The sequence below is a fragment of the Acetomicrobium flavidum genome (genome assembly GCF_900129645.1).
Taxonomy (GTDB): domain Bacteria; phylum Synergistota; class Synergistia; order Synergistales; family Acetomicrobiaceae; genus Acetomicrobium; species Acetomicrobium flavidum.
This window is the reverse complement of record NZ_FSQZ01000001.1, coordinates 1,796,028-1,853,698: the sequence shown is the minus strand read 5'-3', so window position 1 is coordinate 1,853,698 and position 57,671 is coordinate 1,796,028. Positions and strand designations below refer to the sequence as shown.

General features: G+C 50.6%; 49 protein-coding genes (2 of these 49 cut by a window edge). 16 read left to right on the top strand and 33 right to left on the bottom strand.

Going from position 1 to position 57,671, the window contains the following annotated elements; genetic code table 11:
* The 4 genes from BUQ78_RS09135 to BUQ78_RS09120 form a co-directional block, all read right to left on the bottom strand.
* Positions 1-569 carry the 5' portion of a TRAP transporter permease gene (locus tag BUQ78_RS09135; RefSeq protein WP_074199995.1) on the bottom strand. The gene continues 1,315 nt to the left of window position 1, outside the view, so only the first 569 of its 1,884 coding nucleotides appear in the window; it begins with the start codon at positions 567-569; its stop codon lies off the left edge, out of view.
* Positions 570-671: 102 nt separating this feature from the next.
* Positions 672-1,682, bottom strand: coding sequence for a TAXI family TRAP transporter solute-binding subunit (locus tag BUQ78_RS09130; protein WP_074199994.1), 1,011 nt, complete (start codon positions 1,680-1,682; stop codon positions 672-674).
* Between the two features lie 79 nt (positions 1,683-1,761).
* Positions 1,762-2,268 (bottom strand): 3-isopropylmalate dehydratase small subunit, encoded by a 507-nt coding sequence (locus BUQ78_RS09125; protein WP_074199993.1) that lies wholly within the window; start codon positions 2,266-2,268, stop codon positions 1,762-1,764.
* 23 nt (positions 2,269-2,291) lie between these two features.
* Positions 2,292-3,548, bottom strand: a complete 1,257-nt coding sequence (locus tag BUQ78_RS09120) for a 3-isopropylmalate dehydratase large subunit (protein ID WP_074199992.1) — start codon at positions 3,546-3,548, stop codon at positions 2,292-2,294.
* 445 nt (positions 3,549-3,993) lie between these two features.
* On the opposite strand from BUQ78_RS09120, the gene BUQ78_RS09115 reads away from it, so the two are divergent.
* From BUQ78_RS09115 to BUQ78_RS09095, 5 genes are read left to right on the top strand one after another with little or no spacing between them, the layout of a single operon-like run.
* Positions 3,994-5,376 carry an acyclic terpene utilization AtuA family protein gene (locus tag BUQ78_RS09115; RefSeq protein ID WP_074199991.1) on the top strand — a complete coding sequence of 461 codons (1,383 nt, stop codon included), beginning with the start codon at positions 3,994-3,996 and terminating at the stop codon, positions 5,374-5,376.
* A 2-nt stretch (positions 5,377-5,378) separates the two neighbouring features.
* Positions 5,379-6,779 (top strand): MmgE/PrpD family protein, encoded by a 1,401-nt coding sequence (locus BUQ78_RS09110; protein WP_074199990.1) that lies wholly within the window; start codon positions 5,379-5,381, stop codon positions 6,777-6,779.
* The gene (locus BUQ78_RS09105) at positions 6,776-7,102 is read left to right on the top strand and encodes a DUF4387 domain-containing protein (protein WP_014807144.1); all 327 of its coding nucleotides are present in this window, start codon (positions 6,776-6,778) and stop codon (positions 7,100-7,102) included. The genes BUQ78_RS09110 and BUQ78_RS09105 overlap by 4 nt, the downstream gene beginning before the upstream one ends.
* Positions 7,103-7,104: 2 nt before the next feature.
* Entirely contained in the window at positions 7,105-8,469 is a 1,365-nt protein-coding gene (locus BUQ78_RS09100) for an MmgE/PrpD family protein (protein ID WP_074199989.1), read from the top strand.
* Between the two features lie 36 nt (positions 8,470-8,505).
* Positions 8,506-9,894 carry an MmgE/PrpD family protein gene (locus BUQ78_RS09095; RefSeq protein WP_074199988.1) on the top strand — a complete coding sequence of 463 codons (1,389 nt, stop codon included), beginning with the start codon at positions 8,506-8,508 and terminating at the stop codon, positions 9,892-9,894.
* A 243-nt stretch (positions 9,895-10,137) separates the two neighbouring features.
* On the opposite strand, the gene BUQ78_RS09090 is transcribed toward BUQ78_RS09095, so the two are convergent.
* The 6 genes from BUQ78_RS09090 to BUQ78_RS09060 all read right to left on the bottom strand — a co-directional run bounded on the left by BUQ78_RS09090 (position 10,138) and on the right by BUQ78_RS09060 (position 14,587).
* Entirely contained in the window at positions 10,138-10,491 is a 354-nt protein-coding gene (locus BUQ78_RS09090; RefSeq protein WP_318259603.1) for a type II toxin-antitoxin system RelB/DinJ family antitoxin, read from the bottom strand.
* Positions 10,492-10,609: 118 nt separating this feature from the next.
* Positions 10,610-10,876: an AbrB/MazE/SpoVT family DNA-binding domain-containing protein gene (locus BUQ78_RS09085; protein WP_014807149.1), complete on the bottom strand. Its 267-nt coding sequence runs from the start codon at positions 10,874-10,876 to the stop codon at positions 10,610-10,612.
* A gap of 296 nt (positions 10,877-11,172) precedes the next feature.
* Positions 11,173-12,441: a glycerate kinase type-2 family protein gene (locus tag BUQ78_RS09075; protein WP_074199987.1), complete on the bottom strand. Its 1,269-nt coding sequence runs from the start codon at positions 12,439-12,441 to the stop codon at positions 11,173-11,175.
* A gap of 22 nt (positions 12,442-12,463) precedes the next feature.
* The gene (locus BUQ78_RS09070; RefSeq protein WP_074199986.1) at positions 12,464-13,627 is read right to left on the bottom strand and encodes an iron-containing alcohol dehydrogenase; all 1,164 of its coding nucleotides are present in this window, start codon (positions 13,625-13,627) and stop codon (positions 12,464-12,466) included.
* A gap of 367 nt (positions 13,628-13,994) precedes the next feature.
* Positions 13,995-14,336, bottom strand: coding sequence for a type II toxin-antitoxin system PemK/MazF family toxin (locus BUQ78_RS09065; protein ID WP_074199985.1), 342 nt, complete (start codon positions 14,334-14,336; stop codon positions 13,995-13,997).
* A 2-nt stretch (positions 14,337-14,338) separates the two neighbouring features.
* Entirely contained in the window at positions 14,339-14,587 is a 249-nt protein-coding gene (locus tag BUQ78_RS09060) for a toxin-antitoxin system protein (protein WP_074199984.1), read from the bottom strand.
* Positions 14,588-14,794: 207 nt separating this feature from the next.
* On the opposite strand from BUQ78_RS09060, the gene BUQ78_RS09055 reads away from it, so the two are divergent.
* Entirely contained in the window at positions 14,795-15,511 is a 717-nt protein-coding gene (locus BUQ78_RS09055; RefSeq protein ID WP_074199983.1) for an SIMPL domain-containing protein, read from the top strand.
* A 72-nt stretch (positions 15,512-15,583) separates the two neighbouring features.
* Complete coding sequence (gene rlmN / locus BUQ78_RS09050) at positions 15,584-16,618, top strand: dual-specificity RNA methyltransferase RlmN (RefSeq protein WP_074199982.1); 1,035 nt, start codon at positions 15,584-15,586, stop codon at positions 16,616-16,618.
* A 202-nt stretch (positions 16,619-16,820) separates the two neighbouring features.
* Here the strand turns inward: rlmN and BUQ78_RS09045 are convergent, their stop codons facing one another.
* The 3 genes from BUQ78_RS09045 to BUQ78_RS09035 all read right to left on the bottom strand — a co-directional run bounded on the left by BUQ78_RS09045 (position 16,821) and on the right by BUQ78_RS09035 (position 21,466).
* The gene (locus BUQ78_RS09045) at positions 16,821-18,473 is read right to left on the bottom strand and encodes a phosphoenolpyruvate carboxykinase (ATP) (RefSeq protein ID WP_074199981.1); all 1,653 of its coding nucleotides are present in this window, start codon (positions 18,471-18,473) and stop codon (positions 16,821-16,823) included.
* Between the two features lie 128 nt (positions 18,474-18,601).
* Positions 18,602-19,396 carry a sulfite exporter TauE/SafE family protein gene (locus BUQ78_RS09040; protein WP_074199980.1) on the bottom strand — a complete coding sequence of 265 codons (795 nt, stop codon included), beginning with the start codon at positions 19,394-19,396 and terminating at the stop codon, positions 18,602-18,604.
* A gap of 72 nt (positions 19,397-19,468) precedes the next feature.
* Positions 19,469-21,466, bottom strand: coding sequence for a hypothetical protein (locus BUQ78_RS09035; RefSeq protein ID WP_074200219.1), 1,998 nt, complete (start codon positions 21,464-21,466; stop codon positions 19,469-19,471).
* A 369-nt stretch (positions 21,467-21,835) separates the two neighbouring features.
* Here BUQ78_RS09035 and purC point away from each other — a divergent pair, with 369 nt between their 5' ends.
* The 8 genes from purC to purD are packed head-to-tail and all read left to right on the top strand — an operon-like array spanning position 21,836 to position 31,335.
* Positions 21,836-22,810 (top strand): phosphoribosylaminoimidazolesuccinocarboxamide synthase, encoded by a 975-nt coding sequence (gene purC / locus BUQ78_RS09030; protein ID WP_074199979.1) that lies wholly within the window; start codon positions 21,836-21,838, stop codon positions 22,808-22,810.
* Positions 22,811-23,485 (top strand): phosphoribosylformylglycinamidine synthase subunit PurQ, encoded by a 675-nt coding sequence (gene purQ / locus BUQ78_RS09025; protein WP_074199978.1) that lies wholly within the window; start codon positions 22,811-22,813, stop codon positions 23,483-23,485. It begins immediately after the preceding gene.
* Positions 23,482-25,566, top strand: a complete 2,085-nt coding sequence (gene purL, locus BUQ78_RS09020; RefSeq protein ID WP_074199977.1) for a phosphoribosylformylglycinamidine synthase subunit PurL — start codon at positions 23,482-23,484, stop codon at positions 25,564-25,566. Before purQ ends, purL begins: the two co-directional genes overlap by 4 nt.
* A gap of 15 nt (positions 25,567-25,581) precedes the next feature.
* On the top strand, positions 25,582-26,931 hold the full coding sequence (gene purF, locus BUQ78_RS09015; RefSeq protein WP_074199976.1) for an amidophosphoribosyltransferase: 1,350 nt from the start codon (positions 25,582-25,584) through the stop codon (positions 26,929-26,931).
* Between the two features lie 5 nt (positions 26,932-26,936).
* Positions 26,937-27,929: a phosphoribosylformylglycinamidine cyclo-ligase gene (gene purM / locus BUQ78_RS09010; protein ID WP_074199975.1), complete on the top strand. Its 993-nt coding sequence runs from the start codon at positions 26,937-26,939 to the stop codon at positions 27,927-27,929.
* Positions 27,930-27,934: 5 nt separating this feature from the next.
* On the top strand, positions 27,935-28,531 hold the full coding sequence (purN, locus tag BUQ78_RS09005; RefSeq protein ID WP_318259654.1) for a phosphoribosylglycinamide formyltransferase: 597 nt from the start codon (positions 27,935-27,937) through the stop codon (positions 28,529-28,531).
* Entirely contained in the window at positions 28,515-30,047 is a 1,533-nt protein-coding gene (gene purH / locus BUQ78_RS09000) for a bifunctional phosphoribosylaminoimidazolecarboxamide formyltransferase/IMP cyclohydrolase (protein WP_074199973.1), read from the top strand. The genes purN and purH overlap by 17 nt, the downstream gene beginning before the upstream one ends.
* A 19-nt stretch (positions 30,048-30,066) precedes the next feature.
* Positions 30,067-31,335 carry a phosphoribosylamine--glycine ligase gene (gene purD / locus BUQ78_RS08995; protein ID WP_074199972.1) on the top strand — a complete coding sequence of 423 codons (1,269 nt, stop codon included), beginning with the start codon at positions 30,067-30,069 and terminating at the stop codon, positions 31,333-31,335.
* Between the two features lie 20 nt (positions 31,336-31,355).
* Here the strand turns inward: purD and BUQ78_RS08990 are convergent, their stop codons facing one another.
* The 20 genes from BUQ78_RS08990 to BUQ78_RS08890 form a co-directional block, all read right to left on the bottom strand.
* Positions 31,356-32,657 (bottom strand): NCS2 family permease, encoded by a 1,302-nt coding sequence (locus BUQ78_RS08990; RefSeq protein ID WP_074199971.1) that lies wholly within the window; start codon positions 32,655-32,657, stop codon positions 31,356-31,358.
* Between the two features lie 159 nt (positions 32,658-32,816).
* A complete protein-coding gene (locus tag BUQ78_RS08985) occupies positions 32,817-33,401 on the bottom strand; it encodes a deaminase (RefSeq protein ID WP_074199970.1) in 585 nt (194 codons plus the stop codon).
* The gene (locus BUQ78_RS08980) at positions 33,398-34,756 is read right to left on the bottom strand and encodes an FAD binding domain-containing protein (protein ID WP_074199969.1); all 1,359 of its coding nucleotides are present in this window, start codon (positions 34,754-34,756) and stop codon (positions 33,398-33,400) included. Before BUQ78_RS08980 ends, BUQ78_RS08985 begins: the two co-directional genes overlap by 4 nt.
* Positions 34,753-37,062, bottom strand: coding sequence for a xanthine dehydrogenase family protein molybdopterin-binding subunit (locus BUQ78_RS08975; RefSeq protein ID WP_074199968.1), 2,310 nt, complete (start codon positions 37,060-37,062; stop codon positions 34,753-34,755). Before BUQ78_RS08975 ends, BUQ78_RS08980 begins: the two co-directional genes overlap by 4 nt.
* A gap of 33 nt (positions 37,063-37,095) precedes the next feature.
* Entirely contained in the window at positions 37,096-38,469 is a 1,374-nt protein-coding gene (locus tag BUQ78_RS08970) for a uracil-xanthine permease family protein (RefSeq protein ID WP_074199967.1), read from the bottom strand.
* Positions 38,470-38,525: 56 nt separating this feature from the next.
* A complete protein-coding gene (locus tag BUQ78_RS08965) occupies positions 38,526-40,853 on the bottom strand; it encodes a xanthine dehydrogenase family protein molybdopterin-binding subunit (RefSeq protein WP_074199966.1) in 2,328 nt (775 codons plus the stop codon).
* Entirely contained in the window at positions 40,854-41,312 is a 459-nt protein-coding gene (locus BUQ78_RS08960) for a (2Fe-2S)-binding protein (protein WP_014807185.1), read from the bottom strand.
* A 5-nt stretch (positions 41,313-41,317) separates the two neighbouring features.
* Positions 41,318-42,148, bottom strand: a complete 831-nt coding sequence (locus BUQ78_RS08955; protein WP_318259601.1) for an FAD binding domain-containing protein — start codon at positions 42,146-42,148, stop codon at positions 41,318-41,320.
* The gene (gene ssnA, locus BUQ78_RS08950; RefSeq protein ID WP_074199965.1) at positions 42,130-43,467 is read right to left on the bottom strand and encodes a putative aminohydrolase SsnA; all 1,338 of its coding nucleotides are present in this window, start codon (positions 43,465-43,467) and stop codon (positions 42,130-42,132) included. The genes BUQ78_RS08955 and ssnA overlap by 19 nt, the downstream gene beginning before the upstream one ends.
* A gap of 40 nt (positions 43,468-43,507) precedes the next feature.
* The gene (locus BUQ78_RS08945) at positions 43,508-44,002 is read right to left on the bottom strand and encodes a nucleoside deaminase (protein WP_074199964.1); all 495 of its coding nucleotides are present in this window, start codon (positions 44,000-44,002) and stop codon (positions 43,508-43,510) included.
* Positions 44,003-44,240: 238 nt separating this feature from the next.
* Entirely contained in the window at positions 44,241-45,509 is a 1,269-nt protein-coding gene (locus tag BUQ78_RS08935; RefSeq protein ID WP_074199963.1) for a cytosine permease, read from the bottom strand.
* A gap of 155 nt (positions 45,510-45,664) precedes the next feature.
* Entirely contained in the window at positions 45,665-46,144 is a 480-nt protein-coding gene (locus BUQ78_RS08930) for a (2Fe-2S)-binding protein (RefSeq protein ID WP_074199962.1), read from the bottom strand.
* Positions 46,137-47,012 (bottom strand): FAD binding domain-containing protein, encoded by an 876-nt coding sequence (locus tag BUQ78_RS08925; RefSeq protein ID WP_074199961.1) that lies wholly within the window; start codon positions 47,010-47,012, stop codon positions 46,137-46,139. The genes BUQ78_RS08930 and BUQ78_RS08925 overlap by 8 nt, the downstream gene beginning before the upstream one ends.
* Positions 47,009-49,297, bottom strand: coding sequence for a xanthine dehydrogenase family protein molybdopterin-binding subunit (locus BUQ78_RS08920; protein ID WP_074199960.1), 2,289 nt, complete (start codon positions 49,295-49,297; stop codon positions 47,009-47,011). The genes BUQ78_RS08925 and BUQ78_RS08920 overlap by 4 nt, the downstream gene beginning before the upstream one ends.
* A gap of 65 nt (positions 49,298-49,362) precedes the next feature.
* On the bottom strand, positions 49,363-50,454 hold the full coding sequence (locus tag BUQ78_RS08915; RefSeq protein WP_074199959.1) for a 4Fe-4S dicluster-binding protein: 1,092 nt from the start codon (positions 50,452-50,454) through the stop codon (positions 49,363-49,365).
* 26 nt (positions 50,455-50,480) lie between these two features.
* Positions 50,481-51,464, bottom strand: a complete 984-nt coding sequence (locus tag BUQ78_RS08910) for an ornithine carbamoyltransferase (protein WP_014807195.1) — start codon at positions 51,462-51,464, stop codon at positions 50,481-50,483.
* A gap of 18 nt (positions 51,465-51,482) precedes the next feature.
* Positions 51,483-52,688, bottom strand: a complete 1,206-nt coding sequence (locus tag BUQ78_RS08905; RefSeq protein WP_074199958.1) for a YgeY family selenium metabolism-linked hydrolase — start codon at positions 52,686-52,688, stop codon at positions 51,483-51,485.
* A gap of 32 nt (positions 52,689-52,720) precedes the next feature.
* Positions 52,721-54,196, bottom strand: coding sequence for a pyridoxal-phosphate dependent enzyme (locus BUQ78_RS08900; RefSeq protein WP_074199957.1), 1,476 nt, complete (start codon positions 54,194-54,196; stop codon positions 52,721-52,723).
* A 41-nt stretch (positions 54,197-54,237) separates the two neighbouring features.
* Positions 54,238-55,479, bottom strand: coding sequence for a threonine synthase (locus BUQ78_RS08895; protein WP_074199956.1), 1,242 nt, complete (start codon positions 55,477-55,479; stop codon positions 54,238-54,240).
* 54 nt (positions 55,480-55,533) lie between these two features.
* Entirely contained in the window at positions 55,534-56,739 is a 1,206-nt protein-coding gene (locus tag BUQ78_RS08890) for a YgeY family selenium metabolism-linked hydrolase (protein ID WP_074199955.1), read from the bottom strand.
* 137 nt (positions 56,740-56,876) lie between these two features.
* Between BUQ78_RS08890 and BUQ78_RS08885 the strand changes: the two genes are divergently transcribed.
* Positions 56,877-57,671 carry the 5' portion of a LysR family transcriptional regulator gene (locus BUQ78_RS08885; protein WP_074199954.1) on the top strand. Its footprint extends 129 nt past the window's final position, so 795 of the gene's 924 nt are visible here — the first part of the coding sequence; its start codon is at positions 56,877-56,879; the stop codon falls past the right edge of the window.

The window sequence follows — 57,671 nt, the reverse complement described above, 5'->3', positions numbered from 1 at the left end:
CCTCCACCGGCAGACAGCAGCGATCCGAATATGATAAATAGGGAAATAAAAGTGGCTGACATGGCTGTGATGCTGCCGTATATCCCCAATGGAGAATAATATATCGAATTTACGACAAAATCCCAGGATAAACCCCTTAATTTCCACATCCCGGGAAACAGGTCACCGAACATCGCATAAAATATCAGACCAATCACTATTATTGGGATAGCCCAACCCACAGCCCTTCTCGTAGTATCCAAGATGACAATTGCGAGGCCAATGCCAAGCAGTAAATCCAACATCCCGGCACTTCCGGGATACATGTATATGTTAAGCGTTTTAAGGTATATATTGATATTTGCAGCAATAATGATAATTAGTGCCAAGATATCTATAGATGTGAGTTTATTGGCTTGATATTTTTTTGAGAAAGGAAATACAAGCGCAGCAAGCGATATGCCCAGGCCTACGTGAATTGCCCTGAGCTGCAAATCGAGCAAATGGAAAAATACTGGGACTGTGAGCTGCACTGCAGAGAGTATAACGGCCAACCAAAAGATTATGGAGGTCTTCATGTCCTTGGCCATGGCAAAATATTAATCCTCCTTTTCATTCAAAAGCCCGTTTCCGACAGCTAACGCAGAAACATTTACTGACGTCGGCTGTCGGATTCCTACCAAACAGCCGACCTACTTTTTATATTCGGGGGGTATAAACCTCTCAGGCACTTCAATTCCCCTTTCTTGAGCGTAACGTATCAGACCAGCATGGGCGTAAATTTCACCGCCTGGAGGAACGTTTTTGAAGAAATCGGCCACTGGATCCCAACCCTTAATAGCCGGATAGGCGGATGCCACTTCTTCCAAGTTTTCGACGTAGGCCTTCACGATTTTATATCCGAGCTCCTCGGGCAACCTCGCAGAAGCAACAGCACCTACTATGGCACATTCTTCCATGATGGGTCCAACTTCAGGTAACTGTTTAATCTTACCTTTGGGCGTCTCCAGGAAAATCATGTAGGGGTAACGCTCTCTAATCTTTGCGACATCGTCTTCGCTATAACCGATCACCGTTATGGGGAGGGTCAAATTAACTTCGATCATGGCTGCATCCAAACTGTCCAAAGGCGAAGTCTTTGAAAGCCCGATTATAGCGCCATTTTTCATGGCGTCAACTGCATCGCCGATAGCGGCAGGCATGAGCTTTATGTCTGCTTTCAGCAGATCGTTAAATTTAAAAATATAATCGGCCGAAGCGGAACCAGGGATTCCGGGACAGAATTTTTTGCCCTTCAATTCTTTAAAGGTAGTGACACCAGAGTCCTTTCGAACGTACAAACGGTCAGCAGTGATGTTGCGTGTAAAAAGCCACCTGACATCTTCCCACTTTTCCTTTTGAAAAGTGTCCATTCCCCTTACCATTTGAAAGGCAGAAGGCAGATCAACGCACAGTGCGAAATCGAACACCCCTGCTTTGATCTTTCGTAAGTTGTCCAGTGCAGCGCCGCTTTCTATGACCGTCACCTGAATGTCGTTTTGCGACTTGTTGATCACGTTTGCCGTTGCGACGCACCAGGCATATACTCCCGAGGTAGATGACGTGCTTCCCATGTTCAGATAATGTTTTTGTGCCATCGCCGGAGAAGTCAGAAGACATAATGTTAAGACGAGGAAAACGAGCCAATATCCCTTCTTTTTCAACTTTCTCCCTCCTTTTAATCTTAGTTGCTTAAAACATCTTCTAAAAGCTGGACATTCCGTAGGGAGCGACATAGAGTTTTTATTCCCTTACGAAATCCCCATATTTTTTTAAATAGGGCACCAACCCTCCTTCTCTTAAAATGTGCTTCATTATGTCGGGCATCGGTTCCATTGGAATTTTTTTATCTTTAGTGATGTTTAAGACCAATCCATTTTCCAGGTCGACCTCAAGCTCGTCCCCGTCATCTATTTCATCCGTATTGCACACCAAGGCAGGAAGTCCGATATTGATGGCGTTTCTAAAAAATATCCTGGCAAAGGAGTGGGCCAACACGGCAGCTATCCCAGACTCCTTGATCGCGATTGGAGCCTGCTCCCTTGAGGAGCCGCATCCGAAGTTTTTTCCGGCTACGACAAGGTCTCCCCCTTTCATCTTCTTAGAAAAGTTTGGGTCAATGTCCTCGAACAGGTGCAACGCCAGGTCATTTAGGTTTAATGTCTTTGTATATTTACCGGCTATGATGTAGTCGGTGTTGATATCATCGCCAAATTTATGAGCTCGACCCTTTAACAAAAAGCCGTTCATCTCGCATCACCTTTCCTTAAAGCTCAAGATAAGTACTTTCGCGGATCGGCTATCTTTCCCTCAACGGCGGAAGCAGCACATGTCGCAGGAGAAGCCAGATATATGTTAGATTTATTATTTCCCATTCGACCTTTGAAGTTTCTGTTTGCTGTGGATATCACGTTCTCGCCATCTCCAGGCACTCCCAAATGGGTTCCCGGGCAGGGACCGCAACCGGGTGGGATTACCGTAGCTCCTGCCTCGAGCAAGGTGGAAATAATTCCTTCCTCGATAGCTTCAAGTAAGGTTTGCCTGGAGGCGGGACATACGAGCAACCTTACATCATCATGGACGCGGCGCCCGCTCAAGATTGAAGCTGCTTCCCTTAGATCTTCAAGGCGACCGTTAGTGCATGTCCCCAAAAAGACCTGTTGAATAGGAATTCCTGTTGCTTCACTGACGGGATGAACGTTATCGACTGCATGGGGAAAGGCAACCTGAGGTTCAAGACTTGCTGCATCTATATGGAGGACATCGATGAAATATGCATCTTTGTCGCTTATCTGAGGGGTAAATGAGCGAGATGAACGGCGGCGAACCCATTCAAGCGTCTTTTCATCCGGTGGGACTATTCCTCCCTTTGCACCGGCTTCGATCGCCATATTGCAAAGCGTCATCCTGCCCCCCATGGACATCTCATCGATGCAGCTGCCTGAAAATTCCAAGCAAAGATAATCGGCACCGTCTGCCTTAAGGATTCCGATGACATTGAGCATGAGGTCTTTGGGATATACGCCCGGCTTGAAGCTGTTTGAAACAATTATCTTCATTGTATAGGGCACCTTGAGCCACAACTTGCCCGTAAGGAGAACTCCGCTCGCATCGGTTGAACCTATGCCGAAAGAAAGGGCGCCCACGGCTCCGTAGGTGCACGTATGAGAGTCAGTACCAAGGGCGATGTCGCCAGGCAAGACCAACCCCTTCTCCAACATAAGTTGATGGCAGATGCCTTCGCCGACGTCGAAGAACCTTATTCCCTGCTCCTTCGCGAAGCTTCTCAACATGTCGTGAAGACCGCTTACTCTCTCGTTAGGGCTCGGGGCAGCGTGGTCCAACACAAAGGTAATCCTTTGAGGATCCCAGACGTTTTCTCTTTCAAATTCATTAAAAGCCTTTATGGTAAGGGGGCCGGTAGCATCATGGCACATCAGCATGTCCACGGTTACCACGCAGAAATCCCCCGCCTTCACCTCCTCGCCGACATGACTGGAAATTATCTTTTCGACAATAGTTCCTCCCATATCAATGCACCCCTGTCTCTATGGCGAACGAAAGGCAAGACCTAGAATGTTTTTAGAGAACGCAATATTGGATATCTATTTCCATTGACTAAGCTAAAAATAGCACTAATATTTTTTTTGTCAATAGCAGAATAACCTGATTTTCAATGATGATTTTGCATGAAGGATATGACAATTTTTTAATTGATCTTTGCATGGAATACAGGAACCCCACCATGTATATAGGCTCAAAATCCCTTTCAATAACGGCTGGATAATACATACTAAACCGTTAATACAACTGAATATATGCTGCAGGTGCATCTATGTTACGTCAAAAAATCTATATATATCTGGTATAACTTTGTATATTGACTTAACGATATGAGCGTGATAAGCTCATCATGAAATGGAAATGTATATCCGTTATTATGATGCAAAGGGCATCACGATCGGAGGGATCGAATTGGAAAAGATTTCTTTATTGGTGTCAACGGGAAATTTGGGCGATAACATAATCGAGGAGGGATCCTTTTACGAAGGCGTGAAACGTCAGATCGATTGTTTCGCCGCAGATGCCGGCACTGCCGATGCAGGTCCCACCTTTTTGGGCGCCGACATGCCCCACAACCCAATCGAATGGGAGGAACACGACCTCGAACTCCTCCTGGTAGAAAGCAGAAAAAGAAACGTCCCCATGATAGTAGGCTCCTGCAGCACTACGGGCACAGACAGCGCAGTGGACAGATATGCGGATATCATCAGAAGGCTTGCCAAAAAACACAAGCTGGAGCCCTTTAAAATGGCCTTGATATACTCTCAGGTCAGCAAGGAGGAGCTGCAAAGAAGGCTCAAGGATATCGAACCTCTCGAAGCTCCCTACGAACTCACCGAAGAAGTCTTAAACGAGACGACAAACGTAACGGCATCCATGGGCATAGAGCAGATCGTACATGCCCTGGAAGAAGGCGCAGACGTAATTTTAGCGGGCAGGGCCTGCGACGACGCTGTCTTGGCTGCCTACCCCATCTATAAGGGCTTTCCCAAGGGTATCAGCCTGCATATGGGCAAGGCTGCCGAATGCGCATCGCTGGTCTGCTGGCCCCAGATGGTGAAGGAATCCATCATCGCGACGGTCACCAAGGAATACTTTTCGATAGAGCCGATGCATCCGGCACAGCGGGCAACGCCCCACAGCGTGGCGGCCCACTCGATGTACGAGAGGACGAACCCCTTCGTACAGGGAGTGCCCGGCGGCATCTTGGACATGCACGAATCCGAGTACGTCGCCGAAACGGACCGCATCACCAGGGTTTACGGGAGCAAATTCGTCCCCTCCCCCGACGGAACCTACAAGGTAAAGCTGGAGGGAGCCGGCGAAGTTGGCTACAGGGTGTATCACCTGGTCGGCATCAGGGACACGAGGGCCATAGCCAACATCGACCAAATATTGGTGGACACCCGAAAGAAGGTCTCTCAGATCATAGGACCCCACAGGGACGGAGACTACGAACTCTTCTTTCACGTTTACGGCAAAAACGCCATCATGAAGGATTTCGAACCGCAAGAGCGGATAACAAGCCACGAATTAGCCGTAGTGATCGAAGCCATATCGAAGGATCAGGAGCTTGCCACCTCCGTGGCAAAGTGCGCCAAATTCCGCTTTTTCTACATGAGCTATCCCGGGCAGATGAACTCCTCCGGCGGATCGGTGGCGCTTCTTACAGACGAACCGCTTTATCCCAAAAACAAATGCTATAAATGGACTGTAGACCATCTCCTGCGATTGGACGATCCGCTGGACGACAAGATATTCAGATTCTCCTTTGAAACTGTCAGGGGAAGGTAACGATGAGCAAGCCGAGGGACGAAATGGATACGTTGCTCTGTAAACTTGCCCGCTACTACGCCTCGCTGTCGTATGACGAAGTTCCAGCCGAAGTCATCGAGAAGGCAAAACGTTCGCTGGCGGATTTCTTGAGCGAGCTGGCTGCGGGTTTCTACGTGGGAGAGCTGGCCGAGGCGGTAAATCCTTACCTTGTGGAGCTGGGAGGCAAGCCTGAGTCGACTCTGCTTTGCGTGGGCAGAAAGATGCCCGCCCAAAATGCCGCCCTCGGGATGGGAGTAATGGCTCACGCTATAGAGCTCGACGACGGCCACAGGTGGGGAACATCACATCCTGCCGTGGCAATCATGCCTGCCGTGCTGGCCATGGCCGAAAGGGAGAAAAGCTCCTACGGCGAAATCCTTTTAGCCATCGTCATCGGCTACGACATGATGCTTCGGACGGCCAGGGCGATAAACCCCGCGCACCTTAAAAAGGGGTTCCATTCGACAGGGACATGCGGCTCTTTAGGCGCTGCTGCAGCATGTGCGAAGCTCTTAAACTTGGACGAAGAAAAGACGGCTTACGCCATATCGATGGGCGGGCTTCAAAGCGCAGGATTACAAGAGATGCTCCACGACCATCCGGGCGTGAAGCCCCTTCAGCCCGGAAAGTCTGCCTCAGCCGGCGTCCTGGCTGCAGACTTGGCAAAGCGCGGCGCCAAATCCCCCAGGACCCTTTTTGAGGGAGAACACGGCTGGCTCAAGGCCATGTGCGATTCAAATTACTCGGCCGAAGCCTTAATAGGAGACCTTGGAACCCGATTTGAGATCCTCTATACTTACACGAAGCTTTATCCCACCTGCAGACACTGCCACGCCGCCATAGACCTGGCACGGGAGGCCAGGGAAACGCTATCCTGCGATCCGGCCGATATAGAATACATCGAAGTCAAAACTTACAGGCTTGGCATCGTGGAAGTTGGCCGAATACAGGTGCCAAAGACCCAGCAAGAGGCCATGTTCAGCCTGCCCTTTGCCGTAGCAATAGCATTGACTCGAGGAAACGTCACGCTACAAGACTATACACCTGAGACGTTAAGCGATCCGAAGCTCATCTCCTTGGCAGAAAAAGTTCATGTAATAGAAGATGAAAAATTAAACGACCTGTACCCCGAAGAAAGGGGTGCCCATATGAAAGTAGTTTTAAGAGACGGCCGAAGCTTTGAAAAATACATCCCCGTCGCTAAGGGAGAGCCGGAATTTCCCGTTACCGACGAAGACTTAAAGGAAAAGCTGCAAGCCATGTTATCCCCCTACTACCCCAACGCCTTCTTCGAAGGCCTGTGGAAGATGACAGTAGAGGGGGATATTGAAAGTCGAAGTTATGAAGAAATCATTGAACACTTTGGGAGGTTTTGTTCATGAAGACAAAAAATATCTGTGATTTGGCCAGAACCGTGAGGAGCAAGAATGCAGGAAGCTTCATGATAACCCTGGAGATCATATTCGACGATCGGGAAATTTACGAAAGGGTCAAAAAAAGCGGAGCCATAACGAGGGAGGCGATAGCCAGGGCCTATAACGTAGAACCTGAAAAGATCTTAGACTTCATGTTCTTTGATCCGGGCATGGGCATCAAGGCAAATTATCAGCGCCCGATTCCAAGCGGCGGACCTGCCGAAACGGATGTCTACGGCTGTCAGCAGTACGCTCCCCTCTTTTCCCTGGAGATACCGTGGGAGGACTGACGATGACCAAAAGCGTCTCCGAAAGGCTGGCAGATTTCGTACAAAGGGCAACTTACGAAAACTTGCCCAAAGAGGTGGTCCACCAGGCTAAAAGATGCCTTTTGGACACCTGCGGAGCCGTAATAGCCGGAAGCTATCACTCGACATCAGGAAAGATAGCCCAAAACTACGCAAGGTCCCTGGAGGAGCCGCCCAAGGCTACGATAATTGGAACGGACATCATGAGATCTCCTCAAACGGCTGCCTTCGCAAACGGCATCGCAGCGCACGCTCTAGAACTCGACGACGGCTCAAGACATGCGACTTACCATCCCGGATCCTCGATCATACCTTCCTCCCTCGCCCTATGTGAGGCGGAAGGAAAAACTGCTCGGGATTTGATCACCGCCATCGCCGTGGGCTACGAAGTCTCCATAAGGATAGGAAAATCCATGAACCCACACCACTACCTCAAGGGATTTCATCCAACGGGAACGGTCGCTCACTTTGGCACGACGGCAGCCTGCTGCCAAATATTAAACTTAAGCGTCGAAGAAACGGTCAACGCCTTGGGGCTTGCCGGAAGCCTGGCATCGGGCATCAATCAATACGAGATAGACGGCTCTTTGGTGAAGCACTTACACCCCGGTAACGCTGCAAGAAACGGAATCTTGACTGCCCTACTGGCTAAAGAAGGCCTGACGGGCCCAAAAGGAGTAATCGAGGGACGTCTCGGGTTCTGTCACTGTTTCTCTGACCGATACGACATCTCATCCATAACGAAGGGCTTGGGCAGCGAATACGACATATTGTCCATCTACTTCAAGCCATACCCCTCCTGCAGATATGTCCATTATGCAAACGAAGCAACTTTAAACATCCTAAATGAACACCCTTTGACGCCGGAAGACATTGACCAAATCCATATCCTCACACACCAAAACGCCAAGCAAGGCTCTGATATCCCCGATTACCAAACGGTCTTGCACGCACGCTTGAGCATCCAATACGGGATCGCCTCAATACTGGTCAGAGGCAAAGCCGGACTTCAGGAGTACACGGATGAGGCGATAAAGGACCCAAAGGTGCATGAAATTGCAAAAAAGATCACCATAGAAATAGATCCTGAAATTCAAAAGCTATATCCGAATCCCAGGAGCATGATCGTTCAAATTAAGGATAAAAAAGGCAATATCTATTCATCGCGCGTAGATTATCCAAAGGGTGACCCGGAAAATCCAATGACAGACGAAGAATTGATAGATAAGTTCATCGACGTCACGGAAGGGGTAATTTCAAAGAAAAGACAGGCGGAGATCATCGAAAATACGTTACACGGATCGCCCGACGCGCCGGTAAGAAGTTTGATGAAACTGTTAAGGTTCTAGGGCATATTTTTTAAATTAATAGAGGGGGAAAAGAAGATGTCGGAAAAACAGACAATGAGCAGACGGTTATCGGAATTCGCTGTCAGCCTGAAATACGAGGACATTCCCTCGGAGGTGATAGAACACCTCAAAAACGTCATGCTTGACGGTTATGGATGCGGACTATTCGGATCCACCACCCCGTGGATGAAGATCTACAAAGACGTCCTGACGGCCAGGACGGACAGAAAGGAAGCCTCCATATGGGGAACGAGGGATAAAACTTCCGTCACCGCCGCCATGATGATAAACGGCTCGGCCATAAACTCCTTTGAGCTCGACGACACGCATACCGACGGAATAATTCACGTTTCCACAGGTGTTTTGGGATGTGTCACCTCCTTTGCTGAGATGCTTGAAAGCGTAAGCGGCAAGGAATTTTTGGTCGCCGCCGCCCTAGCCTACGAAATATCCTGCCGCGTGGCCGCACCCATCGGCATGGAGCTGGCCCATCAGGGATTTAACAACACGGGAACCACCTGCGTATTCGGTTCGACAGCGGGCGTGGGAAGGCTGCTTGGCTTGAACGCTGAACAAATGCAACACGCCATGGGAATTTCAGGAAACTGGGCAAGCGGCCTGCAGGCCGTACAGTTTGCCTCCATGGCAAAAAGGATAGTGCCCTCCAAATCCTCGGAAGGAGCCATCGTCGGAGCTTTGCTCGCAAAAGAAGGTTTCACTGGAATAGAAGACGTCTTTGAAAACGAATTCGGAGGATTTTATCACTGCTTCACCGACAGAGTCTACGACGAAGAGCGCACCTGCGGAGAGTTGGGTGACCGTTGGGAGCTCATGGGCATTGGACTTAAATTCTACTCCACTTGTCGAAGCAAGCACACGACCATAGACGGCTTAAGGAAGTTCAAAGCAGAACATCCCGACATAAAGCCCGAGGACATAAAAAAGATTGTCGTTCATACCACATCTATAACGAGAAAATACTCCGTCGACGTAGATGACATCAAAAGCGTGGTCTCGGCGCAGTTAAGCCATCCCTACGTTTGTGCCGTCACGCTCATGGAGGGGAACGCCTTTATCGACCAATTTACCGAAGACAAGATCAAAGATCCCAAGATACTGGAGTTCGCAAGAAAAGTTGAGGTCGTCGACGATCCCGAAATAGAAAACCTGCCCAGGGCTCTTCGCTACACCGTTAAGATCGACATCCACTTAAACGACGGACGTGTGTTCAACCTGGAGGTAAATTATCCCAAGGGACATCCCAAAAACCCCTTCACTAAGGAAGAGTTGCTCTGGAAGTTCAAAACCCTGGGCTTCAAGGCAATCCAAGACGACAAAAAACTCGACAGGATCGCTGAGGCCTTGTTTAACCTGGAAGAAGTCAAAAACGTCAGAAGCTTCGTGGAGCTCTTGAGGAAGGAATAACTTTTAAATACCGAGCGGGGCTGTTGGCAGAGTATCCGCTCGGTATTTTTTTATCGAATATCACCTATCATCACAGAGGATAAAATTCACTTTTGAGTTCGTCCCCTTTTAGACATAGCACAAATCTTCCATGACGTACTCTTTCCTGTTGGGCTTTATGCCGTCAGGGGTCGCAAGATCGACTTTTATACCCAGGATGTCTTCCAGAAAATCGGCAAGGCCGAAGAACTTGAGACCTACGGGCTAGCTAAACTCGACCATGATGTCAACGTCGCTGTCTTCGGTCTGCTCGCCGCGGGCATAAGAACCAAAGACAGCGATGCTTTTTACCTTGTACTTTTCTTCAAGCTCTTTCCTGTGGCTGTTTATGATTCTTTTTATCTCTTCAAGGGTCTTTGGCTTTGGTTTTTCTTCTTTTGCTTTGGGAACTTCGATCTCGAAGGGGAAACGCCCTTCTTCGGCAATGCGGACTAAAAACATGCGCACTGCGTCGGAAAGGATAAGCCCCATCCCATCAAGGACACGTGCGGCCCTCTCCTTTGTTTCGCTGTTTATTCGCACCCTGATCATCGAATCGCAGGTTCGTACCAATGTCAACGCCACCTTTGTAGATACAATGTAACTACAAATACATACACCCTGATGGCTTCTTCGGCCAGCCCCCGTAGCTTTGTCAGGTCTTTTTCAGCGCTCTTTGTCAAATGCAGTTCAAAGTTCATTCGACGTCCAAACGGATGTCTTTTTCTTTGGCGTACTCTTCTATAGTTCTGGTACGACCCTCCTTATACTCCTTGACGGCTTCCTCGGCTAAGACGTCAAAAGGACTCACTGCCAGGGCTATCCGCAACTGGTTACTTTGCGGATCATACTTGAAGAACAACGTGTCGCCCGCTTTTACTCCTAAGGCCTTTCTCATGCTCCTGGGTAAAGTAATGCGGCCTTTGTCGTCTATTCTTACAGCCACTTCTTTTGTGTCAGCCATCTTCTACCCCCCCTTAGTGGGAAAATCCCACTAATTGATGGTTTAATTATAGACAACGGACTCTGCCTGTCAAGGCCCGGATAATGACTTTCGGGATAAGAATTTCTCAACAACAAGACATGCTCGACTTATCGTACAGGACACAAGTAAAGTATTTACGAAGGGAAATCATCCACGGGGCAAGGGAAAGGCAAATATCCCGGCGACAGATAAGGGGAGAGCGCTTCCCCCACACGGAAGAGGTCACAGGTTCGAAACCTGTGTCGCCCACCATTTTTACTGGATTTTCTGAGGCATCAATTTTCCCGGACTTTCGTCTCATCGCATAATATAAATATCAAATCATTTACGTTTGTGCCCGTCGGCCCTGTCCTTATCAAGCTATTGACTTTTTGTAAGGCGTGATAGGAATCGTTGTCGTTTAAGGCGTCGTCGATATCTATGCCGGCTTCCTCTAATAATGTCGCCGTCCTTCCGTCGACGATACCGCCCGCCGCATCCGTCGGACCGTCGGTACCGTCCGTACCTACGGAGGCAATCACAACTCCTGTACAGTTTTTTATGCCTCGGGCAGCAGACAGGACAAGCTCCTGGTTCCTGCCCCCTTTTCCGGTTCCTTTTACGTGTACGACCGTCTCGCCGCCCAGGATTATCGCACAGGGCCTTTTCAGAGGCCTTTCTTTTTCAACCTCTTCTCTGGCAATCGCGGCCAAAAACAGGCCTGCTTCGCTTGCCTCACAATCTAGCGTGGTAGTCAGGATCATGGCATTGTATCCCAAACTTGCAGCCACATTTTTTGCGCTTTCACATACCTTGGAGACGCTTCCTATTATCCTGGTTTCAACGTTGTCAAGGCTTTTAGGGGTTTCTTCGCTCAGGCTTTGAAGTATATGCCTCGGCAATTTTAAGTCGTATTTCCTTATTATTTTTCTCACGTCTTCGACCGTCGTCGAGTCGGGATAAGCGGGGCCTGAGGCGATGCTATCAAGCCTGTCGCCCAAAACGTCTGAAAGAACGAGGGAATACACCTTGGCTGGCGAGGCCATCAGAGCAAACCTTCCGCCCTTTACCTGAGACATCCGCTTTCTGATGGCGTTTATCTCCACGATATTGGCCCCGCACCTTAAAAGCATATCGGTGACGTTCTTTATATCCTCCAGGCTCACGCCATCTACGGGAAGCTCAAAAAGTGCAGACCCTCCTCCGGAGACCAAAAACAGCACAGTATCGTCCTTCGATAGGCCCTTCGCAAGTTCTACGGCCTCTTTCGTGGAGCTGATCGTATTTTCGTCGGGTATGGGATGGCCCGCTTCGTAGATCTTCAGCCCCTCTATTGGACCTTGGGAATGTCCGTATTTGGTGATGACAACGCCGCCTTTCACCTTGTCCTTAAGACAGTCCTTCGCGGACTTGGCCATCCTCCAGGCAGCTTTTCCTATGGCGACCAAATAAATCTTGTCACCCAAATCTAGCTTTCTAAGCTCTTGTTCCACTGCCCTTTCGGGCAATACCGAGCTAATAGAATCCTCTATTATCCTAAGGGCATCTTCTCTTAAGCTTTTCATTAACAGCAGCTCTCCATGGGCTTCAATCCGCCAGCGCTTTTTTAAATAGCACCAGGTAATCCTCTTTGCTCATTTCACGAGGATTGCTATCCGTGGAGATGTTTCCGGCTGCCATATCTGCCAACCTTTCAAGGTCTGATTCTTTTACGCCAAGGCTATTGAAAGAGGGCAGGCCCACTTCCTTGGCCAGTTTTTTGACCCTTTCTACGGCCTTCATGGCACCTTCCCGAGAAGTTTCAAAGGTCTCTCCCATTGCCTTTGCAATCCTTGCGTACTTTTCAATGCAACACTCGGCGTTGTATTCCATCACGTAGGGCAACAATACGGCGTTGCAGACCCCGTGGGGCGCATCGTAAATGCCGCCCAAGGCCTCGGCCATGCAGTGAACGGAACCGACGTCGGAGTGGCTAAAAGCGATCCCGGCAAGCAAACTTCCCACCAACATGCTGGCCCGCGCCTCGATGTCTTCCCCATCTTTCACTGCCCTTGCTAGATTGTGCGTTATCAGCTCAACCGCGTATAAAGCCAGCGCATCGCTGACAGGCTCAGAAACCTTGACGGTGTAGGCCTCTATGGCGTGCGTCAAGGCATCCATGCCCGTAGAGGCGGTTATATGAGACGGAACGGTTACGGTAAGTTCGGGGTCAAGCATGGCAATCTTTGCGGCCATGTAGGGACTTTTGACCGTCATCTTGTAGTTGTTCTCAGTGTCAGTGATTACCGCCGAAAAGGTAACCTCGCTTCCCGTCCCGGCGGTTGTCGGTATGGCGACGAAGGGAAGGATGGGCTTTTTTACTTTAGTCCTTCCCTCGAAATCCTTTATCCTCTCCCCGCCGTGGGAAACCAAAACGCCAATTGCCTTGGCGCAATCGATCACGCTTCCTCCGCCTATGGCTATCATTGCATCCGCTTGAAAGCTACTTACGGTCCGAGCGCCGCTTTCGACGTTTCGGTCCTTCGGATTGGGATCTATCCCATCGAAAATGCCGTAGGAGATCCCCTCTTCATTTAAGATGGGCTTTATTTTTCCCAGCAAGCCTGCCTTTATGATTCCGGGGTCTGTGATTATGCATACTTTTTGGGCTCCAAGTTTCTTTAGTTCGTCCCCAAGTTTGCTTACTATGCCCACTCCGTATTCGATCCTCGTGGGCAACTCGAAACTAAATTGCCTCAATATGTTCGTCATTTTCATCACCTTTTCGTATAGAGCTTACCGCGAAATTATAAAATTGGTTTTTTCAAATTTCATATCATCTCATCAATAGCATAATAGCTTTCAAAAATTATAATACCATATATACAAAAAAGAAACGGTGATGCTGCTGCTAAAGAAATGGAACGGCACATCGACTTCGTCGAGGAAAGATTAAAGCTGCTTTAAAAACTTATAGTAGTAAATGATATTGCCCGTACGAAACACCATCGGTTTCCGGCCAGGGTTTCTTACGGCAAAGGTCGTGCCCAGGAAGCGGGAGATCAGGATACTGGAAGAAGGGGTTATAAGCAACAAAAAGATTAATTAGATGCTAAGCTATATCCTGCAGGTGTATAATTCATAATCCCAAAAGGATGCGCAGCCTATCTTCTACTTCCGCAAGCGTTCCTTCTTCCACCCTTCCAAGGCATCTAACAAGCCGTTCTTTTGCGACCGAACGGACGTCTTCGCATTTTATGAAGCTTTGCTCGTTCAGGCCGCCTTCCGGCGGGAAAACGCCGACGTGAAGGGGAATGCCCTTATCCTTTGTGGTAATGGGAATTACAATCACAAGCCCGGCAGGTCCGTGATTAAAGCCGTCGACCGAAACGACAAGGGCCGGACGTCTGCCTGCCTGCTCGTGACCGCAAACGGGATTTAAGTCCACCAGCCATATCTCTCCGCGAGATGGTTCTGCCATTTTTAATTGTCCTTCAGCCCGTCAAGGAGCGTAACATCCCAGTCGGCTCTTTCTTCCTGCTCTTCCTTCCACGCCTGTGAGTCTGCCTTCAAAGCGGCGAAGGCGGCGTTAGCTTTATCGAGCAGGAGCTTGCGGCGGTACAGCTCGACCGCTTCGCCTAAAATTTCCTGCATCTTGCGTCCCGTTTGGGCCGAAAGGCTTTGCAGCATCTTGTGGGTTGAAGAGTCGATGCGGACAGTGCTGCTTGCCATTTTTCATCATCTCCCTTGAAAGTCCTATATTAAGTATACTTATTAGTAACATATTTGTAAACATAAATGTGTCATAAATATGAATATGCTCTATGAGCTTTGAAAGCACATCCTCTAATCGGTCCAACTAACAAGCTTAACCTGCGTAAATACTGTAACGCCGATGCTTTATACAGGCTATAATAAATAAAAAGGGGGCATCCAAAGATGACGGACCGAAGAACTGTCGCTTTTTTGGCTTTAGGAATATGTTTGGCCTGTGGGCTCATCATAGCAAGCTATATCATAGGTAATGCCCTGGTAGAGTTTAAGTCCGCGGAACGCTATGTCACCGTAAAGGGGTTGTCAGAACGGATCGTGGAGGCAGACCTTGCCATTTGGAGCATATCCTTCAGGAACTCCGCCAACGACTTGGAGGAACTTCAAAGAAGCATCGACGATAACAAGACAAAGCTGTATAACTTCCTGCTTGAGGCAGGTTTCCCTGAATCCGAGATCTCAAGCATGCCGCCGCAGATAACCGACACACAGGCTCTGCCCTACTACGATGCGGGCAAAGGCAGAGAATATCGCTACGTCGCCGTAACAAGGGTTACATTGCGGTCGGGCGACGTTGCAAACGTTAAAAAGGCCATGGAAAAGGCAGGACAGCTTGTATCTGCCGGAATTGCCATAGGCGAGGACAGCTCAGCGCAATTTGCCTTCACCAAACTAAACGACATAAAGCCCGAGATGATCGCCGAGGCGACCAAAAACGCCAGAGAAGCTGCCGAGCAGTTTGCCCGAGATTCGGGCAGCAAAGTTGGAGCCATAAGGAGGGCCTCCCAGGGGTATTTCACCGTTGAGGACAGGGACGCCGGTTCCCCCGACTTCAAAATGGTCCGCGTCGTTACAACTGTGGACTTTTTCCTGACATCCCATTGATATAATCGGCAAAATCTGCTATAAAAGACTGCCTGCAGGCAGGTTATCACCAAGACCAGGAGGAAACGAGGAATGGACGAAGCAGTAAACGGCCTTGACCTGGATTATCCGGAGTGGGTAGATGCCTTATCCGAAAAATTTGGCCTTCAAAGATACAGGGCAGACCAGGTATGTCAGTGGATCTACCAAAAAAAGGTATTCGACTTTTACGAGATGACAAACTTAAGCAAAGACTTGAGGCAAAAACTGGCAGGAAGCATCGTCATTACGCCGCCTGTTTTGGCCCGCATGGAGACCTCCAAGGACGGCACCAGAAAGTTTCTATGGCAATTGCAGGACGGCGAAAGTGTGGAATCGGTCTTGCTTGTGCAGCAGGGGCGCTTGACTGCATGTCTTTCGACCCAGGTAGGCTGCCCTTTGTCATGTGCCTTTTGTGCCTCGGGGAAAAGTGGGTTTGTAAGAAATCTGTCGGCTGGAGAAATAACGGGCCAATTCCTTGCTATGGAAAAGTTTACAGACCAGGACATAGACAACATAGTATACATGGGGATGGGGGAGCCTTTCTTAAATCAGGAAGCGGTATTTAAAAGCATTCGAATATTAAACGAACCCAAGATGAGGGGCCTTGGCATCAGGCACTTCACCATATCAACGGCAGGGGTAGTACCCGGAATATTGGCTTTGGCCGAGATGAAGATCCCGGTGAGGCTTTCTGTATCTTTGCATGCGCCAAACGATCAGCTGAGAAGCAAGCTGATGCCTATAAACAAACAATATCCGCTGTCAACCCTGATGGAAGCGCTTCGAAAATATCAATCGGCCACGAAGGATCGCATCACCATCGAATATCTAATGATGAACGGCGTCAACGACTCGACGGAGCATGCATACGAGCTTGCAACGCTTTTAAGCGGCCTGTCCGTTTACGTAAACCTGATACCCTACAATAGCGTGCCCGGAGGCAATTTTAAAAGGTCTACGGACGGTCGCATCAAGGCCTTCGCTGACATCCTTTCCAAGCTCAACATAGAATGTGAGATAAGGCGCGAAAGGGGTTCCGACATAAACGCTGCGTGCGGGCAACTTCGAAGGGTCATGAATCAATAAAAAGGGGACAAAGGAGCTTACTTTGCTGGAGATATCCTTTGTCCCGCTTTTTGTGTAAAACTCCTGACGTACCTTGGGCGGCTTAACGAGACTTCATCGGGCCTCATTCTTTCGATCAGCTTCTTCGACCCATACAGTTTTTGTTTGTCTGTCGGTGGCAAACATCAGGGCAAGTCTCAACAGCTGCTCTTCCATGGCTTGTCTAACCGACTAAATTACTTATGCCCTGCAAAATGTCCTCCAAGGCTTTCCCCGCTTCCGGGGGCAGTTTGTCAAACCCTCCCTTTTCCGTATCTCTGTCTTTTACGAACTTGATCCTGTCCTTGATTCTGGCCGCGAACTGCTCCCGATAGTTTTCGTCTTTAAAATTCGGCACAAACCCCTCTATCTCCATGATCTGAAGGCCCGAAAAATCCTCCCAAGGCACGAAGTGCGCCCTTTCTTCTACGATGGCCTCTATTATCTCCAGGGTCATCTTAGATTCGATCTTTTTGCCCATGAACTCTCCTGTATTTAAGACGTAACAGTCGACGCCTTCGGCCAAAAGGTGCTTGAAGCCCTCGTAATCTACGCTTAAAGGATACACCCTAAAGGGGTTAGCATAGGGCTCAAAGACCAATGCATTTGGATCGATGCCGGGCAAAAGCCTTTCTGCCGTCGTCCTCCTTGTGGCAAGGGTCGCGCCCATGGTCGAGCCAAGGCAGGGATCAGTTACCTTGACAACGGGCGGCAGGTTCGGATCCCTCATGATCCAAAAGAGGGCGTTTATAGGATCATCCAAGCGGTCGGCCCTGTTCGGTGACCAAAACCTGGATCGTATGGCCCTGCCATTTCCGTTTCGGATGTCTTCCATTACTGCGTATAGTTTGCCGTCCTCACCCACGGTTACGCCGTTGTTTTGCAGCGTAACGATATACTTACTTGCTTCGCTGGTAATCGTGTAATCCTGTGTCTTGTCGAAATAGGTGGGTTCCAGGGCTATGGAGTATCCCTTTTCCCGGTTGACGACGAAGGCGTCGTCGTGCAATACGGTTATATCGTACTTACCGTTATGTTTTGCGTGCGTAATGGTCGATTTTCCCGATCCGGACAGCCCGAATACCGCCATGACGAAGCTTTTGCCGTATGGCAGCCGAAATCGCTTTAGCCCGCCATGACAGGAAAGAAAGCCGTTTCTTGCTGCCGTTCCCCAGGCAAGCGTCAATGTTCCCTTCTTGAACTCGCCAAAATACCTCATGCCCAGTATGGCGGCGCAGTTGTGAAGGGGGTCAAAAAGAGCAAGTCCCAGAGGATGGTCAGGATGTTGCCAATCCGGGTCGGAAAAGACGAATATGTCCCCTTCGGGGTAAAGCTTTGAGCTGCGATACATCTCACTGTAACGCTCGTTTAAGTACTGAAAGTTGAGCAGCCAGTTGTACAGGATATTTTCGTGTCCCTCGGGGATCAAGAGGTGGGCCTTGACCATGAAGTCTAGGTCCAATCCCACGACGGCCTGTACGTGATACAATTTGCGAAACCTCGTCCCGTAAACGGCCTCGCGAAGTTTGGAGGCGTATTCCTCGACGCTTACATTCGGCTCTCCTATTATCCTCCTTGCCGCGGCGCAGCGGCCCACTACACCGCCGTCGTTAAACAACAACACGTTTGCGCCCTCGGGCAGACCTTGCCTTTCGGCATCGAATACGGGCATACCCGTGAGCTCAACTGTCCCCGGGCTATCCTTGGCAAGGCCGTAAGCTTCCCTCAAAGAGCCTACGGATACCACGTTATTGCCGTAAAATGGAGCTTCGACGGTTACCCTGATCCTGGACCTAAGGCCTTCAAACCCTGCCTGATAATACCCCATAGTAGCCATGCCTATCTCTCTCCTCTCATTCAATGGCTATGTAAATAATTAAAATCCAGCTTATAGAATTAATGAAGTGCTTGTCTTGCACGACGATTCTCCAGTTCGTTTTATTTAATCATAAACATGCCCTACTGCTACTGCCCAATCCCAAAAATCATCAACGCTCCCAGCACGGCAAAGATGATGCCGACTATCTTTCCCAAGACCGCCTCATTTGTCTTGTTGGCAAAGCCTGCCGTTAACCTTCCCCCTATTACCGTGCCGATCGCGCTGGGTACGGCAATGTCCATGGGGAGATTTCCCGTGAAGGCATGTCCCAAAGCTCCGGAAGCTGCCGTAAAGGCCATGATGAGCGTTGAGGTGCCTACTCCTTCGTGCACCTTGTAGCCCATTACGAAGACCAGTATCAGTAGGATCATCACTCCTCCGCCGGCGCCAAGGATTCCGCTTATGATCCCCACCAGCACGCCCAGGATCGTTCCCGACGTTTTTGGATTATCCCTCAAGACCTTCAAAAAACCTTTAACTTCATCATTCGACGTCGCCCTGCCTTCGGGCTTTATGGCTGCCTTTTTGCTTCCCTTCCGCCAAAACATGGCGGCTGAAACCAAAAGCAGGACGCCAAAGGACCCGCCCACTCCCATCTCGGGCAGATGGGGCGAAATGAAGCTTCCCAACTGTGCACCCAATACCGACCCCAGGGCTATCAGCCAACCTTGCCTCAAGTTTAGGTTGCCGTACCTGGAGTAAGTCCAGGCCACGACAAGGGAGGCCAAGGCATCGGCAAAGAGGCTGCAACCTATGGCATCGAAGGTAGAACAACCCAACATCACGAGCCCCGGTACTATTACCATTACACCGCTAGCACCAATTAGCCCGGTGATTGATCCTGCTATAAAGCTTATGACAGTTATCAGGATATAAAACATATTACCTCACTTCTGACCCATGTACTCCACATATGCTATATGTCAAATATTACCACTACTCCACTTTGAGCTTTACTGCAATTTGTCACCTATAAACACGTAGTAATCGGGGATGCCGCCGAAGTACTCCCTTTTATAGACCAAGTAAAGTTTTACCTTGTGCTTTCCGGGCGTCAGGGCCTTGAAATCGTCATTCATCACGCCTGCAACGTGATAAAAGGGGCCCGACCTGGTCATGCCGGTAACGGTCAAAATCGAACCGTATTCAAGCTCGTCGGTAACGATAACTTCCGCTTCCCTCTCCTCAGGGGGCATGAGCGGCCCGAACTTGCCGAAGTTTTCGAGCGGATTTTCATCGCCGTTTTGCCATTCAGATGTTTCTAGAACGTAATCCTGCGGTTTCATACCCTCGAATCTGGCTAGTTCTCCTTTGAGGTAACCGATCTTTTCCTGCTTATCGCTGTGGTTTGAAGCTTCATACCTATTTATCTCAAGCCTAATGGCCCTAACGGTGGCATCGATCAAACCCTTTTTAAGCATGACATAATAGTCTTGAGCGTCCGAGGTTGCCTTTGGTTCCTCTATCTCGATCCTAATTGAAGAAATGGTGAAGTAAGGCTCATCTTTGACGATCGGAAGCACCGGGTTTGTTACGGTAACGACGTAGGGCATCTTAAATCCAAAATCCTTTTCGAGATCGTAGTCGATCACCACTCCCTCGGGCAGAAAGGCCTTACAAAGGTCGGGCTTTTCGCGCAAAAACGTGAGCTCGTAAACGGGGACCTGGCCGTCTATGGCATCTACCTTATTTACGACAGCCTTTATCGTATCTTTATCCGTACAACCTCCGGAATTAACCGTGATCGACAGCTTGTGCTGTCCGACGCTTACGGCCCGAAGCAGCAAAATGCCCGTATCATCGGGGAGAAGCGAATAGGCAGGTTTCAAGCATACGTCTGCGTCCGAGTCTTCAACGATGCCGCCCCACTCGACCACCGTAAATCCTACCCTCACGGTCTTCTGCGGTTTTGGCGCCTTCAGTATATCGAAATGGTCAGTAGGCTTAAAGTAAAGCATGAGCCTGATGACGGTCTGAGGCGTGGGTGAAACCTGCAGTTTCAGGTTTTCGTCTATAAAGTTTCTGTCCAAAAGCTTTATTACGTAATACTTCGCGGGCTTTAGGTTCTTGATCCAGTATTCCTTGAGGTCGCGTGCTTCCTTACCATTAAGACCTAAGGCAGCAAGGTTTTTGTCGAACCACTTGCCCAGCTCGTCGTAAGCCACGACCCATCCTTCTTCGGGAAGCTGTGGCAGGCTGTTTAACCTGGCTTCATAGAAGAGGTAGTCGTATTTGCCGCCGATCTTTCCCTTGGGGCTAGCGGTAACTTCCCAGCCGTTGCCGTATTGAGGGATGCTTTTGGTGATCTCGCCGTTGACGTCAACTTTTACCTTCACCTTGATCTCTTTCTGTGGATACAGATAAATCGCGGGCTTTTTTACGATCGTGGGAGGTACATCTTCGTAGGAGACCAGCTCATCTTCATAGAGGGCAAAGTTTAAGCTCTCCTTTTGCGTAGGACAGCACGACGAATCGCTTTCCTTATGGGTCAATATGTCAATGACGATCTTTTTGGGCTCAAACAAGCTCGTTGACAGAGCCTCGCTATTTTCGACCACCTTGACGCTGTCGATCTTTACGCGATCTCCAAGAGAAACAGAGTTCGTCTGCACGATGCCGTTTTGCGTTGCAAGCAAGGCGGTTAGCTCAAAAAACGTCCCGCTGCCACCGCCGTTTTGGGCCAATACCACTACTGCGTCGGATGTGCCGTTTCTGTCCACGTCATCTATGATGAAATTATCTATCCATACGTGCAGGTAGTCGGGGTGTGGCTGTTCGTACTTGCCGTCTTTTAAAGTTACGCTTCTTTCGCCGAAAGCAAGATGATAGGTGAAGTTTTTGACATTTTGTTCGGTCACCCCGTCCTCTGTGACAGCGCCGGCCGCCATGGCCGTCGAAAAAATCAAAGGCACCAGAAGCAACGAAAACAAAAGCATAAGTCTTTTACACATGCTTATCACCCCTTTGGCAATCATAATATTGACCACTTCGAGATAACAGTTGAAAACTTCTCTCTTTGCGGAATAGATGACGGTAAAAAGACCCTCGTCGCAAGGGATAACGTAAATGCTTTCTTTGTGGCATGCCGTTTCCCTGTCTATATTCAAGGGCCGTAAAATTAATGCAAATTTATTTTACTCTTTTTAGAAAAAAATTAAAATATATCAAATCAAAATTACATTAGCGAGTAAACATGATGACCTGCAAACTGCCCCTGTTGCGTTGGGTTTTACAGAATGGAATGAGCCCAAAAATTATTGACATTTCTACCCTTCTATGGCATAAATGTAAGCGAAAATTCCACATATGAAGGTGATGATATGAATAAAATTAAGTTAATTTACGAGGGCAAGGCAAAGAAGGTCTACGAGACCGACGATCCGACCCTTGCGATATTCGAGTACAAGGATTCCTTGACGGCCTTCAACGCGCAAAAGAAAGACACCATGCAGGGCAAGGGAAGGTTCACAAACCTCATAAGCGCCACATTTTTAAAGCTTCTTCAGGATAAAGGCATCCCCACCCACTTCGTAAAACTAATCGACGACAACCACCAGCTCGTTAAAAGGCTCAAGATAATCCCATTGGAAGTGGTCGTAAGAAACACGAGCACCGGCTCTTTGTGCAAGAGGCTTGGCGTCGAGGAAGGCTTAGACCTGGTGCCGCCGCTTGTGGAGTTTTACCTCAAAAACGACGAGCTTGGCGATCCCTTGGTCACGGAAGACCACATCAGGGCCTTCTGTTTTGCCTCAAAGCCTCAAGTGGAAAAGATGAAGGAACTTAGCCTTAAGGTAAACGACATACTTTCCAAATATCTGTACGAGCGCGGCATCAAGCTGGTAGACTTCAAGCTTGAGTTCGGCACTGACGAAGAGGGCAACATCTACGTCGCCGACGAGATCTCTCCCGACACGTGTCGCTTTTGGGATTTGTCTTCCAAGGAACGGCTTGACAAGGACAGGTTCAGGAAGGACCTGGGAAATGTCCTTGAAGCCTACGAGGAGATCTGGCGCAGAATTGGTCAACCAAAGGCAGCTATACAAAAGCACTACGAGGCAAGACTTTTCATATACCTAAAAGAAGGAGTATTGGATACCCAGGGAAAAACCGTGCTTTCTTCGCTTCATTCGCTCAATTACCCCGAGGTCCAAGACGTTCGCGTCGGCAAGTATTTAAAGATAACCTTAAATTCGCCGTCGCACCAAGAGGCTGAATTCAAGGTAAAGAAGATGTGCGAAGACTTGCTTGTTAACGATCTGATCGAGGAATACGCCTTTGAACTGGAGGAAATATAGATGAAGGTCTCGGTGATCGTATTCCCCGGAAGCAACTGCGACCTGGACGTGAAGTGGGCCTTCGAGGTCTGCTGTAACGCCGACGTAAGCATGGTGTGGCACACCGAAAAGTCGTTGCCCGAAAGCGACGTCGTCGTCCTGCCCGGAGGATTTTCTTACGGCGATTACTTGCGAAGCGGCGCCATGGCCGCTAAGTCTCCCATCATGGGGTCGGTGGTCGAATTTGCCTCAAGCGGGGGGCTGGTTTTGGGCATTTGCAACGGATTTCAGATACTTACGGAAGCCCATCTCCTTCCGGGAGTGCTCCTTCCTAACGTCTCGACCAAGTTCATATGCAGACCTTGTAAGATAAGGATCGAGCAAATTGACACGCCCTTTACCTTCCTCTACAAGCAGGGCGAAGTGGTCAACTTCCCCATAGCCCACCATGAAGGGCTATTTTATTTGGATGACACATCTTTAGCAAAGCTTGAGGAAAGCGGCTGCGTGACCCTTCGCTACCTGAACAACCCAAACGGCTCGCTTAACGCCATAGCCGGGATAACCAACGCATCCAAAAACGTCTTGGGCCTGATGCCACATCCCGAGCGCGTCGTTCACCCGTTGGTGGGAGGTCAGGACGGCGTGAGGTTTTTCAAGGGAATAAACGAGTGGGTAAAGGAGATACGAAGATGAAGAAAGACCTTTTCGGGCTTAGGGAAGAAGAATACAGACAAATAAAGGAGACCTTGCAAAGGGAACCCAACGATACGGAGCTTGGCCTCTTCGGCGTGATGTGGTCCGAGCATTGCTGCTACAAGTCAACAAAACGTCTGCTTGCCATGTTTCCAACGAAGGGCAGATACGTCTTTCAGGGACCTGGAGAAAACGCCGGTATCGTTGATATAGGCTCAGGTATCGGCATAGCCTTTAAGATGGAAAGCCACAATCACCCCTCCGCCGTCGAGCCCGTCCAGGGCGCCGCAACAGGCGTAGGAGGGATAATAAGGGACGTAATTGCCATGGGAGCCAGGCCCATCGCCTCGATGGATTGCCTCTTTTTTGGGCCTCCGGACGACAGAAGATCGAATTACCTTAGAGAAGGGATAATAAAGGGCGTCGGAAGCTACGGCAACTGCGTAGGCGTACCCACCGTCGGAGGCCTTACTTACTACGACCCCTGCTACGCGGGAAATCCACTGGTAAACGCGATGTGCGCAGGGCTTGTAAGGTTAGACGGTGTCGTGAAGTCAGATACTTCCAAGCCAGGACATGTGCTGGTACTTCTTGGCTCAAAGACCGGCCGCGATGGGATCGCAGGCGCTGCCTTTGCATCCGCAGAGCTAGATGAAGCCGTCAAGAAGAGCAAGCCACAGGTCCAAATGGGAGATCCCTTCGCCGAAAAGTTGCTCATAGAGTGCTGCCTCGAAATTTTGGACAAAGGATTTATAGTGAGCATGCAGGACATGGGCGCCGCCGGCATAACGTCCTCTGCCGTCGAGCTGGCCGCCAAGGCTCATGCCGGCGCAGAACTTTACCTTGATAACGTACCCTTGCGGGAAGAGAGCATGAACCCCTTTGAGATCGCCTTGTCCGAATCCCAGGAAAGGATGCTTTTGGTCATAGAAGAACGACACTACGGCGACGTCAAAAAGATAGCCGACAAATGGGGGCTTGAGTGCGCCAATATTGGAAGGCTCATCGAGCAGGACAGGTTCGTTTTGTACTTCAAGGGCCAGGTGGCAGCAGACGTTCCGGCTTCCATGCTCGCTTCGGGCCCCACGATAGACTGGCCAAAAAGGGAGCCTGCCCAAAGGGTCATACATTACCCCACAAAACCTCAAACCAACATAGACGGCAAGGACCCCATGTCGGTTGCAAAGGCCTTATCCGAGCTTCCTCAGTTTGAGGACAAATCCTGGATATACGAGCAATACGATCACATGGTTCAAACAAGGACCACGCTTGGGCCGGGAAACTCCGTGGCAATCATCTACGTCAAGGAGATTGACAGGCTCATAGCCTTATCTGCGGCAAGCGACCCGTGGAGATGCGCGATTGATCCGCTGATCGGGGGCATGGAGACCGTGGCCAAGGCAGTAAGAAAATTGGCCGTCGCCGGGGCGTATCCTTTGGGCATGACCGATTGCCTCAACTTTCCGTCCCCGGAGGTTCCGGAAAACTTCTGGACCATGTCCGAGGTCATAAGGGGAATGGCGTTAGCTTGTCAGGAGCTTGACTGCCCCATAGTCTCAGGAAACGTGAGCCTTTATAACGAGTCGCCCCAGGGCGCCATATTGCCATCGCCCGTTGTATGTGCCGTCGGGTATTTCGACGACGAGAAGTTCTTAAAAAGCAACGAGCCAAATGTATCGGACAAGCTATTTCTCGTCGGAAGCGGCGGGTCTTTGAAGGCAAGCGCCTTTGAGCGGATCTTTGAAGGAAGGTTAAGCGGACCCCTTGAGCCTCTCGACTTTGACGCCGAGCGCGACTTTTGCAGCCGTGCACGTAAAACTGCCTTGGAGGCGGCAGCCTCAAGCGGCAGGTGCGTCGGCTTGGGGGGAGTCGCGATGGCGATCATCAAGATGCTAAGGCAATCCAATTTGGGCGCTGCAATCAAAAGCTTTGACGTGGAATTTCTTTTTGGCGAAGGATGCCCTCGCGCGCTTTACGCGGTACCGGAGGAAAAGACGGATAAATTCCTTGAAATATGGGATGGTTTTAAGGTTACAGAGCTAGGGAGCGTTATCAAAGATGACACGCTTCGATTTGTCTGATCCGGAGGTAAGAAGATGTGCGGGATATTTGGCGTAAGCGCTCCAAGGATGTCTTCCGTTTTAGAGGACCTGTACCTGGGTTTATATGCCCTTCAGCACCGCGGGCAGGAATCGGCAGGGATAGCATGGCTTGACGGCAAGGGAAACTTAGAGCTTCAAAAGGGAATGGGTTTGGTGCATGCCTGTTTAAATCAGGAAGAGCTGGCCAAAGAAAGGACAAAATGCGCCATAGGGCATGTGCGCTACTCGACTGCAGGGGAGTCCAACATAATAAACGCCCAACCCCTGCATGCCACCTACTCAAAGGGACAAATCGCCGTTGCCCACAACGGCAACATAACGAACGCAAGGGCCCTTAAACGCGACCTGGAATCCAGAGGCGCCATATTTCAATCTACCACAGATACGGAAGTGATATTGCACCTCATGGCGCACGAGCAAAGCCTGTCTCCCATAGATGCTCTGGTAAAGTCCTTAAGCAAACTAAGGGGTGCCTTTAGTATCATAGCCATAATCGAAGGTCGTCTGGTCGCAGCCAGGGACCCTTGGGGATTTAGGCCTTTGGTCATAGGAAAAAGGGATGACGTTTACTATGTGGCCTCCGAAAGTTGCGCGCTGGACATAGTGAACGCCGATTTCGTCAGAGACGTAGCGCCTGGCGAAATAGTCATCATAGAGGAGGGCAAGCTTGAAAGCTTAAACATGCCCGTAAAGGCAGAGAGACATTTCAGATGTTCCTTTGAATACGTATATCTGGCACGCCCCGACAGCGTCATAGACGACAAATCCGTCTACGACGTGAGGCTCAAGTTAGGACAAAGGCTTGCCTGCACATGCCCCTGCAGTGAGGGCGAGCTGGTCTTGGGCATGCCCGACAGCGGCACAATAGGCGCCTTAGGATATGCCTCGAAATCAAAGCTGCCCTTCGAGATGGCAGTCGTCAAAAACAGGTATGTCGGGCGCACCTTCATACAGCCAACACAAAGAGTGAGATCTCTCGGGGTGCAGATCAAGCTGAACCCAATAAAGGGCTTAATCAAGGGCAAAAGCATCGTAGTCGTGGACGACTCCATCGTTCGTGGCACCACGTCCAAGATGGCTGTTAAATTTCTTCGAGATGCCGGTGCCATGAGGGTGCACCTTCGAATAGCCTCCCCTCCCGTGAAATTTCCTTGTCTTTACGGCATCGACACGCCGACGTCTTCCGACCTGGCTGCTGCCAAAATGGACGTAGAGGCCTTAAGGGACTATGTAGGAGCAGATTCCCTGTGCTTTCTTGACGTAAGCGACCTCGTTTGCTCTGTTGGCCTTCCCGAAGAGGAGCTTTGCACGGCTTGCTTTAGCGGCCTATATCTAAAGGAGTGACCAAGGTGAAGTGGACCTACGAAGGTGCGGGCGTGTCCTTAAAGGCGGCTGACGACTGGATAGACATCGTAAAGAGGGCCGCATCCATAGCTCAAGAAGGCGTCATCTCAGGGATAGGAGGTTTTAGCGGCCTTTACGACCTGGGGGATGACCTCTGTCTTGCGGCCTGCTGCGACGGCGTAGGCACAAAGCTTGAAATAGCAAAGAAGGCCGACCAGTTTGCCGGATTGGGCCAGGACTTAGTCGCCATGAACGTAAACGACCTCATAACCTGTGGCGCCAGGCCATTGTTTTTCCTAGACTACATAGCCTGCGGTAGGCTGGATGGTCAAAGGTTTTCCGGCCTAATTTACGGCATCGCCGAGGCCTGCAGGCAAAGCGGTTGCGCCCTGCTTGGCGGGGAAACAGCGGAGATGCCGGGCACTTATCCCCCAGACGGATTTGATCTGGCAGGTTTTGCCGTGGGCTTGGCCAAAAAAAGCAAACTCATCACAGGCCAAGACATAACGGCATGCGACCTGCTGGTAGGCCTCCCTTCGAGCGGGCTTCACAGTAACGGCTTCAGCCTGGTGCGAAAGGTGCTGCTGGAAGACGGCTTGAAGCTTTCCCTTGACAGCGATCCCCTGGGGGAAGGAAGGCCACTTTATAAAACTCTCCTTGAACCAACGCGACTTTATCCCCGTATCATAGCAAAAATAATGGAAAAGGTTAGAATAAAGGCAATGGCACACATCACGGGAGGCGGCCTTGAAGGCAACGTCATGCGGGTCATACCCGAGGGACTTGCCATATCAGTAGATTACAGCTCCTGGAAAAGGCCTAAGATCTACGATCTCATCGCCAAGGCGGGCGTCGAGGAAGGGGAGATGAGAAAGGTATTCAACTTAGGCATAGGGTTTGTCTTGGTCATCGAAAAAACCAACCTTCCCGGCCTTGAGGACACCTTAAAGGAGATGAGCGAGCCTTACTGCGTGATAGGCGAGGTGATCACGGCGTGACGAACATGGCAATTTTAATATCCGGTCGCGGCACCAACATGGAGGCCCTGGCCGGCAAATGCAAAAGCGGAGAGCTTAATGCAAACGTAGCCTTCGTCGCAAGCGATAAGGCTGATGCTTTAGGTCTCAATAAGGCCAAAGTCATGAACTTCAAGACGCTGGTACTTCCCTACGATAGGGGCAGGGCCATAGCTGAGGCCGCCTTGGATGAAGAACTTAGCAAACATTCGGTCGACTGGATCGTGCTGGCGGGCTTTATGAGGATACTTTCCTCTCAATTTGTGGCCAGACACAGCGAAAGGGTAGTAAACATACATCCGTCGTTACTGCCAGCATTTCCGGGAACGCAGGCCATAAAGGATGCCTACGAATACGGTGTCAAGGTTACGGGCGTCACCGTGCATCTGGTCGATGAAATGGTGGATCACGGCCCCATATTGAACCAGGCCGAAGTTCGCATCTTGGACGAGGACAGCCTTGAAAGCTTAGAGGCAAAGATACATGAGGTCGAACACGACATCTACTGGCGGACGCTTAAAGACCTCTTTGCGGGCCGCTACCTAAGACGAGGGAGGCGTATGATAATTGAGGGATCACGTTAGAAGGGCGCTCATTTCCGTCTTCGACAAAAGCGGGGTCGAAGAGCTGGCAAAGGGCTTACATGAGGCGGGCTACGAAATAGTTTCATCCTCAGGGACGGCAAATTACTTAAAGGAACACGGTCTTTCCGTCAGGGAAATAGCAGACCTGTCGGGCTACCCCCATATCCTTGGAGGACGCGTCAAGACCCTGCATCCTTCGGTGCTTGGAGGCATACTGGCAAGGCGAGATTTCGATGCAGACCTGGCGGACGTCGAAAAATGGAACATACCGCTTATAGACGTAGTCGTCTGCAACTTGTATCCCTTCGAGGAAGTGGCAAAGAGGAAGGCAGATCTGGGAGATCTCATCGAAAACATCGACATCGGGGGCGTAACGCTTATAAGGGCTGCAGCAAAAAATTATCGCTACGTCACTATCGTAACTGACCCTCGCGATTACGGCACGGTCATCGAAGAGATCAAGTCCCTTGGTAACGTCTCCATTAAAACGCGCCAACGCTTGGCGCTAAAGGCCCTCGCCGCCACCGCTTCCTACGATTCGATCATCCATTTCGCGCTGTCCAAGGCCATGAAGGAAGAAGATTTGTTTCCCGATGTTTACCCTGTGTCCTTAAAAAAGGCTGCTTCCCTAAGGTACGGCGAAAACCCCTATCAAAGGGCCGCCCTTTACGCTCAACCGCTGCAAAAACTTCCCTTTAAGCAGCTTGGAGGAAGTGAACTGTCTTATAACAATATCCTCGACGCAGAGGCAGCCGTAAAGGGCATCCTGCTTTTGGGCGACAGGACAGGATGCGTGATCATAAAACACACCACCCCCTGCGGGATGGCCATTGGAAAGGATTTGCCGTCAGCTTATGAAGGTGCCTTGGCCTGCGATCCCCTGTCAGCTTATGGGGGCATCATAGGGCTGACTCGCGAGGTGGACAAGGACACAGCGGTGAAACTTGCATCAAAGTTTTATGAAATCATCGTAGCTCCAGGCTTTTCAACTGAAGCCGTCGAAGCATTTAAGGAAAAAAGGCCCAACCTGAGGTTAATCTCCTTCGATTTAAGCAAGCGCGATGAGCTGCGGTTGACCAAGACCGCCTTCGGGTTTTTGGCGCAGGAAGACGTAATGGCTCCTGACCCGGACTTTGAAGGAGGCGAATGGACTGGTGAAAGACGCCCTGAGCTAAAAGATGATGCTTTGGTCGCCTGGAAGGCAGCCGCCTTGGCAAAAAGCAACGCCATAGCCCTGGCAAAGGACGGAGCCACGGTTGCCATCGCATCGGGCTTTACGAGCCGCGTTGATGCCGTCGAATGGGCGGTAAGGCACGCAGGACAAAAAGCTAAAGGTTCTGTTTTGGCCTCAGACGGCTTTTTCCCCTTCCCCGACAGTATAGAGATTGCAGCCCGTGCAGACATCGCTCTCATACTTCAGCCGGGAGGCTCGAAACGCGACGAAGAGGTCAAGGAAGCTTGCATCAAGCATAGAATACCCATGCTCGTGACGAAGATGCGAGCCTTTAGGCACTGACGGCAAGGAGGTATAGGCCATGAAAGCACTGGTCTTGGGGGCAGGAGGAAGGGAACACGCCCTGGTTTACGCCTTGAAGAAATCAAGTTTCGTAGATGAGGTCATAACAGCCCCCGGAAACGGCGGCATATCAAAAATGGTGGAGGTCTTTCCGCTAAATCCGGTAAATTCAAAGGAAGTCCTTGAGCTTTCGTTAACCCAAAAGGTCGATATCGTAGTCATAGGCCCCGAGGCTCCGCTTGTCGCAGGTGTCGCCGACGTGCTCAGAAAAGAAGGCATCAAAGTTTACGGCCCCGGAAGGGCAGGTGCAATGCTTGAAGGAAGCAAGGCCTTCGCCAAAAGGTTCATGAATGACTGCCGTATTCCCACCGCGCCCTTTGACGTATGCAGCAGTTTCGATAAAGCCTTAGAAGCATTAAAGAAGCGTACGCCGCCTTTCGTCATAAAGGCAGACGGCTTAGCTGCGGGAAAGGGCGCCTTCATCATAGATGACACGACGGAAGCACGCAATATTTTAGATCAACTGCTGGTGAAAGGCGTCCTAGGGGAGTCAGGGCGTACCGTCGTAATAGAAGATTTCCTGGCAGGATACGAGATTACGGCCATGGCGATAACTGACGGAAGGACTTACAGGATGCTTCCCTTAAGCCAGGACCACAAAAGGGCTTACGACGGTGACAAGGGCCCAAACACGGGAGGAATGGGGGCTTACTCTCCCCTACCTCAGGTTGACGATACGCTTAAAGCTAAGATCGAAGACGAAGTTGTAAAACCAACCGTAGAGGGCTTAAAGCGCAAAGGGATTGACTTTAGGGGCACGATTTACGCAGGATTGATGATACATGAAGGCTCTCCTTATGTGCTTGAATATAACGTTCGCTTTGGCGATCCTGAGGCGCAAGTCGTCATCCCCATTTGCGACGTGGATTGGGGCAGGATCTTTGTTTCCTGCGCAGGCGGCAACCTCGAGGAAAGCGCTCAGATCAACGCCGCCAGAAGCGGCGTAGGTGTCGTAATGGCCTCCGGCGGATACCCGGACAAATACGAAATCGGCTACCCCATCGAAGGCTTAGATGCCCTTGAAGGCAAAGACGACGTCATCGCATTTCACTCGGGAACCAGGATGGAAGGGGGCAAATTTCTCACTAACGGCGGAAGGGTGCTTACGGTCGTTGGGCTTGCCGACGACCTGAAAGAGGCAAGAGATAAGGCCTACCGCGCTATATCATCCATAACCTTCAAGGACGCCCACTACCGTAGGGACATAGCGTGGCAGGCCTTCGTTTAACCTTAAGTTTTCAACTTACATTAAAGGGCAAACTCCTTGAGCAAGAAAAGTATGGCCAGCACATACATGGTCTTGCTGACTTCCTTGCCGCGCCCGGAGAGCAACTTGATCAGGGCGTAGGAGATTATCCCCCAGGAAATGCCTTCTGCTATGGAGTAAGTAAAGGGCATCGCAAATATCGTGATACACGCGGGGGTTATCTCGGTCAGATCGTCGAAATTCAAATTTTTAAGTGACTGCATCATGAAGACGCCAACCATGACCAGAGCCGGCGCAGTGGCCACAGACGGTACAATCTTTGCTATGGGAGATATGAAGAGGGCGCACAAAAAGAGTATCCCCACTACTAGGGCCGTTAAACCGGTGCGGCCCCCCTCCTCAACCCCGGCTGCGCTTTCCACGTAGGTCGTAACGGTGCTGGTCCCGACGCAGGCACCTACCACTGTGGCAACAGCATCGGCAAAGAGCGCTTGGCCGACTCTGGGAAGTTCTCCTTTTTCGTTAAGCATGCCGGCACGCGTCGAAACGCCTATAAGCGTTCCGATCGTGTCGAACATATCGACGAACACGAAGGTTATGATCACGGGAAACATTGCAAAGGTCAACGCACCCTTAAGGTCGAACTTCAAAAACAGGGGAGCAATGCTTGGTGGCATGGAGAAAAATCCTTCAGGCGGCGTCGTTATCCCGAGCGGTATGCTAATGATCGTTATGATAAGTATCCCCCAAAGAAGGGCTCCTTTAACCCTGTAAGCGTGGAGTACGGCCATTATGAGAAGTCCTATCATGGCAAGGATAGGAATGGGGGATTTGAGGTTTCCGAGAGAAACTAGCGTAGCGGGGTTATCCGCTATGATGCCTGCCTGAATTAAGCCAATTAGGGCGATGAACATACCTATGCCGGCTCCTACCGCCACCTTGAGGGTGTAGGGAACGGCATTGACGATGGCCTGCCTTACCTTGCCCGCGGTCAGTATGATAAATATGACTCCGTCGAAGAACACACACGCAAGCGCCACCTGCCAGCTAACTTGCATTCCAAGCACGACGGTATAGGCAAAAAAGGCGTTAAGCCCCATGCCAGGCGCAAGGGCAAAGGGATAATTAGCCAGGAACGCCATCAAGAAAGTCCCTACGGCTGCACCCAAGCAGGTCGCCGTCATGACCGCTCCGAAATCCATGCCGGCTTCGCTTAAAATAGCGGGGTTGACGAATATTATGTAAGCCATGGTCATAAACGTGGTGATGCCGGCAATTATCTCGGTGTGAATGCTACTGCCGCTCGCAGTTATGTTAAACCTTTTGTCCAACCACTCACCCATAAAACAAGCACCTCCTTTAAACGTTTTATGCTAACCTCCAAGGCCTTTAAGCCTTTAATAACGCCGATAACCCGATCTATCTACCCCCTTTGTGATGATCGCCTCTAAGGCGACATTTACATAAAAACCTTTCCTTCAACCCCACCCGTTTTAACTTTATCACTTTCTTATGATATTATCTATCCTATCCTTGATGGCCTGGTACTGCCTTGAAAGGTCGTCATACTCTGAAACTATCCTTTCTATGCGACGCTTAACCTCTGGGTCGTTTTGAATGTTAGGCAGCATTTCCAGAATGCAGTACGACTCAAAGAAGGAGTTCTTATGGCTTGGACGCTCGCATTCGAACACTTCTTTGAGCATCCTGATGTCATGCGGGATGTTAAAGACATCCTCGGTATCCTCGTACTTAAAGAAGTAATAGATCTTCGGAAACCCTGCCCAGGCTATGGCAGACAGGCACATCGAACAGGGTTCGTGCGTCGAAAGAAAGATGCAATCCTGCGGCTTTGGATGGTCTTTAAGCTCAAAGAACTTCAGTATCGTATATATCTCGCCGTGAAATATGGGGTTTTCTCCCTCGTGATTGGTGGCGGCCACCACCAAGGACAAATCGTCCGCCTTGAGCACCGCACCGCCAAAGACCTTATGGCCCAAGGGAACGCATTTTTTAGTCTGCGGCAGAATGTCGTATTCGATCACGTCAAGCAGCCTGTCAAACAACGCCTTATCGTTACAGCTCATGATCTGGCCTCCTTTAAGAATCGCGATACCAGCCTGCCCGTGACATGCTTTCTGTAGTCCTTAGAAGTCCTGGGAGATACTTCTTCGCTTGCAATTGCAGCAGCAGTTTCTATGACCTCTCCCGTCAGCCTTTTGCCTTTAAGGTACCCTTCGGTCTTGGTCAAAAACGACGGCACGGGAGACATGCTGCCCGTAGCTATGCGAACGCTGCTTACCACGTCGCCTTCAAGCTCGATGAGCCCGGCCACGGAAAGCCTAGATATGGTCAAAGCAAGCCTTGAGCCCCTCTTGTAGAAAAACTGATGCGCACCTGGCGAAGGAAGCGGAATCTTTATGCTTGCAAGCATTTCTCCCGGCTTCAGGACGGTCTTTCTGTAGCCCCCAAAAAGCTCGGCAATGGAGACCTCACGCGTCCCGTTTTTGCTTCGAAGCACTGCCGTCGAGCCATAGACAAACAAAAGCGGTGGACTGTCAGCGGCGGCGGAGGCATTGACTATATTTCCTCCAATTGTGGCACGGTTCTGTATGGCCCTTGCGCCTATCATGGTCGAAAGATCCGCCAGCGCCGGAAGATATTTTTTAATCGTCTCGCAGGAAGCTATATCGCTAAAGGTCGTGCCGCTTCCGATCTCGATGTAGCCGTCTTTCATCTTTATCCCGCAAATGTCGCTCAAGCCCCAGATGTCCATCACCCTTGCGGGCTCGGGTTTTCCCTTCTTTAGGTCGGGGTAAAAGTCCGTGCATCCGGAAAGCAGCGTCACATCGTGGTACTCGCTTAAAATCTCCAGTGCCTCGTCCAAGCTTTGAGGCACGAAGGCCCACGACGGCTCACTTCCCTGCAGTTCAAATAAGCTTTTTCTGCCCTTGTCCTGCCTCGAGTTTCGCGTGGAAATTTTATCTCCATAACCTTGTGATGCTGCACGTTCCACCGCCCTAAATATCCGCTCATACCCCGTGCAGCGGCACAAATTTCCAGCCAGGGCATGCTTTATGTCGTGCCTGGTCGGATGGGGGTTTTCGCTTAAAAGGGCACGTGCCGCCAACACCATTCCGGGGATACAAAATCCGCACTGTACCGCCCCTTCCTCGACGAAGGCTTCCTGAAGTTCGTCATCTTCGCCGCTTAAGCCTTCTATAGTCAGCACATCGGCACCCCTAATCTGAATGGCAGGCACAAGACAAGAGTTGACAAGCCTGCCATCCAGCAAGACGGAACAGGCACCGCATTCGCCCTCGCCACAACCTTCCTTGGTCCCGGTGTAACCCAAGTACTCTCGCAATACGTCAAGCAGTCGGTCCAGGGGAGAAACCTCAGCCGTAATTTCCTGTCCGTTTAAAGTAAACTGTAACCTCATGATCGTCTTTCATCCCCTTTTTGCTCAAGTGCAGTAAGCACCTCTCCCGTAACGGGAAGCCTGTTTGCAAAAAGCCCCGTGGCGTGCTCAATGGCAGCTGCCACCGCAGGCCCTCCTCCGTTTAGGGGCATTTCGCCCAATCCCTTTGCCCCAAAGGCTCCTCTGCTGCATGGAATCTCCATCAGCTCGACGAAGAAGTCGGGGCAATCGACGCTTGTTGGTATGGCGTAATTTGAAAGCCTGTTGTTCCTATACCTGCCGCCTTCCATCTCTATGACCTCAAGGTAGCCGTAGCCCAATCCCTGCAGGCTTCCGCCTTCTACCTGGCCAACGGCAAGCAAGGGATTTATGGCAGTGCCCACGTCTACCACGACAGTATCCCGCAAGGGTCTTACCTCCCAGGTATCGGTATCGACTTCCACCTCCAAAACGTTTGCTCCCCAGGCGTAACCCTGGTATGCATCTCCCTGGCACTTTTCGTCATCCCAGCTTAAGCCCTGCGGGTGGACGTAGTTGCCCATGACCTCAAGAGGCCCGCTTTCTCCCTCGATGCGCCTAGCTATCTCAAAGAAGTCAGCTAAGGGCATACCATTTTCAAGAAATATCCCATTTTCATAGGCTATGTCTTCAAGGGAGACATCGAAATATCTGGACACGTGCTCCTTGAGACGGCCAATAAGCTTTTCCGTCCCGCGAAGCACTATCTTTCCCACTATCATTGTGGTACGCGACGCAACTGTGGGCCCGCTGTCGGGAGCCTTTGACGTATCCGGAGGACAGTACCTCACCTTTTCGAAAGGTATTTTAAGCCCTTGGGCTGCTATCTGGGCGAGCACCGTAGCCGCACCCTGCCCCATATCGACGTTGCTCACGTAAAGCTCGACCTCGTCGCCGGTCAGGCGAAGCTTTATCTTACCGTTTATCCTCTGTTCTCCCGATCCCGTAAATCCCCCTCCGTGAAGGAAAAGCGACACGCCGATGCCACGTTTCTTCGGGCCTTGGTCCTTTGAATACTCGGCCCTTTTCCTTTCGTATTCCGAGATCGCTAAGGCACGTTCAAAGACCAGCCTTGCACCGTCGTCTTCGACCCTTTGACCGAAGGGAAAGGCATCTCCGCTCTTTAACAGGTTTTTACGCCGCACCTCTATAGGACTTAAGCCAAGCGTCCTTGCTATTTTGTCCATCTGCCTTTCCATGGCAAATATGCTTTGGGGTGCGCCAAAGCCCCTGAAGGCACCGTTTGGCGGGGTATTTGTGGCTACGGCCCTGGCGAGGATTCGTGCGTTTGGTATGTTGTAGCAGCCCGTGGCGTGAAGCAGCGACCTTTGAAGCACTACAATGCTTAAAGTCGTGTAGGCTCCTCCATCCAATATCAAATCTATATCCTGTGCAACTATAGTACCGTCCTTCTTTACTCCCGTTCTGTGCCTTATCTTGGAAGGATGCCTCTTGGTGGTCGATACCATGTCTTCAGCCCTGTCGTAGATGATCTTTACAGGTCTTTTGACCTTCAAGGCCAGCACGGCTGCGTGTATCGCAAGAAGGGAGGGAAAATCTTCCTTTCCGCCAAAGCCTCCTCCCGTCACGGCCTGTTTTATTACGACCTTGTCGGGTGGGAGGTTTAAGGCATGTGTCATGGCGCCATGTATGTAGTAGGGACACTGCAGCGAACCTACTACCTCCACGCCCCCGCCGTCGCGAGGGAGGGCCACCATGCCCTGAGGTTCCAGGTAAAGCTGTTCCTGATGGCCCGTCCTGTAGGTCTCCTCTATGATGATGTCGGCTTCCTTGAAGGCCTCGTCGACGTCTCCCCTTTTTACCTCGAACTTGGCAAGGACGTTGTCATCGCCCCATATCACGTTTTTGCCCTCAAGGGCCTCCTCGATGGAAAGAACAGGCTCCAGTGGTTCGATTTCAACCTTTACGGCCTTCAGTGCAGCCTTGAGGAGTGCCTTTGTAGGGGCGGCAACGAGCGCTATGGGTTCCGATACGTAATTTACGATATCCTCTGCCAATATGGGCATGTCACACCTAACCATGGCCACTTCGTTCGGGCCCGGAAGGTCTTTTGCCGTTACAAATACCACCTTGGACCAGTCAAAGGACGGATCCTGCCTGATTCCTACAATTTTCCCGCGAGGCACATCGCTTCTTACCGTTCCGCCGTACCAACAGCCGGGGAAAGGTATGTCATCTATATATTGAGCCCTTCCGGTCACCTTGTCCCAGGCATCCACACGCGTCACGGATTTTCCGACAACGCCTAGAAACTCCTTTTCTGTTGATTCAGACTTCAGCTGTTCCATCAAAGGGCAACAACTCCCCTCCATCAAATTAAACTAGTTATTCTTATTATAAAACACATAGTTTATCAGTAAATTACAGACTATACCTATAGTAACCGCCAAAAATACGTTGCTGGTCAGGTAAAGCTTCGTGAAGGGACGAAGCGTACCAAGCCAGGCGCTTCTATCCAGGCTGAGGTAATAAGGCATCATGACGGAGATTCCAAGCGTTACCCCTGCTACGATCATGTTGCCGAAGTTATCCTTCACATCCGACATCACGGTGTTAATTCCGGATAGCAATATGAGGCCTGCGCTTATTATGAAAGCTCCTCCCACCACGGACTTGGGTATGGCCGCCAAAATTGTCGTCAACTTCGGCGACAGGCCATAAAGCAGGAATATGAAGGCGGCAGTTTGAGTCACGATCCTGCTTGCCACACCCGTTGAGGCAATGATGCCGGCGTTTTGGCTTGCGCTTGTTACGGGAAGCCCGCCAAAGAGCGAACACAAGGCACATGAAAAGCCCTCAGCCGCTATGCCCCTGTTCATGTGTTTTACCTTGTAAGGTTCGGCTGCCGCTGTACAAATGGCCGCATAATCTCCGATGGATTCAAATATCGAGCAGGCATAGCCCGTCAATACCAGCAGTATGGCCGAAAAGCTGAAGATGAAGGGAGAGCTTGCCCCATCACATCCCTTGAAGGGAAAAAGCTTTGGAAGGCTTATCCACGGCGCCCTAGCTACGCTGCCCCAATCAAATATGCCAAGCACCGTACCGCCAAGCACTCCCACTACCAATATAGAGATGAGCACAAACCCCCGGGATATGAGCCCCCTTAGCTTAAACCTCAAAAACAGGGCAAACAGGAAGCTGACTATCCCTAATATCAAATATAAAGGCTCTGTCTTAGCAAAGATCCACGAAAGTGAGATGCGCGTTATTACAAACCCTATAGTCGCGACCACTGAGCCTACGACAACTGGAGGCATGAATTTCCTGAGCACCGTAAGGACCCTGGAGGTGCCGATCAACCCCTCTATGATGCCGCTGGCGAAGGCAGCCCCCCAAGCTGTAGTAAGCCCAAAGGGATAGGTCTTTGCAATGGAGGCCATGTTCATAAATATGGGAACCGAAGGAAGCTGAACGACGGGCAGCCTGTTTCCCAAAGTGGTCTGTATCATGGTGGCCACAAAGACTCCTATGAAGCAGTAGCTTATCATTGAAGGCGTGATGCTCTCCGGAAGTCCTGCCATGGCAACGAAGGCCGTGGCCCATATGAAGGGGCTGAAATCTACCAACGTGAGCTGCAGGGCATAATAAAGCGTCTCAAAGACCGACTTGGGCTTTTCATCGATGGTAAGAATGGGCTTAGTCAGCATTTGAATTTCCTGCTCGAACACCGGCTGTTCTGGATCATATGCCATATTTTTCACCATCCTTGCTAATTACAAAGGGGTGCCAAAGGACACCCCTTCTAGTTTTATCCTATACCCTTTTCCTTTATTGCCTTAAGGACGCGTTCCGGGGTCATGGGAAGGTTGTATATCCTAACTCCAACAGCATCGTAAATGGCGTTAGCTATGGCCGGCCCAGGCGTGTTGATGGCAACTTCTCCTACAGATTTGGCCCCGTAAGGTCCGTATTCCTCGAAAGAAGGCACGAGTATAGTGACGATCTCCGGCAAGTCCGTGGTCTTATAGACCTTATAGTCCCAGAAGTTGGGATTTTTCATCCTGCCCTTCTCGTCAAAGAGGTACTCCTCGCAGAGAGAAAAGCTTATGCCGTTTAAGACGGCGCCTTCCACTTGCCCTTCGGCAAGCTTCGGATTTAAGACGTTGCCGCAGTCCATAGCCGTCACGACCTTGAGGGGTCTGACGATCCCGGTCCTTATATCGACTTCCACTTCGGCGAAGGTGGTGCAGAAGGGGAAGGGTGACACGGGGCTGACGAAGGACGCGCTGTCTTCTATCTGGAACTGGTTTTTCGTGTAAAAGGCGTAGTAGGCGATGTCCTTGAAGCTTAGCCTTCGGCCGCTTCTTGCATGTATGACCTCTTCTACTCCAAGGGCCAAATCTTGCCTTGAGCACTCAAGCATTTCACAAGCTACCTTTAATACCTGCTCTAAGACCTTTTCGGCGCAAACCCTTACGGCGTTGCCCGATACGTAGGTCGTAGAAGACGCATACGCTCCCACGTCATAGGGCGTAAGGTCGGTATCGGAGGAAAGCACTATGATCTTTTCAAAGGGCACATGAAGCGACTCTGCCGCGATTTGGGCCAGCACGGTGTCAGACCCGGTTCCTATGTCGGTAGCGCCAACGAAGAGGTTAAAGGAGCCGTCCTCGTTCATCTTTATGTGGGCGGCACCCATGTCCACCAGCGGGATGCCCGACCCCTGCGTGGCAACGGCCATGCCCACGCCGTAGAGCTTGTCGCCAACTCTGCGCCTTGCGCCGCGCTTTTCTTTCCAGCCAATGGCACGGGCAGCTTCATCTATGCATTCAGATAATTTGCAGGATGTAACAATTTGCTCATGCCCTGTTTTGCCCTCGCCTATTGCCTTGAACACTTCTGAGGTCTCACCGGTCTTTATATGCCATTTCTTGACGAACTCGGCCATGTCTATCCCGAGCTTCCTCGTGATTTCGTCCAAGTGCTGATTGAGGCCGAAGAACCCCTGGGTTGCTCCGTAGCCGCGGTAAGCTCCGCCCACCGGGAGGTTAGTGTAGACACAATCGGCGTAGAACGACACGTTATTTATCTTATTGAATAACGGCAACACCTTGGCTCCCGTGTTGGACAATACTGTTGGCCCGTGAGGCCCGTAGGCACCCGCGTTCATGAGGTCATCTATCTCCATGGCGACGATGGTGCCGTCCTTTTTCGTGCCAATCTTTATCCTGGAGCGCATGGCGTGCCTCGTCCTGCCCGATACGAAGTACTCCTCCCTGGAGGTGACGATCTGCGCCGGCCGCTTCGTCCTCCATGCCACAAGCGCGACGTAAGGCTCAAGCAGCACTTCCTGCTTGCTCCCGAACCCTCCGCCGACGCGCGGCTTTATAACCCTTATCTTGTTTAAGGGAATTCCGGTGACGCTCGATACGATCCTCCTTGCGTGAAAAGGAACCTGAGTCGAGGTGATCAAGACAAGCCTTCCGTAGTGATCGAAGGTGGCCTTCGTCACGTGCGTCTCCAGGGCACAGTGGGAGGCAATGTGGGTGTAGTAAGAGGCTTCGTGAACGAAATCGGCCTCTTCAAATCCTTTCTGCGAGTCGCCATATAAGAAGGCTATCCTGGCAGCCACGTTTTTCTCCGGCCTGTAGATGGCAGAAGGTATCATGACGTGCTCTTCTCCGTCGTGAAGCACGGGAGCCCCATCCTTTTCGGCCTCTTCAATATCGAAAAGGGCAGGAAGCATCTCGTATTCCACCTTGATCTTCTTTAGGGCTTCCTTTGCGATCTCTAGAGATTCGGCGGCTACTAAGGCTACCCTGTCGCCGACGAACCTCACCTTTTCGTCAAACATGTACATATCGTAGGGCGACGGCTCCGGATAGGACTGGCCGGCTGAGGTGTAAAGCACCCTCGGGGTATTTTTGTAGGTCAACACCAGCGCGACTCCAGGCATCGATTCGGCTTCGCTCGTATCTATGGACTTTATCTTGGCATGGGCATGGGGAGAGTAAAGAAAGGCAATGTGGAGGGGGTTATGCAGGGGATAGTCGTCGGCGAAAAGAGGCTCTCCCGCAACCAGCGCCAGGGCATCGACCTTCCTTTTGTCCTTGCCGATATTTAAGTATTCACTCATTTATCTCACCTTCTTTGCGGCCAGTTTCACGGCATCGATTATCTTCACGTAACCCGTGCACCTGCAGAAATTCCCGTCCAAGGCCTCTTTTATATCTTCATCGCTCGGGTCAGGGTTTCTTTGAAGGAGGGCGTAAGTGGCAAGCACCATACCGGGGGTGCAAAATCCGCACTGCACGGCACCCGCCTCGACGAAGGCCTCCTGGATGGGGTGAGGTTCATGAATGCTTCCGATGCCTTTTACCGTGGTGATCTCCCTATCCCCGACGGAGGCTGCATAAACCATGCAGGAGTTAACGAGCTCTCCGTCGAGCAGGATGCTACAGGCCCCGCAAAAGCCCTCCCTGCAGCCGCACTTGACCTCCGTAAACCCGTTATCCCGCAAGACGTCAAGCAGTTTGGCGTTAGGGGCAAATTCAAGTTCGTAGGCTTTTTTGTTTATCTTAAATAGGGCTTTCATCTCTATCACCTCGCACTTGCTAAGGCGTCAAACCCGCGCATGATCAATACCCTTGCGACCTCAGCCAGGTAAGGGCCGCTTCCGGCTGGTTTGTCCGCAAACTCAAGTTTCACGTCATCAAAAAGGCGATCAGGGTCAATAGCTTTCAGCGATTTACCCTTAAGGCCGGCCTCAACCGCATCCAGCCTTTCGTAGACCTTCTTACAACCGGTAACGACTATCTTTGCCTCATCTACAACATCGCCCTTCATGGAAAAGCCCAACGTAACGGTCAAAGCGGAATAATCGTTTGCGGTACGGGCAAACCTGTCGAAAAAGAAGCGCGTCGAGGCATCTGCCTGAAAACTGGCTTCTGTCACGGCGCATCCCTGAAATTTGGCCTTGTTCGACAAGAACTCTTCATATGAATAGGTGCCGTTTAATTTGCCTACAACGTTCAATTTTGCATCCAACGCTAAAAGTGGACCCATAAAGTTGGACCAAAGGGGCGACAAAAACACGCTTCCACCGATGGTGATGCGGTTTCTCAATGGGGTCGTTGCCGTGCATTTCAAGGCCTTCACCAGCGGGTTGAAACATTCCTCTTTGCCCAATATGTCGATGACATCTCTAAGCGTGGCTGTAGCTCCTATATGCCAGTTATTTCCTTCCTTTTTCACATATCTTAGAGGAAGGCTCGACAAGTCTACGACTTTTGTCGCCGACTTGATCTTGTCTTCCTTAATGGCCGTGCCTCCCGAATGAATAAGCACGCCATCCTCGCCTAAAAGCTTTGTCAGCTCTTCCAAGCTCTTTGGCCGGTACCACTCCATCGCCCTCAACTCCTTTTCTTCCAATAACTTTCAGCTACCTTTTTGGCTTTCGCCATGACGCTTTCTTCGTCCATGCTCACCAGGACGTGGTCTTTTACGACCTCGCTACCTTCCACAATGACGGTATTTACCGCGCTATCGCGAATGCCAAATATAAGATGGCCTAAAAGGTTCTGAGGCGTTATGGGCGTAGGCGGATAGTAATCAAGGACGACCAGGTCGGCAGCAGCTCCTTCCTTTATAACCCCCATGGATTTACTGAAGTGGGCAGAAAAGATCGCAGCGTTCGACTCAAAAAGCATCTTGGCCGTCTCAGTCCAGCCCACGGTCGGATCCCGACGCTCGTGTTTGTGTATTATGTAAGCCACCTTGGCCGACTCAAGCATGGAAGGAGTGTAACCGTCGGTGCCCAAACCCACGTTTACGCCCTTTGCTATCATCCCCACGACATTTGGCACGCCCACGGCGTTGTTCATGTTGGACTCCGGGTTATGAACGACATTTACGCCACATTTCGCCAAAAGCTCTACCTCAGGCTCTCCGATATGGACGCCATGAATGGCAAGGCTTCCCGGAATTAGCACACCAAGGTCGTAGAGCCTGTCAACAACCCCTTTGTAGCCTCTTTCCCTGGCATCGGTAACGTCAGCCAAACCTTCGGCCAAGTGAAAATGAAAGGCAGCGTTGAGATCCTTTGCTTCCCCCACGCAGCGCCTTATCGTTTCATCCTCAAGCGTGAAAGAAGCGTGAAGTCCAAACATCGCCCGAACAAAGGGATCGTTTGCGTTCTTTTTTATGAACCTCACGTTTTCTTCTATGGAGGCATCTCTTGCCTTCGGTCCCCAGCGGTCAGAGACCTCAAAACACAAAGACCCCTTAATTCCAACGTCCTTTAAGGCTTTTTCGAGCACGTCAAGGCTTCCTTCGATCATGCCGAAGGATGCGTGATGGTCAAGTATCGCGGTCGTCCCGCTTTTAAGCGATTCTATGGCGCCTACAAGGGCACTGTAGTAAAGCTCCTCTTCCGTCATAAGGTCTTTGTCCATGCTCCACCATAGCCGCTCCAGTATCTCCGTAAAGGTCTTTGGCGAGGGACCTGCTATGGACATGCCGCGGGCGAAGCTGCTGTAAAGGTGCATGTGGGCATTGAGAAAGCCCGGCATCACAAGCCTTCCGCCCAAGTCTTTAACCGTTACCCCTTCTTTATTGCCATATTTTGCAAGGATATCGTCACTTTTGCCCACGGCAGCTATAGTTTCACCGTTTATGACCAGACCGCCGTCTTCTATGACCTTGCAATCTTCTCCCAAGGTTACAATCCTTCCGCCCTTTAGGATTAACATTCACACCCCTCCTTTCCTTGCAGCAAAATACCTGAACTTATCATTCCCAATATCCCTTATGGACCTCAATTACCTCATTTGCAAGCTCATCAAAGGGTCCTATCACGCAAATGTCCTTCTGACCGCGGGCTATCACTTCCCTACACGGGAGGTCAAGCGTCGGATTTTGCGGATGATCCCTCGTCAGGGCCAACAGTTGCCTTTCGGATAAAGCGTAGACTATGGTTCCGACATTAGACCAATAGATCGCTCCCGTGCACATAGCACATGGCTCCACTGAGGTATAAAGCGTACACTGCCATAGGAATTCCTTGTCGTAAATTCGCGACGCTCTTTCGACCAAGACCAATTCAGCATGCCCCGTACATCTTTTCTCAGTAATTTCTACGTTTCCCTGTTCAAGCAACACGTTACCCGTAGGACCTACAAGCACAGCTCCGAAAGGTGTGTTACCTGATTTCCTAGCCTTACTGGAGATTTCAATTGCCAAACGTAAGAATTTAATATGATCAAGTTCATCAAATTGGCCTCTCACTAATTTCCACCACCCAAGATTCAATTTAGAAATTAACAATCACTAAAGCTTTAAGGTCGCCAATACGTAAAACCGTATGTCGTCAGGGCCAAGCTTAAAATTAGCAATATATTGCCCGTATTTATTCCGCTACCTGTATTGCTTAAACATGCCATAAAAGATCCAACAGCCATTATAAAAATACCTATAACCGCAAATAATCTGCCTTGCCTTATCTTCTTTGCATCAGTCAAAGAAATCACCTACTTTGTATATAAGTATGCTTTCTTTTTAACAAAACAGACAATAACAAGTACGTAAAAAATCCGAATAATATGCCGTTTACAGGTGGAAATCCAACCTTAACGACAAATACTAATAATACAGATACGACCCAAGAAAGCCAGGCAATATAATTCCAGTCATCGTAACCTAGCTTTGACGTATCGTAATATCTGTGTTTTAAAACATAATAATCAGCGAAAATGATCCCAGGAAGAGGCGGAACTATGTTTCCTAGCGTATTTAAGAACACGAAAAATATGCCTATATTGTAAGGTTTGGTCAAGGTAAGCAAAGCCGAGACGATCAATACCACCGCCAAAATTCCTTTTTTGCCCTTATTTAGTGCATTGGCAAGGTTTAAACTGGTAGAATAGACGTTCGCTGCATTGGTGGTCCATATATTGGTACTCATCAATATTATGCTAGGTATTACAAGCCCCATATCAAGCAACACCTTGGTAAGGTCGCTGTCACCCATCGCTATGCTGGTAATCGCACCGCATATGATTAATAAGCTGTTTCCCCCGACCAATCCGCATCCAGCGCTCAAAACGGCTTCCCTCGTGTTTTTGGCATACCTCATGATATCGGCAATACAAGTTGAAGCTGAAAATATCCACGTACCTACAACTATGGAAAACGCGTAGCCTAACGTAGTGGGCGAAGCTGGTATATATTGAGATATACTGCTCCAACCGCCGGAAAGCTGTACAGATTTCATCGTGGTTGCAATGGAAAGAAATATTATGTTGGGAATGGCCACATACCCCAACACAGTGAGGGCATCTATCCCTATCAAGGCAAATACACCCATGAGGATAGCGCTGGCAATCATGGCAATACCTTCCCCTATAGGTCCCAGATGTAATAGTTGTGCTATTAAATGCCCGTATAACGCTGACTGGATTGTGTACCAGCCTATGTTAACTATAGGTACAAAAAATGACGCTATTCTAGAACCTTTTATACCGAAGCTGTATCTCGTTATGAGGGCAAAAGTCAATCCGGTCTTGCAGGATATTACAGAGATCAGGGAAGCAACCACTGTTAAAAAACAATTGCCAAGTATGGTGACCCAAACTATCTCCTTAAACGTGAGTCCAGCCGCCAAACCGCCCCCTGCAACCATGCTGGCAATTACAAACACGAATCCAGTCCATACCATCGTAACGCCAAGAAAAGTCTTTCGCTGATCAAACGGAACAGCTGTCAGCTCGTAATCGTTTGCTCTGTTCTTAGGCATAATACAGCCTCCTTTTAGGTTTGCCCAAAACTGCATTCAAAGTTTTATAGAAAACAGCAAAATCCGGTAAAAATAAACATCCTTTTAGCCAACTCCACCTGCACGAACCTTAACTTCGATCGAAAATGGGGATAAGGTTCGTGCCCGATCAAAGGTTAGCGATTTATATGAGGCTCCTTTGCCACGCTTTCTATCGCCTCTATGATCTGCTCATACCCAGTACAGCGGCACAAGTTTCCCTCTATGGCGGTCTTTATCTCCTCCCTGGTAGGGTTTGGGTTTTTGTCGAGCAAGGCCTTGGCGGACATGAGCATGCCGGGCGTGCAAAATCCGCACTGTACGGCGTGATGCTTTATAAACGCTTCCTGCAGCGGATGAAGGCGTCCGTCGACCTCCAAGCCTTCGACGGTAAGGACCTCGCTTCCGTCGGCTTGAGCCGTCAAGACCATGCAGGAATGCACCGCCTCACCGTCAAGTATTACCGTACAGGCTCCGCATTCCCCGACGCCGCAACCTTCCTTCGTGCCCGTAAGGTGAAGACGCTCCCGCAAGGTGTCAAGCAGCCTTTCCTTCGGCCCGACTGTAAGGCGATGTTTCGTCCCATTTACGGTGATGGTGACTTCGATATTACTCATCGGCATTCGCCTCCGTAAAAATCGTCTCCAAGGCGCGCTTTACCAGGCTTGCCAGGGCTATGCGCTTGTAAGGCGTGGACCAGCGAACGCCCGTGGCAGAGATCATCTCCTCGCTTGCCATTTCGCCTATCTTTGCTGGATCAATTTCGTCAATCCTTTTGCCGGCGATCGCTTCCTCGGTCTTGCCGAAGTGAATCGGGTATGCTGTCGCTGCGCCCGGCACAATTCTAGGGTCAAAGATTGTATCGTCCTTTATGCCCAAGACGACCGCGAGATTAAGCCTGGCTATGTTCATGGCCTTTCTTCTTCCTATCTTTTGAAAGTTAGTAAAATAACCTTCACCAAGTAAGGGCACACATACTTCAGTCATCATTTCCCCGCTTTGACGGTTCGTCCTGTAGGGACCGGCCAAAAACTCGTCCAGTGGAAGCTTTCTTTCGCCATTTAAAGTACGCAGTTTCACATGTGCCTTTAGGGCAATGAGAGGAGGAAGCAGGTCGGCGGCGGGTGAGGCGTTATTGATATTCCCCCCCACGGTGCCTCTGTTTCTTATCTGGGTGGAACCTATGGTCTTGGCAGCGGAGGCCAACAGGGGAAAGTGTTTATTAATTACGGGAGACTCCACAAGCATCGTATGAGTGGATAAAGCACCTATCGCCACGCAGTCCTTTCTTTCTTCGATGAACTTCAATTCCTTTAATCCGCTTATGTCCAACAAATACTTGAAACCCTTCGCGCGTGCATTTTCCTTCCTGATGTCCACCAACAGGTCCGTTCCACCGGCGATGACCTTAACACCTTCGCGGGAACCAAGGTAATCCAGTGCCTCGTTTAGGGAATGCGCCTTTAAGAATTCGTAATCTATCATTTCCTGCCACGTCCTTTCTTCAAGGGGTGGCCCAAAAGCACCCTCTCCAAATTTAACGGCAATGACCTTATCCTCCTGCCGGTAGCCTGAGCGATTGCGTTGGCTATGGCAGCTGCCCCAAGCTCAAGCGTAGGCTCCCCAATGGATTTTGCGCCAAAAGGTCCGTCGGGGTCTGGATTTTCGACGATTATGGGGATTATGTTGGGCATGTCCTTAGAGGTGGGAATTATGTATTCGTCAAAGTTGATGTTCGCGATATAACCTTCGTCGGTCTCCACCTCTTCCATGATGCCATAACCCAGGCCCATCATAACTCCCCCGTATATCTGCCCTTTCAACATCTCAGGATTTATCGCCCGCCCCACATCGTGGGCGGCCGCCATGTTCAAGACCGTTACCTCGCCCGTCCCCATGTCTACCTCGACCTCGGCTATCTGACAGCCGTAGACGTAGGTGAAGTAGGGATTGCCCCTTCCTTCCTCCTCGTCCCAGTGGATGCTTGGCGCCACGTACCATCCGACATGAGACAGTTGAACGCCGGCCCAAAAAGCTTTGTTCGCAGCCTCGGCGAAGGAAATCAGCTTCTTGCCGTCAGGGGTAAAAATATTGCTGTCTTTGAAGATCAGGCCTTCGGCAGGCACGTTATATTGGCCTGCCAAGAACTCGGATAAGGCCTTCCTTGCCCTCATTGCAGCGTTTAGGACAGAGTTTCCTCCCACTAAGGTGGAGCGCGATGCTACGGTGGAGCCGCTGTCCGGCGAGATCAAGGCATTGGCCTCGAGGAAGGTTATATGCTTCATGTCTATGCCGAGCTCTTCCGCCGCAATCTGGCAGAAGGTGGTCTTAAGCCCCTGGCCGTTTTCTGCCAAACCACTGTAAAGGTAAACGCTTCCGTCCTTCTGAATGGACAAAACCGTTCCGGCACCGTCAACGGCTTCAGCGCCCAAGCTGCATCCTCTGAAGCTTATGGCCATGCCTATACCTCTGCGCTTGTCGCCCCTTTGGGGTTTGCTGTATTCTTTGTATTTTTCCTCGTAGCCTATGGCCTCTGCGGCCTTTTTCATGACTTCAGCAAGGCTTACCTCGTGGCGATCAAGCTTCTGTCCGCTTGCCGTCACCGAACCGTTCTTTAAGATATTTTTAAGCCTTATCTCAAGCGGAGTTATGCCGAGTTCCTGGGCCAGCTCGTCCATCAGAGACTCGTTTGCAAATATCACCTGAGGGGATCCGTAACCGCGCATGGCGCCTGTATATATGTTGTTCGTGTAGTAGCCGTAGGTGTCGGTCTTGACGTTGGGCACTTCGTAAGGTCCCGTCGCCTGGACAACCGACCTCCACGTGACGAACGGGGTCTGGCAAGCGTAAGCTCCACCGTCGGCGACGGCCTCGATCTCCATGGCCATCAGCTTGCCGTCCTTAGTAGCTCCTACCTTATATTTCATCTTATAGGGATGTCTTTTATAGCTTTCGACTATGGACTCTTCCCTGGTATTTACCATCTTAACGGGCCTGTCGGTCTTTAAGGCCAAAAGGGCTGCCCTGCAGGCCATGGCGGATACGACCTCATCTTTGCCGCCAAAGCTGCCGCCTATGTGGTTTTGAACGACCCTTACCTTGCTCAGGTCAGCCTTAAGACACCTCGCTACGGCATCCCTGGTAGCAAAGACGTTTTGAACTGAACCATAGATCGTCACCAGGCTTCCGTTTTCGTGAGGGACTGTCACGACGGCCTCGGGCTCTATGTAGCTATGCTCCACGAACTGCGTCTCGTACTCTCTTTCGATGATGACATCGCTTCCAGCAAAGCCCTCATCGACGTTGCCCTTTCTCAATTTATGGTGTACCACTTCATTGCTGGCTCTTTCGGGATGTATAGGATCGCTTTCCTTTGACACTAGGGGATCGAAAATTCCGCCCATTTCTTCGTATTCGACTTCTATGGATTCCAAGGCCTTGGCGGCAACGTCAAGGGATTCGGCAGCCACCATGGCTACGCCGTCGCCTATGTAGTAAATGCGTTCCTTGGCCAGGACTTGCTGATCCTGAATGATGACGCCTATTTCATTGCAGGGAACGTCTTGAGCCGTCATAACGGCCCATACGCCCGGTATGGCGCGAGCTTTCTCCACGTTAATGCTTTTTATCCTTGCCGAAGGTTGCTTTGCCCGAAGCACCTTGCCGTAAAGCATCCCGGCAAACTGAAGGTCAGCTCCGTACTTCGCCCTTCCCGTCACCTTTTCGTAGGCGTCGACCCTCTCTGCGGGCTTATTTACCGTGCTAAACATATCTCTTCCTCCTCTGGCCTTGCATTAGCCCTGCAGCATTGGGCCTACAGGGCTAATGCAGGTGTTTAAGAAAGCGTAATGGCGCCGACCGGGCAACGCGTGTAGCAAAGCCCGCACCCAAAGCAGGCATCGGGAGTAACGCCCGCCTTGCCGGAAGAGCCAACCTTTATGGCGTAGTAGACGCAGGACTCCTCGCATCTGTGACATCCTATGCACTTTTCCTCGTCTACGCTCGGAGTAACCTTGACCAGGGGTTCTTTTCTGGAAGACCACTTCTTGGCGGTCAAGCCCTTGATATCATCAAGGGACGAGTAGCCGTGTTCGTCAAGCCACTTCGACGTTTCTTGAGCGATCCTCTTGAAGGCCTTTGGACCTTCCAGGATCGCCTGCGTGCATATCTGCACCGCCGATGCTCCTGCCATGAACATCTCAACGACATCTTCGCCGCTTGATACTCCCCCCACACCGATAACGGGTATAGAGACGGCACGAGACAGTTCAAAGACATGTCGAAGGGCGATTCCCTTTATGGCAGGCCCCGAAATCCATCCGTAGCCCGTGTCGCTTCCCATGTAAGGAAGGCTCGTCTTTAAGTCTATGCGAAGGGCAGGGCCGACGGAGTTTATGGCAGCCAAGGCGTCAACGCCCACTTCCTCAAGCTTTTTGCCGAGTTCAGCCAGATCGGGAACTCCCGGGCTTACCTTTACGATGATCGGCTTTTTGGTGGCCTTCCTTGCAGCCGTTACCGTGTTTAGCACAGGAGTCAGGTCGCGGCCCACGTAGTGAGTGGAAAGCTCGAAGGCGTCGGCAAAGGGTTCGGTCTTGGGTATAAGCTCCGTCAACTCTTCGGCCGTATAGCCCAGGCCTACTATTATGGGCACGGGAAGGGCAGATATCTTGCCGTATTCCTCCTTCAGCCAGTGTTCGGGGGAATGTTCTGACCAGAGCTCGGTATTTATGAAGCTCTCCTTAAAGGCGGCCATACAGGGACGGGGTACGTCTGCAGCCTTGACGGATATGGTCTTGGTAACTACGCCACCTGCTCCGCCCTCCACCATTCTTTTTATGGTCTCGTAGTTTCTGGAAGGAGGCCCGGCAGCTATTATCAAGGGATTTTCAAACTCCATCCCCGCTATCTTGACTTTGAGGTTAGCCATTCTCTATTTCGCCTCCTCTTAATTTTTTACTTTCCACCCATCGTCAGGGTCATGACGGCCTTGGCCGTGTGTATCCTGTTTTCGGCTTCGTCGTAGACTATGGAGTGAGGTCCGTCTATTACGCTGTCTTCGACCTCGTTCTTGCGGTCTGCCGGCAGGGCATGCATGTACATCACGTCCGGGTCGGCCAGGCTCATCATCTTCTCGGTGCACTTCCAGTGCTTGTTGGCCTCAAGGCGTGGATTGATGACAGCAGGGTCGGGGTTCGTCACCCAGTCTCCCCAGTTTTTGGGGATGACGACGTGAGCTCCCTCGTAAGCCTCTTCCTGGTTGTGGGTGATCCTTAAGCTTCCGCCGTTGGCTTTGGCGTTTTCCTCTGCCTGCTTTATGGCCCAATCCGGCAGGTCATATCCTTCCGGATAGGCAAGCGTCACGTCCATGCCATACCTCGGGAAAAGAAGGATCTGACTCAGTGGCACCGATATGGGTTTTTTGTGGGTCGTGGCGTAAGCCCAGATTATCGAGACCTTAAGCCTCTGGGTATCTTTGACCTTTTCTTTGATGGTCATCAGGTCGGCCAGCACCTGCATGGGGTGGTAAAGGTCGCACTGGAGGTTAATGACCGGCACTGTGGCCCATTGAGCCATCTCCCGCAGGTACTTGTTTCCTATGCCCCAGAAGCAGTTCCTGCAGGCTATGCCGTGCCCAAATCGGGAAAGTATTATGGCCGTGTCCTTGGCCGATTCCCCGTGGGCAATCTGCATGGTGCTGGTATCCAGGTAGTTTGCATGTCCTCCCAGCTGGGCGATGCCAGCTTCCATGGAATTTCTCGTCCTCGTCGATTGCTCAAAGAACATCAAAAATATTGTCTTATAGGAAAGATAAGGCGTCGGAACTCCCATGGCAAAGTGCCTTTTAAGCTCAAAGGAGACATCCAAAAGGGTATCGATCTCTTCCTTGGTCCACTCCTGAAGCGTTATAAAATGCTTGTTATGAAACTGCGTCTGCATAATTTTTACCCCCTCACACTAGCTCTTTAGATTTGAATATACGTAAGGCACGGCCGCGTAAACGGCAGCAGCCTTCACCAGCTCGTCCTTCCAGGTTATTTCATTTGGAGCGTGTGCCTGGTCCTCGTGTCCCGGGCCAAAGCCAACGCAGGGAATGCCGTAACGACCCATTATGGAAACTCCATTGGTGGAAAAGGTCCACTTGTCGACGATGGGATCTTCGCCAAAAAGCTTTTTGTAGGATTCGACAACGGTCCTGCAGGCAGGATGGTCCTCTTCTACCACCCACGTGGGGAAGTAGCAGTCCGTGGGATAGACCAACCCTTTCCAGGAGGGACGCGAGTAGGAATAAAGGGACACTTCAGCGCCGCAGGCCTTGACGGCAGGCAATCTCCTTACCTGGGCCAAGGCCTCCTGCCAGGTCTCCCCGTGCGTCAGACGCCTGTCAATGGAGATGGTGCAGCTGTCGGCGACGGCACACCTTGACGGTGACGTGAAGAAGATCTCGGAAACCGTTAAACTTCCCTTGCCCAGAAACTCGTCGTAGGCGAGATTTTCGTGGAGGGCTCGAAGCTCAAGTATGATGGGTGCCATCTTGTATATGGCGTTATCTCCCCTTTCGGGTGCGGAACCGTGGCACGACACCCCCTTTGTCGTAACCTTTATCTCCATCCTGCCGCGTTGACCCCTATGGACCTTACAGGACGTCGGCTCGGTAAGAAGGACGAACTCGGGCCTTATCTTGTCCTCTTCGATGATGTACTGCCAACACAAGCCGTCGCAGTCCTCCTCCTGAACGGTACCCGTTATTAGCACGGTACAATCGCCAAGTAATCCTAGTTCTTTCATTATCTTGGCGCCGTAGACCATGGAAGCCATTCCGCCCTTCTGGTCGCTTGCGCCCCTGCCGCCTATGACTTTTTCGTCCTCGTAACCTTTGTAGGGATCGAACTTCCAAAGCGATGGGTCTCCTATATCCACGGTATCTATGTGAGCATCCATGGCAATCAAGTTAGAACCATTCCCCACATACCCAAGGACGTTTCCCATGGGGTCTATCTCCACTTTGTCGAAGCCCACATGTTCCATCTCCTGGGCAATCCTTTTTATCACCGCCTCCTCGCCCGAGCTTTGGCTTGGAAGGGCAATGATATCCCTTAAAAACTTGCTTATGCTGGCCCTATATCCCTCGGCCTTAGATAAGATTTCCTTGCTGAGTTCCACGTCGATCCCCCCTAACACGCCTGCTCAATCTGCTATTCCAAACCCTTTAAAAGTCCCGTTCTCTCGTTGAATTTTCTTATCAGCTCGTCTATCTTGGGAGCCATATTGTGTATGCTACCCCAGTAGTTGTCGTAATCGAACCATTGGGCGTTGAGCTCGTCGGCCGATTTGCCCTGCTGCTCGACCCAGGTGTAGTACTTGAGGTTGTGAATGCGGAATCTGTCGTAATAGGAAAGTTCGAGCATCCAATCGGAAGTCTGAGACAACATATGAACGTGGTGATCCTTTTCCGCCATGCGCTCGTCGTAAGCCCCTTCACGGTCGTTCATCTCCTGGACCCTCGAGCGGTACATGTCGGCAGAATCCGTAAAGACAGTGAAAACCATGTCATGTTCCGTCAAACCGTAGTACTTTGCCATCTTCACGGCACCTATTACGTTGGCTATTCCCGAGATCCCCAGGAGGGATAGGTTATCCGCGACTTCCCTGGGAACGCCTATGGAATTAAGGTACTTTTTCCCTGCCTCTTCGTTGAAAAGCCTAAGCAGGCGCAGGCAGGATTCATCGTTGATGTCGATGACCATATCGGTATTTTTAACGTTATGGATCCAGGGAACGTGCTTGTCGCCGATGCCTTCGATCCTGTGGTCGCCAAAGCCGTTATAAAGGAGCGTCGGGCACTGCATTGCCTCACCAACGGCGATCTTACTATCAGGATAAAGGGTCTTCATGTAGTCGCCGCAACCAAGTGTCCCGGCCGAACCGGATGTGAGTACGACACCAAAGTACCTTTCTCCGGAAGTGGCCAGTTCATTAACCACTTCTTCCATGGCATGTCCTGTGACCTCGTAATGCCACAGGTGATTTCCAAACTCCTCGAACTGGTTAAATACGACTACGTCCTCCCTGGTGCGCTTTAATTCCCAGGTCTTGTCGAAGATCTCCTTGACGTTGCTTTCTCCTCCGGGCGTTGTTATGATCTCGCCCGCGACGCTTTTAAGCCATTCAAACCTTTCCCTGCTCATGCCCTCAGGAAGTATGGCTATGGAGTCGCACCCCAGAAGCTGGGCATTGTAGGCTCCACCCCTGCAGTAATTTCCGGTAGATGGCCAGACTGCCTTTTGGGAGGTCGGGTCAAACTGTCCGGTGACCAGACGCGGAACGAGGCAACCGTAAGTCGCGCCTACTTTGTGTGCCCCCGTGGGAAACCACTTGCCGACCAAGGCCACTATCTTGGCCTTTACTCCGGTTATCTCGGGCGGCATCACGAAGTAGTTGACCTTGCCAAATGTCCCGCCCTTTTCCTTAGGCTCGTTCTTCCAGGTTATGCGAAAAAGGTTAAGGGAATTTACATCCCAAAGGCCTACACCCTTAAGCTTTTCCTTAATAGCTTGGGGAATCTTGGTCGGGTCTTTCATCTGTTCAAATGTCGGAAGGATGATGCCCCTCTCTTTCGCCCTTTCGACTGCCTTTTTCAGTATCTCTTCGTTGACGGTAAGGTCTATCAACTTTGCTCTCTCCTTTTCGTTTATATTTATTTAATTAATTTTTAAATCATAGATCCAAGAACTCGGTTTACTGCCTCAAGCGTGGGCTCGACTAAGAAAGGATTGCCTGCAGCCTTTTTTGCGCTTTCTGAGTCCTTCAGGCCATTTCCGGTAACGATGACAGCAACTCGCTCATGGCTGTCCAGTTTGCCTGTTTGGGCGTACTTGAGCAATCCTGCAAAGCCCGTCACGCCTGCAGGTTCGCCGAATACCCCACTGGTGCGTGCCAACAACCTCATGGCCTCAAGCATCTCGTCGTCCGACACGGCGACCATATCGCCACCGGAGTTTCTGACGGCCCTAAGCGCCTTGGCCCAGTTTCGCGGTTCGCCCACGGCTATGCTGTCGGCCAACGTGTTGGTAGGTTTTCTTTCGATGACGTCTTTGCCCTCTTTAAAGGCCTTGTATATGGGACAAGCGCCTTCTGCCTGAACCCCTATCAGCTGCGGGATGTGACTTATCAATCCGATTTGTTTTAGGTCATAAAAGGCCTTGTAAAAGCTGCTTATTATGCAGCCGTCGCCTACCGAGACGAACACCTTGTCGGGCAGGTCGAAGGACAGCTCCTCGGCCAACTCAAGCCCGCAGGTCTTTTTGCCCTCCACCAGATAGGGATTGATGGCGCTGTTTCTGTTGTACCAGCCGTAAGCATCTATGGCCTTCACGGCGAGCTTAAAGGCATCCTCGTAGGTACCCTTTACCAAAAAGACCTTGGCCCCGTAGATTAAAAGCTGTGTCACCTTGTTTACCGGGGCCTTCTCGGGCACGAATATGTAGCAGTCAAGCCCTGCGACGGCAGCGCATCCTGCCAGAGAGCTTGCGGCGTTACCCGTAGAGGCGCACGCTATGGATGTAGCGCCCTTCTCTTTGGCCTTGGCCACGCCTATAAAGCTTGCCCTGTCCTTAAAGGAAGCAGTTGGGTTTCTTCCATCGTCTTTTATCAGGACCTGTTTAACCCCCAGCTTTTTTGCCCAATAGGTGCTTTCATAAAGCGGTGAGCAACCGACCTTCAGGTTTGGGAAAAAGGCCGGGTCGCTTAGAGGAAGAAGCTCTATGTATCGGGAGATGCTTCTTTCTTTATTTTTAGCTAAAGCCTCGGGTGTAAATTTCTGCCTTACATCATCGTAATCGTAGAGTACGTCCAGGGTACCATCGGGCCCGCAATCGGGGCATGTAAAGACATCGCTTTTTGGGTCAAATTCTCTTCCGCAAAGCACGCATCGTAATTTTTTTACCTTAGCCACTTGAATACCTCCCCTTCCGATCAGTGCGGCCGTTTATTTTTGGTGTTTTTGCGTTTATGCCAAAAAAGAGGCGGCTATGGCCATATATCCCTGCGTCGCCTTTATGAGCTGATCTATGTTTACATGCTCATCTTTCGTATGTGCCAAGTCCTCCTTGGAGGGCCCAAAGCTTATGGTCGGGATATTTTTGATCCCGCCGTAATAACAGCCGTTGGTCCCAAAGCCCGACTCGGATAAAGATGGTTCCATTCCGATCGCCCGCAAGCCCGATAAAGCCTTTTCGACAAGCTCTTCCCCTTCCTCGAAAAACCAGCCGGGAGCGAAGTGTTTGACCTTAAGACGTTTCCCCGTGAAACAGGACACATAGTCTTCGGCCAATCTCACGTCTCCCTGCAGTTCAGGGTCTATGTCCCTGGCAAGGGCAATCAAGCGCGCTATCTCTTCAACGACCTGACCTTCGGATTCGCCGACCAAAAGCCTCCTGTCAAAGGTGGCCACGCATCTGTCGGGCAGGATGCTCGTCCCCAAAGAGGGCGATGTCTCAAGGTCCGTCAAAACCAATATTCCGTCTCCCAAAAGGTAATGGCGAGGCGGTAAGAAGTGCTGTTTTATGAAGGAAAGGAGAAATACCATCTTGTCGGCGGCATTTATTCCCGAAAGGGGAAAAGAAGTGTGGGCAATTTTACCGTGAACTTCAATGACGACCTCGGCCCTTCCGCGCTGGCCCCTCTTTATGTTTAAGTTCGAGGCCTCTCCGATGACAACGCCGTCGGGCTTGAAGAACTCATATACCTTTGAGGAAGCAACCCCTTCGGCCACCTCCTGGTTTACGACACATGCTATGGCCAGTTCCCCGCAAAGCAGATCGGAGCACTTTTTAAGTTCACTTCCGGCGATTATCATCGCGGCTAAGCTTCCCTTTGCATCGACCGTGCCCCTGCCATAGATGTTCCCATCGCTTACGATGCCCCCATAGGGGTAAAAGGACCATTCGATGAAATCTCTCGCATCTACGTGATCCATCTGGGCCTCAAAAAGCAATCGCTTTCCGCTTCCGCCAAATATCTGCCTTGCTATGACGTTTCCCATCTCGTCCATGGCCACTTCGTCGTAACCGAGGGTCTCAAGCAGATTGAATAAGTAGTAAGCGATTTTTTCCTCCCTGCCCGAAATGCTAGGGATGCTTACAAGCTTCGAACACAGCTCAACGACTGCTCCAGGCGAAAGTTGTTGCACGACATCCCAAAACGTTTCTCGCATCAGCACGGCATCCTCACCACTACGATGATCGTTTATTGATTTTTATTATATCTTAATTTGTTTAAGTAACAATTAATATTTATTTCTGATATACTTTAGGCATAGCTTATAAATTGAACCGATGGAGGTATGGTTACATGACCCTGCAGCAACTTCGAACATTCCTCGCCGTCTGTGACGAGATGTCCATAACGAGTGCCGCCTCTAAGCTTTTTATAACCCAATCCGCCGTGAGCCAGCAGATAAAGGCGCTTGAGGAGGAATTTGAGGTGAAGTTCTTCCAAAAGAGAGGAAGAAGGCTTTATATAACCGCCGATGGAAAGGTGTTTTACCAGATAGCCAAGGAGATCATGGAAAAGGCTGACTCCATAATAGATAAGCTTAAGGCCACGAAAAGCTTAGAGGTGGGAAGCCTCAAACTGGCAAGCACCCATCACTTGGCCCAGTATCTGCTCATGAAGCCGCTTATGGAGTTCCATAATAAATACCCCAAGATCGACCTGATGCTCCAAACTCTCGATGCAAACGAGATAAAACACTTTATCGAGACAAAGGCCGCCGACATCGGCTTTGTCCCTGACGGCACGTCGATGCTCTCTCCGCTTCTTAAGATCTCCAAGATATACGAGGACCGCATGGCACTAATAGCCTGGCCAGAACATTCGTGGAGGGCAAAAGATAGGATAGAGCCTGCGGAGCTTGGGGGAACGCCCTTTGTATTTGCCGCCACTCCGTCCAGCATCAACGAGATAGCCGTCGCCTTCCTCAAAAGACATCATATCAACATAGAAACCATTATTGACGTCGGTAACATTGACCTGCTCAAAGAAGCGGTGAGGCATCGTATGGGCCTGGCGCTCACGAGCAGGTTGGCTGTCGAGGAGGAATTAAATCGAGGCGATCTGATAGAACTTCCCCTTGCAGGCGTTCAT

Excerpts from the sequence above, each read along its gene's own strand:
- BUQ78_RS09125 (WP_074199993.1), bottom strand. The coding sequence starts at position 2,268 with ATGAACGGCTTTTTGTTAAAGGGTCGAGCTCATAAATTTGGCGATGAT.
- BUQ78_RS09120 (WP_074199992.1), bottom strand. The coding sequence starts at position 3,548 with ATGGGAGGAACTATTGTCGAAAAGATAATTTCCAGTCATGTCGGCGAG.
- BUQ78_RS09110 (WP_074199990.1), top strand. The coding sequence starts at position 5,379 with ATGAGCAAGCCGAGGGACGAAATGGATACGTTGCTCTGTAAACTTGCC.
- BUQ78_RS09105 (WP_014807144.1), top strand. The coding sequence starts at position 6,776 with ATGAAGACAAAAAATATCTGTGATTTGGCCAGAACCGTGAGGAGCAAG.
- BUQ78_RS09100 (WP_074199989.1), top strand. The coding sequence starts at position 7,105 with ATGACCAAAAGCGTCTCCGAAAGGCTGGCAGATTTCGTACAAAGGGCA.
- BUQ78_RS09095 (WP_074199988.1), top strand. The coding sequence starts at position 8,506 with ATGTCGGAAAAACAGACAATGAGCAGACGGTTATCGGAATTCGCTGTC.
- BUQ78_RS09085 (WP_014807149.1), bottom strand. The coding sequence starts at position 10,876 with ATGGCTGACACAAAAGAAGTGGCTGTAAGAATAGACGACAAAGGCCGC.
- BUQ78_RS09075 (WP_074199987.1), bottom strand. The coding sequence starts at position 12,441 with ATGAAAAGCTTAAGAGAAGATGCCCTTAGGATAATAGAGGATTCTATT.
- BUQ78_RS09070 (WP_074199986.1), bottom strand. The coding sequence starts at position 13,627 with ATGACGAACATATTGAGGCAATTTAGTTTCGAGTTGCCCACGAGGATC.
- BUQ78_RS09065 (WP_074199985.1), bottom strand. The coding sequence starts at position 14,336 with ATGGCAGAACCATCTCGCGGAGAGATATGGCTGGTGGACTTAAATCCC.
- BUQ78_RS09060 (WP_074199984.1), bottom strand. The coding sequence starts at position 14,587 with ATGGCAAGCAGCACTGTCCGCATCGACTCTTCAACCCACAAGATGCTG.
- BUQ78_RS09055 (WP_074199983.1), top strand. The coding sequence starts at position 14,795 with ATGACGGACCGAAGAACTGTCGCTTTTTTGGCTTTAGGAATATGTTTG.
- rlmN (WP_074199982.1), top strand. The coding sequence starts at position 15,584 with ATGGACGAAGCAGTAAACGGCCTTGACCTGGATTATCCGGAGTGGGTA.
- BUQ78_RS09045 (WP_074199981.1), bottom strand. The coding sequence starts at position 18,473 with ATGGCTACTATGGGGTATTATCAGGCAGGGTTTGAAGGCCTTAGGTCC.
- BUQ78_RS09040 (WP_074199980.1), bottom strand. The coding sequence starts at position 19,396 with ATGTTTTATATCCTGATAACTGTCATAAGCTTTATAGCAGGATCAATC.
- BUQ78_RS09035 (WP_074200219.1), bottom strand. The coding sequence starts at position 21,466 with ATGTGTAAAAGACTTATGCTTTTGTTTTCGTTGCTTCTGGTGCCTTTG.
- purC (WP_074199979.1), top strand. The coding sequence starts at position 21,836 with ATGAATAAAATTAAGTTAATTTACGAGGGCAAGGCAAAGAAGGTCTAC.
- purQ (WP_074199978.1), top strand. The coding sequence starts at position 22,811 with ATGAAGGTCTCGGTGATCGTATTCCCCGGAAGCAACTGCGACCTGGAC.
- purL (WP_074199977.1), top strand. The coding sequence starts at position 23,482 with ATGAAGAAAGACCTTTTCGGGCTTAGGGAAGAAGAATACAGACAAATA.
- purF (WP_074199976.1), top strand. The coding sequence starts at position 25,582 with ATGTGCGGGATATTTGGCGTAAGCGCTCCAAGGATGTCTTCCGTTTTA.
- purN (WP_318259654.1), top strand. The coding sequence starts at position 27,935 with ATGGCAATTTTAATATCCGGTCGCGGCACCAACATGGAGGCCCTGGCC.
- purD (WP_074199972.1), top strand. The coding sequence starts at position 30,067 with ATGAAAGCACTGGTCTTGGGGGCAGGAGGAAGGGAACACGCCCTGGTT.
- BUQ78_RS08990 (WP_074199971.1), bottom strand. The coding sequence starts at position 32,657 with ATGGGTGAGTGGTTGGACAAAAGGTTTAACATAACTGCGAGCGGCAGT.
- BUQ78_RS08985 (WP_074199970.1), bottom strand. The coding sequence starts at position 33,401 with ATGAGCTGTAACGATAAGGCGTTGTTTGACAGGCTGCTTGACGTGATC.
- BUQ78_RS08980 (WP_074199969.1), bottom strand. The coding sequence starts at position 34,756 with ATGAGGTTACAGTTTACTTTAAACGGACAGGAAATTACGGCTGAGGTT.
- BUQ78_RS08975 (WP_074199968.1), bottom strand. The coding sequence starts at position 37,062 with ATGGAACAGCTGAAGTCTGAATCAACAGAAAAGGAGTTTCTAGGCGTT.
- BUQ78_RS08970 (WP_074199967.1), bottom strand. The coding sequence starts at position 38,469 with ATGGCATATGATCCAGAACAGCCGGTGTTCGAGCAGGAAATTCAAATG.
- BUQ78_RS08965 (WP_074199966.1), bottom strand. The coding sequence starts at position 40,853 with ATGAGTGAATACTTAAATATCGGCAAGGACAAAAGGAAGGTCGATGCC.
- BUQ78_RS08960 (WP_014807185.1), bottom strand. The coding sequence starts at position 41,312 with ATGAAAGCCCTATTTAAGATAAACAAAAAAGCCTACGAACTTGAATTT.
- ssnA (WP_074199965.1), bottom strand. The coding sequence starts at position 43,467 with ATGTTAATCCTAAAGGGCGGAAGGATTGTAACCTTGGGAGAAGATTGC.
- BUQ78_RS08935 (WP_074199963.1), bottom strand. The coding sequence starts at position 45,509 with ATGCCTAAGAACAGAGCAAACGATTACGAGCTGACAGCTGTTCCGTTT.
- BUQ78_RS08930 (WP_074199962.1), bottom strand. The coding sequence starts at position 46,144 with ATGAGTAATATCGAAGTCACCATCACCGTAAATGGGACGAAACATCGC.
- BUQ78_RS08925 (WP_074199961.1), bottom strand. The coding sequence starts at position 47,012 with ATGATAGATTACGAATTCTTAAAGGCGCATTCCCTAAACGAGGCACTG.
- BUQ78_RS08920 (WP_074199960.1), bottom strand. The coding sequence starts at position 49,297 with ATGTTTAGCACGGTAAATAAGCCCGCAGAGAGGGTCGACGCCTACGAA.
- BUQ78_RS08915 (WP_074199959.1), bottom strand. The coding sequence starts at position 50,454 with ATGGCTAACCTCAAAGTCAAGATAGCGGGGATGGAGTTTGAAAATCCC.
- BUQ78_RS08910 (WP_014807195.1), bottom strand. The coding sequence starts at position 51,464 with ATGCAGACGCAGTTTCATAACAAGCATTTTATAACGCTTCAGGAGTGG.
- BUQ78_RS08890 (WP_074199955.1), bottom strand. The coding sequence starts at position 56,739 with ATGCGAGAAACGTTTTGGGATGTCGTGCAACAACTTTCGCCTGGAGCA.